Source organism: Enterobacter sp. LM3, from assembly GCF_046622475.1.
GTDB lineage: Bacteria > Pseudomonadota > Gammaproteobacteria > Enterobacterales > Enterobacteriaceae > Enterobacter > Enterobacter cloacae_P.
On sequence record NZ_JBJURN010000012.1, the window covers coordinates 56,680 to 114,350 of the forward strand.

Sequence of the window (57,671 nt, forward strand, 5' to 3'; positions counted from 1 at the left end):
CGCGGGCATCGTCCGGATCGAGGATCCCCTTGATCACCATCGGGCCGTCCCAGAATTCGCGGATCCACTCCAGGTCTTTCCAGGAGATTGACGGATCGAAGTTATTCGCCAGCCAGCCGATGTAATCTTCCAGCCCGGTCGGTTTACCCAGATAGGCTGAAATATTACCCAGGTCGTGCGGACGCCCGTTCAGGCCAACATCCCACGCCCACTGCGGGTGAGTCACCGCCTGCCAGTAGCGGCGCAGGGCGGCATTCGGGCCGCTCATACCGGAGTGGGCATCACGATAGCGTGCGCCTGGTGTTGGCATATCGACGGTAAAGACCAGCGTTGAGCACCCTGCTGCTTTGGCGCGCTCCAGTGCGTTACGCATAAAGCCGCGATCGCGCAGGACATACAGCTGGAACCACATCGGGCGCTTAATGGTGGGGGCGACTTCTTCAATCGGGCAGACGGAAACGGTGGAGAGGGTAAAGGGGATCCCTTTGGCATCTGCCGCTGCTGCCGCCTGCACTTCACCACGACGGGCGTACATGCCGCACAAACCGACGGGGGCGAGGGCCACCGGCATGGAGAGCGTTTCATTAAACAGCGTTGTCTCCAGGCTCAGATCGGACATATTCTTCAGCACGCGCTGGCGCAGGGCCACGTCTGACAGATCTTCCACATTGCGGCGCAGGGTATGTTCGGCATACGCGCCGCCGTCGATATAGTGGAACAGGAATGGCGGCAAAATGCGCTGCGCCGCGGCGCGATAGTCACTGGCTGCGGAAATAATCATGCTTTGTTCTCCCTGGAAATATCGTTGTCGCCAGGCAGACGGGTAATACGCGCCTGTCGGGCCTGATCTTCATCGAAGCGTTTAATGGTGGTGTGGACGAAGCCCAGATGCGCCATCATCGCTTTGCGCGCGGCGTCGGCATCACCGGCCAGAATGGCGTTGAGTACCGCCTCATGCTGCTCGGTCAGCCGGGCAAAAACGGGCGGAACCAGATACATACGCTGACGGCTCTGCTTCACGGAAGATTGCAGCAGGTCGAAGAAACCGCGCATGGTTTGCAGCAGAACGACGTTGTGCGACGCCTCGGCAATCGCCAGATGAAAGCGCACGTCCGCCTGGGAGGCGATGTCCGGGTCGCTGCTTTGGGTCGCTTCGAAGCAGGCTTTGAGCTTCTCTTTGTCGGCCTCAGTTGCCCGCATGGCCGCATGCCAGGCGGTGCTGGTTTCGATGGCGTGGCGTGCTTCGAGGATGTCAAAGCTGTAGTCCGGGTCGTTTTCCATCAGCGTTTTCAGCGGCTGGACGATGTTTTGCTCGGACCAGTCATCATGCTGCCAGCGGACAAATGTGCCACCGCCGCGACGGCTCAGCAACACGCCTTCACTAACCAGCGTGGCCAGCGCTTCGCGCAGTGAATTGCGCGACACACCAAGCTGAGCGGCAAGCTGGCGCTCGGCGGGCAACTTCATGCCCGCCTCCAGCTGTTGTTCTTCAATCAGCGCCCGCACGCGAGAGGCAATCTCGTCGGACAGGCGTCTGGGCATCACTATCATGGGATCATCCAGGTTAAGACATAGGCCTGCAGCGTGGTGATTACCCCGACCATGCAGGTAAATATCAGGCTGTGTTTAACGGTAAAGCGGAACAGATCCGACTCTTTACCCACCAGTCCCACCGCGGCACAGGCAATGGCGATGGACTGCGGAGAAATCATCTTGCCGGTGACGCCGCCAGTGGTATTGGCCGCAACCAGCAGTACGTCTGAGACGCCGATCTGCTGCGCGGCTGTCGCTTGTAGTGCGGCAAACAGGGCGTTAGATGAGGTGTCTGAACCGGTCAGGAATACCCCCAGCCAGCCGAGGAATGGCGAGAAGAAGGTAAAGGCATGGCTGGTATGAGCCAGCGCCAGTGCCAGCGTGGAGGAGAGGCCGGAGTAGTTCGAAATAAATGCGAACGCCAGCACCATGCCGATGGAGTAAATCGGCAGCATCAGTTCTTTAATGGTTGCCGCAAAGGTCTGAATGGCGGCGGCAGGTTTCATGCGCAGCCATACCACTGAAAGAATAGCGGCAAACAGGATGGCCGTACCGGTTGCGGAGAACCAGTCAAATTTATACACCGCAGCATACGGCGTGGCCGCGTGTACCACGGGTGGCATGCGGGCAACCATCTTGTCGAGGAACGGCACGGAGATGTTAATCACCATGTCGTACAGCGCACCGCCAGGGGCGAACAGGGCTTTAAACGGTGGAATGCTCCACAGCGTAACGGTTGCGGTCAGGAACAGGAACGGTGACCATGCGCGGACAATCTGCCCCGGGGTGTAGCCTGTGCGTGCCAGTGTGTTATCGACCTGCGCAGCACCCATATCGGCAAAACGGAAAATACGCACCGGCTGCCAGCGCTTCAGGAACAACGTCAGACAGACCAGTGAGACCAGCGAGGAGATAATGTCCGGCAGTTCCGGGCCGAGGAAGTTTGAGCTGAGGAACTGGGCAATAGCGAACGAACCACCCGCCACCATCACTGCAGGCCAGGTCTCTTTCACACCGCGCCAGCCGTCCATAATCGCCATGATCCAGAACAGCACAATGATGGTCAGGAACGGCAACTGGCGGCCAACCATCTGGCCAATTTCGAAGCTGTTCAGCCCGGTAACCTGTCCGGCCACCAGAATCGGAATCCCCATTGCACCAAATGCCACCGGTGCGGTGTTCACAATCAGGCAAAGACCTGCGGCATACAGTGGGTTAAAGCCCAGGCCTACCAGTAATGCGGCGGTGATCGCTACAGGCGCACCAAACCCTGCCGCACCCTCAAGAAATGCGCCGAAGGAGAAGCCGACAATCAGCATCTGTAAGCGCTGGTCAGGTGTGATGGAGAGGATCGACGAGCGGATTATGTCGAACTGCCCGGTTTTCACCGAGATTTTATAGACAAACACCGCAGCAATGATGATCCACGCAATCGGCCACAGGCCGTAGAAGAAGCCATACGCGACGGAAGCCAGGGCGCGGTCGACCGGCATTTTATAGAAAAACAGCGCCACCAGAAGGGCGATGGTGACGGTGTACGTGGCGGCAAGATAGCCCTTCAGCTTGAGCTTAATCAGCGCAAAGAAGAAGAACAGGATCGGAAGCGATGCGATCAGACTCGACAGCCAGATATTCCCGGCTGGATCGTAGTTTTGTTGCCAGAGGCTCATGCAGGTCTCCTGGGGACCATACAGTCTGCACTTCGGGTGAGTCTCCGCTCATCTCCGTGTCACAGTCTGTGTAAAAGTGGTCCTGCCAATGTTGTTGTGTAGGGTGAATGACAATGAATGGTTAACTGAATGTTATAGATAGGCAATGATTTTGTGAGCAGAAATGATGGAAATGTGAACCGTGGGAGGATTGGTTATGGGATTGGTTGGGCCAATTTGAAGTGGGATGGGACCTGATACCCTCACCCCGGCAAACTGCGCCGTACAGTCCCCTCGCCCCTTTGGGGAGAGGGTTAGGGTGAGGGGAAAATGATCAGAACGCCGTCTTACAAAAACCCGTCATCTCTTTCAGGCCCATTTCACGGCCAAGTTCGGTCATCGGGTGCACCACCACCAGGCCACGGACGCTTTTCTTCAGCTTGCCCATGTCAGCCTGCTCTTTTTTGGTGATCGCGCGACGGTGCGGCATGTTCATCAGCTTCTGGGCTTCTTTGCTCAGCTTCTGGCCTTTAACTTCGCGCAGACGTTCGATTTCTGTTTCGAGCGTGGCTGTCTCTTTTTCGAGCTCAGCGTACTTTTCAGCGGAATCGATAAGTGACAGACCAGCCATCTGGTGGCGGATCAGATCCAGGCGGTCGCTCAGGCGTTTAATTTCGTTCTTTTCGACTTCTTTCATGACAAATGACTCTAAAAACGGGGGAATTTACAGGAAGGATACACCAATGTGCGCAGGCTTACTTCTGAAACGCTTTTTTTAAGCTGATTCGGGAAATCAGCTCTGTCAGGGAAAGCACCATAGTGGATCTGACAACCTGTTGATAACGAAGCTTTTGCATCGCGTACAGTTCAGGATCGCTGTTATCAAAATGCGGTGCAGGAGGCAGTGCGGAGACGCAGTGTAGCTCGCCGAGAGGTCCCAGAATTTCATCATCGGTGAAGGCGTACTCATTCCCGTCATGATTTAACTCTTCGCGCAGCGCCATTAACAGCTCAGCGTCTTCATACTCTGGCCTGCTCAGCACGCCAAGACCATAAATCAGCTTCAGGCGAACCGATAAATCGCCCAGCGGTCCGTCTCCGTCCAGTAACGGTTCTACAGCATATTTTACCGCGTAGTCGTCTTTGCGAAACACCTGAAGTACCAGAATGTTCACCGCCTCTGTCAGTAATTCGACGGCGGCAATCAGGAAACTTCGTACGGTTTTGCCAGCATTCAGACGCTCAAGCACACGATTTTCAAAGGCCTGGGTTTGTTCCATTATTGCCTGCATATCTGACAATCTGTAATTTGGGCGCAGGTTAACCTGCGCCGCATTCTGCATCATTTGGTTGCGTTGTATGCGTTAACCGCCTCCACAACCACGTTGCTGTTGGCATCCAGACCAGAAATCTGCGCCAGTGCAGCCTGTGGGCCTTCATCGCCGATCAACTGAGCCAGCTCCTGTGCCTGTGGATCCTGCTCGCTGCGGTAATGCATCGCGGCAGCAATCCCTTTCACCAGGCTGGCATGCGGCAGGCTGTATTCCAGCGTACCCAGCAGGGGCTTAATCAGGCGGTCACCTGCGCTCAGTTTACGCAATGGCTGACGGCCAACGCGCTCAACGTCATCTTTCAGATACGGGTTTTCAAAACGACCGAGGATTTTCTGGATGTATGCTGCGTGTTTGTCAGCATCAAAACCGTAACGTTTGATCAGCACCGCGCCGCTCTCTTCCATTGCCCCTTTCACCACCGCGCGGATGTTCTCATCGAGGATCGCATCACGAATGGTCTGATGACCGGCCAATTTTCCGAGGTACGCGGTTATAGCATGCCCGGTGTTCAGCGTGAAGAGTTTACGTTCGACAAATGCCATCAGGTTATCAGTTAATTCCATTCCCGGGATGGTCGGCAGCGTACCTTTAAACTGCGTTTTATCGACGATCCACTCGCTGAAGGTTTCTACCGTCACTTCCAGCGGGTCGTGGGTGGCGGATTCAGACGGCGGTACGATACGGTCAACGGCGGAATCCACAAAGCCAACGTGCGCTTCAACCCAGGCTTTGTCTTCGTCGGCGATGGCTGCCAGAACGTGGCCTTTCAGCTGCGTGGTACCGCGTACCATGTTTTCGCAGGCGATGATGTTCAGTGGGGTTTCGATACCCTGTGCTTTACGTTTTGCCAGACCTTTTGCTACCGCAGGAGCGATGCGTTCAAGCACGACCGGGCCAACGGCCGTCGTGACCAGGTCAACGCTTGCGATCAGGTCAATCACGTCGTCACCAATGCTGCTTACTGCATTTACGCCAGATACCGTCTCAACCTGCTCGTTTTCTCCCACCACGTGTACCTGGTAGCTATGACGGGCATTCAGGGCGTCGAGTACTACCTGATTCACATCGGCGAATGTCAGCGTAATGCCCGCGTCTGCCAGCAGTTTGCCGATAAAACCACGACCGATATTACCTGCGCCAAAATGTAATGCTTTCATAGTGTTAACCTTCATCAATGTTTTTACCCGAGAGGGCTGGGGTGAGGCTTATCCCTCACCCTAACCCTCTCCCAAAGGGAGAGGGAATAGTTCGGACTTACTTGTTTAAGAGAGCCAGTACTTCTTCTACGCTGGTGGTGCTGGCCAGGCGCTCAATGACAGACTCGTCATCCAGGGCGTTGGTCAGGCTGGTAATCACCTGAATGTGCTCGTTGTTACGTGCAGCGATACCAATCACCAGGCGGGCGATGTCGTCTTCTTCTTCACCGAAGCGCACACCCTGTGGATACTGACAGAACACGACGCCGGTTTTCAGCACGCGGTCTTTCGCTTCAACCGTACCGTGTGGAACCGCAATGGATTCTCCCAGGTAGGTTGGGGTCAGTTTTTCACGTTCCAGCATCGCATCAACATATTCAGGCTGAACGTAACCGCCTTTCACCAGCTGCTCACCGGCAAAGCGAATCGCTTCTTCTTTGTTGGAAGCAGTACGGCCCAGGAAGATGTTCTCCGCGCCCAGTTTGAACAGGTGGCTATCGTTTGCATCGAAACTGTCCTGCAGGCTGCTACGCACTTTGACTTCATTGTCTTCATGACGCTGCGCTGCAACCAGACGTTCGGTCAGGCTGGTGTACAGACCGCTGTCCAGGAAGTTGGTCAGCGAAATGTGCTGGGCCTGTGGTACCTGACGCATGGCGCGTTCGGTCAGATCGCGGTGCGTAATAACCAGATCAACATCCGGTGGCAGGCTGTTGATGGCGCTGTTGGTGACGGAGATGTGGGTCAGACCCGCATCCTGTACTTTCTTACGCAGCACGCCTGCACCCATTGCGCTGGAACCCATACCGGCGTCGCAGGCAACGATGATTTTACGTACGTGGCTCAGGTCGTTAGAGATATCACCAGCCGCCAGCGGGGTTGCGCCTTTGGATTCTGCTTTCATGTCGTGCATACGACGGGTAGCCGCTTCGATGTCGTCCTCTTCTTTTACTTTGCTGGTCTTCAGCAGGATAGAAGAAACGACGAAGGAGACCGCCATTGCCGCACAGATAGCTGCAATGTTAGCGAAGTAAGCGCCTTTTGGCGTCATCGCCAGAACTGCCAGGATAGACCCCGGAGATGCCGGAGAAACCAGACCACCACCCAGCACGCTCAGAGTGAACACGCCAGTCATACCGCCGAGGATAACGGCCAGGATCAGACGTGGGTTCATCAGCACGTACGGGAAGTAAATCTCGTGGATACCACCCAGGAAGTGGATGATAGCCGCACCGCCAGCAGACTGTTTTGCGCTACCGCGACCGAAGAAGATGTACGCCAGCAGAACACCCATACCCGGGCCTGGGTTTGCTTCAATCAGGAAGAAGATAGACTTGCCAAGCTCATGGGACTGCTGAATACCCAACGGTGAGAAGATACCGTGGTTGATGGCGTTGTTGAGGAACAGGATTTTCGCCGGTTCAACAAAGATGGACGCCAGCGGCAGCATGTCATGCACAACCATGAAGTTAACGCCCGCTGACAGAACCTTGGACAGCACTTCAACTGCCGGGCCAATGCCGAGGAATGCCAGCAGCGCCAGGATCATACCGATGATACCGGCAGAGAAGTTGTTCACCAGCATTTCGAAGCCAGAGCGGATCTTACCATCAACCCAGGCGTCGAAATGTTTGATCGCCCAGCCGCCCAACGGCCCGGCAATCATTGCCCCGAGGAACATCGGCATATCCGCACCGACGATAACACCCATCGTGGTAATAGCACCGACCACACCACCACGGTCACCGCCGACCAGACGACCACCGGTGAAACCGATGAGCAGAGGCAGCAGATAGGTAATCATTGGGCCAACAAGTTTCGCCAGCGTTTCGTTAGGCAACCACCCTGTCGGAATGAACAATGCAGTGATGATACCCCACGCGATAAACGCGCCGATATTTGGCATCACCATGTTGCTGAGGAAGCGACCAAAGCTTTGAACTTTGATCTTGAAATCGGATGACATAAAACACCCCTTCTTCTGTTTACGCTAAGGCTTGCGGCCCGAGGTTTATCGTTAATGTGCGGCGGTAGAGGTAGCCGGGCTCTGTTCTGATGTTGTGAAATCTGGCACTGAATCGTTCAACTGTCCAGACGGTGAAAATTTGTGTGATCTAAATCACGCAAATGTAGGGTGAGAGGATATTAATGAAGTGATGTTGATCACAAAAGTGGCGCATAAAAAAAATACAACGGGCATAAAAAGAGCAAAATGCCCCATTATTTGTGATAAATGTCACATTGACTGGTCGCGTGTTTGTTTGTGAATTGTGATTCCATTCACAAAAAATTTTATGCTGATTTCTACGGATGTGATCGACGGCAAGCTCTGCTTTTCCGCCAGGCACCAGGATGTTTGCAGGTAACATTTAAAGCTAAAAAAACACTTTTTAAATGTGGTATGGCGAAAAGCAAAAACCTGGATTACGCTGATATTGTAAGGTTAAGTCTATTATTATTTATGATATATTTTGACACGCTTATAAACTTGCGTGGAGATATTGTATAAAACGATACTCACCGGCTTTGAAATAGTAATCGCGCTATCTGTGTTTAAAATAAACTAATTGGTTTGTGTACCATTTTATCAATTTAATGAGTTGACGTTGTTTAAGTGAGGAGAATATGTTTCTCAACTATTTTGCGCTGGGCGTATTGATTTTTGTGTTCCTGGTTCTGTTTTATGGAATCATTGCCATCCATGACATCCCTTATAATATGGCCAAAAAGCGGAACCATCCCCATGCCGATGCTATTCATACAGCGGGCTGGATTAGTCTGTTTACACTGCATGCTATCTGGCCATTCCTGTGGATCTGGGCAACCCTCTACCAGCCAGAACGTGGCTGGGGAATGCAAAACCACATTTCGCCGTCAGGGGGAAGCCCTGACGTCGATGCGCTTGCAAAACGTGTAGCCGATTTGGAGCAAAAACTGGCCGCGGTGCAACCCACTGCTGATAAGAACACGCTGGAGCGCTAATCATGGATTTGTTGATTATTCTGACCTATGTGGCATTTGCCTGGGCCATTTTTAAAATATTCCGTATTCCGGTAAACCAGTGGACGCTCGCCACCGCCACCTTAGGTGGGGTATTTATTGTCGCGGGCCTCATCTTATTAATGAACTATAACCATCCGTATACTTTTACGGCGCAAAAAGCGGTTATTTCAATTCCGATTACGCCGCAGGTTACAGGGATTGTCAGTGAAGTCACCGATAAAAATAACCAGCTCATTAAAAAAGGTGACGTGTTATTTAAACTCGATCCAGGCCGCTATCAGGCGCGCGTCGACAGGCTGCAGGCAGACCTGGTGACCGCCACGCATAATATCGACAATCTGAAAGCACAGCTTTCGGAAGCGGTAGCCAATACCACCCGTGTGTCTGCTGAACGTGACCGTCTGTATAAAGATTATCAGCGTTATTTGAAAGGCAGCCAGGCAAAGGTTAACCCGTTCTCTGAAAGCGATATCGACAACGCGCGTCAGAACTATCTGGCACAGGATGCACTGGTAAAAGGCTCCGTTGCCGAGCAGACGCAGATCCAGACTCAATTAGACAGTATGGTTAACGGTGAACAATCCCAGGTTGCTTCTCTGCGCGCCCAGCTTGCTGAGGCGACATACAATCTGGAACAGACTGTGGTGCGTGCACCGAGCAATGGCTATATCACCCAGGTGCTGATCCGTCCGGGAACCTATGCAGCGGCACTGCCTCTGCGTCCGGTGATGGTCTTTATTCCGGAACAAAAACGGCAGATTATTGCTCAGTTCCGTCAGAACTCGTTACTGCGTCTGAAACCGGGTGATGAAGCGGAAGTCGTGTTCAACGCGCTGCCGGGTCAGGTGTTCTCCGGTAAGCTCACCAGCATTCTGCCGGTAGTGCCTGGCGGTTCGTATCAGGCTCAGGGAGCGTTGCAGTCTCTGACGGTGGCACCGGGGATGGACGGCGTAATTGGTACCATCGAACTGGATCCGAATGCTGATGTTGATGCATTGCCAGATGGTATCTATGCCCAGGTGGCGGTCTATTCCGACCACTTCGCACATGTTTCCGTGATGCGTAAGGTGCTGTTGCGTATGACCAGCTGGATGCACTACCTCTACCTCGACCATTAATCCTTCCAGGGGCAGGAATGCGATACGCATACCTGCCTTTTTTCATTGCTTGATCCATACTGGTTCTTTTCCGGCATCAAGGATCAGGCAATGAAACTCATCGGCAGCTACACCAGTCCCTTCGTGCGCAAAATTTCGGTTCTCCTGCTGGAGAAAGGGATTGAATTTGAATTTGTAAATGAACAGCCTTATCACGCCGAAAATGGCGTCGCGCAGTACAACCCGTTGGGAAAAGTCCCGGCGCTGGTGACGGATGAGGGGGAATACTGGTTTGATTCTCCGGTTATTGCGGAGTATATCGAACTGCTCGATGTCGCCCCGGCGATGCTGCCGCGTGAGCCAAAAGCAGCGCTGATGATGAAGCAAATTGAAGCCCTGGCCGATGGCATTATGGATGCCGCGCTCGCCTCTGTACGCGAGCAGGCAAGACCTGCCGCGCAGCAATCGGAAGCGGAGCTATTGCGGCAGCGTGAAAAAATCAACCGCAGCCTGGATATGTGCGAGCAGCTCATCCGGGAGGGTAAAATTCAACGTGATAGCCTGGATCTGGCAACGATTGCTATCGCCTGCGCCATCGGCTATCTCAACTTTCGTCGCGTTTCCCCAGGCTGGTGCGTCGAGCGTCCATTACTGGTGAAACTTGCTCAAACGCTCTTCCAGCGTGAAAGCTTTGCCCGTACCGAACCGCCAAAGGCTTGATGCGGGTTATAACACTTCACTGCCAGAGGCGGTACAATCCCTCTACATGTTAACTCCCTCTCCCGTCGGGAGGGGGGATGATATTTACTCGCCAGGCGCTTTCATGACTACTCATCATTCTCTCTACAGCCAGATCCCTGCTACCGATCGTCTGCTTCGTGAGCCTCACGTCCTTGCCGCACTGGAGCGGTTCGGCCATACCGCGACGGTAGACATGTTACGCCTGCTTCAGGGCGAAGCCCGCAGCCATATTCAGGCAGAAAACACATTGCCGGACTGGTGCGCTGCGTGGGGGCAGGAGGCCGGGAAAAGGCTGATTGAGAAAGCGCAAAGCGCGTTGCGTCCGGTCATTAACCTGACGGGAACCGTTTTGCATACCAACCTGGGGCGTGCGCAACAGGCAGAAGCGGCGGTAGATGCCGTGACGCAGGTCATGCGTTCGCCCGTCACGCTGGAGTACGATCTGGACGGAGCCGGTCGCGGACACCGTGACCGTGCCCTGGCAGATCTTCTCTGCCAGCTTACCGGCGCGGAAGATGCCTGCATTGTGAATAACAATGCGGCGGCGGTGCTGTTGATGCTGGCGGCCACCGCGAGCGGTAAAGAGGTGGTCGTATCCCGCGGTGAACTGGTGGAGATTGGCGGTGCGTTTCGTATTCCGGATGTGATGCGCCAGGCGGGCTGCACTCTGCATGAAGTGGGAACCACTAACCGCACCCATGCGAAAGATTATCGCGCTGCGGTGAATGAAAATACTGCGCTGCTGATGAAGGTGCATACCAGTAATTACCATATTGAAGGTTTTACCAAAACCGTCGATGAAGCGGAGCTGGCGGCGCTCGGGCACGAGCTGAATGTGCCGGTCATTGCCGATCTCGGCAGCGGCTCGCTGGTGGATCTGAGTCAGTACGGTTTACCAAAAGAACCTATGCCACAGGAGATGATTGCGGCAGGGGTAAGCCTCGTGAGTTTTTCCGGCGACAAACTGCTGGGCGGGCCGCAGGCGGGAATTATCGTTGGTAAGCGCGAGCTGATTGCTAAGCTGCAGCAACACCCGCTCAAGCGCGCCCTGCGGGCGGATAAAATGACGCTCGCCGCGCTGGACGCGACGCTGCGACTCTATCTCCACCCGGAGAAACTGGGCGACCGACTGCCAACACTGCGTCTGCTGACGCGTGATGCTGCCTCAATTCGCGCTCAGGGCGAGCTGCTGTTGTCAAACGTCGTGCCGCACTACCCTGGTTTTGATGTGCGCCTCGAATCCTGTCAGTCGCAGATTGGCAGCGGCTCTCTGCCCGTGGACAGACTGCCCAGTGCGGCGCTCACGTTCACACCCCGTGACGGACGCGGCAGCCAGCTTGATGCGCTGTCGGCTCGCTGGCGCGCATTGCCGACACCCATTATCGGGCGCATATACGATGGCCGAATGTGGCTGGATTTACGCTGTCTTGAAGATGAAGAGCGATTTCTGGAGATGCTGTTGAAATGATTATTGCCACCGCCGGTCACGTTGACCACGGAAAAACCACCTTATTGCAGGCTATCACGGGCGTAAATGCCGATCGTCTGCCGGAAGAGAAAAAGCGCGGCATGACCATCGATCTGGGTTATGCCTACTGGCCGCAGCCCGATGGCCGCGTGCTGGGGTTTATTGATGTACCTGGGCACGAAAAATTTCTTTCCAATATGCTGGCGGGCGTGGGGGGCATTGACCATGCGCTACTGGTGGTGGCATGTGATGATGGCATCATGGCGCAGACGCGTGAGCACCTGGCAATCCTGCAACTGACGGGCAACCCGCAGCTGACCGTTGCCCTGACCAAAGCTGACCGCGTGGATGAGGCTCGCATTGACGAGGTGCGCGAAACGGTGCAGGCCGCACTGCGTGAATACGGTTTTGCCGATGCGCTGCTGTTTGTCACCGTGGCGACGGAGGGGCGCGGCATTGATGCCCTGCGCAACCATCTACAGCAACTTACACCACGTGAGCACGTCAGCGATCACCGCTTCCGTCTGGCGATCGACAGGGCGTTTACCGTTAAAGGGGCGGGTCTGGTGGTCACCGGTACGGCACTGAGCGGCGAAGTGAACGTGGGAGATACCCTGTGGCTAACGGGCGTTAACAAACCGATGCGCGTGCGGGGTTTGCATGCGCAAAACCAGCCTGCTGAGCGTGCCCATGCCGGGCAGCGAATCGCACTGAATATTGCCGGAGATGCGGAAAAAGAGCAGCTTAACCGTGGTGACTGGCTGCTGGCCGATGCACCACCTGAACCGTCTGAGCGGGTGATCGTCTCCCTGCAGACGCATATACCGCTTACCCAGTGGCAGCCGTTGCACATTCATCATGCGGCCAGCCATATTACCGGGCGTGTGTCGCTGCTGGAAAATGACCTCGCTGAACTGGTTTTCGACGCTCCACTGTGGCTTGCCGATAATGACCGCCTGGTGCTGCGGGACATTTCGGCGCGGGAAACGCTGGCCGGGGCGCGCGTGGTAACGCTCAATCCCCCCCGTCGTGGTAAACGTAAGCCCGAGTATCTTCAGTGGCTGGCAGCGCTGGCGCAGGCGCAGGATGATAAGGCTGCATTGCTGGTTCATCTGGAGCGCGGTGCTGTCAATCTTGTTGATTTCGCGTGGGCTCGCCAGCTCAGCGGTGAGGGGTTGCGCCGGCTGACACAAGAGCCAGGTTTTATTCAGGCCGGTTATAGTCTGCTGAACGCGCCAGTTGCGGCATGCTGGCAGCGTAAAGTGTTGAACACGCTGGCGACATACCATGAACAGCATCAGGATGAACCCGGGCCGGGGCGCGAACGTCTGCGACGCATGGCGTTGCCGATGGAAGACGATGCGCTGGTGTTGCTGCTGATTGAAAATATGCGTGAAAGTGGCGTGATTAAAAGCCACCACGGCTGGTTGCATCTGCCGGATCACAAAGCCGGGTTTACTGCAGAACAAGAGGCGATATGGCAAAAAGTGGTGTCGCTGTTTGGCGATGAGCCGTGGTGGGTTCGCGATCTCGCACGTGAAACGAATACTGATGAGCAGGTGATGCGCCAGGTGTTACGCCATGCCGCACAACAGGGGCTGATAGTGGCGATCGTTAAAGATCGTTATTACCGTAACGATCGGATTGTGGCGTTTGCTAACCTGATCCGCGAGCTGGATCAGGCGCGAGGCTCTACCTGTGCGGCAGATTTCCGCGATCGTCTCAATGTGGGTCGCAAGCTGGCTATTCAAATCCTGGAATATTTTAACCGAATTGGCTTTACCCGCCGCCGTGGTAACGATCATGTATTACGTGATTCATTATTATTTCCTGAAACACAATCAAGGCATTAATACATAATTTGAATAGATCGAAATAGATATATATATATTGATTAACACCTTCGCAGGTTTAAATTTATTAACCTTGCGAAGGTGTACGCAAAAACAAGTTTTTGATCATGTTTTTTAAATAATCTTTTCCGTATGCTGCCGACAGTTTTTATCTCTTTGAGGAAATGTCATGGCTGCATCCGTATTTTATATTCCATCTGTGAATATTATTGGTTCTGATTCATTATCGTGCGCAATGGATACCATGCGTGATTATGGCTGGCGTCGCGCGCTGATTGTTACCGATGCTATGCTGAACAAACTGGGGATGGCTGCTGATATTCAAAACGCACTGAAAGAACGCAATATTAACAGTGTAGTTTATGATGGAACGCACCCTAACCCAACAACAGCAAACGTGGCTGCTGGCCTGGAAATATTAAAAGCCAATCAGTGCGATTGCGTTATTTCTCTTGGCGGTGGCTCACCACACGATTGTGCAAAAGGTATTGCGCTGGTGGCTGCAAACGGCGGCGATATTCGTGATTATGAAGGCGTTGATCGTTCGGCAAAACCGCAATTACCGATGATCGCCATTAATACCACCGCTGGTACTGCATCTGAAATGACGCGCTTCTGTATTATTACCGATGAGGTGCGCCATATTAAAATGGCCATTGTGGATAAACACGTCACGCCAGTGCTGTCGGTTAACGACGCGTCGCTGATGAGCGGCATGCCAAAATCGCTGACGGCAGCAACCGGCATGGATGCTCTGACACACGCGATTGAAGCTTATGTTTCCGTGGCGGCCACACCGATTACCGATGCCTGTGCACTGAAAGCGGTAACGATGATTAGCGAAAACCTGGTGCAGGCTGTCGAAGATGGCAGTAACGCTCAGGCGCGTGAGGCGATGGCGTATGCGCAGTTCCTTGCCGGGATGGCCTTTAACAATGCCTCTTTAGGCTATGTGCATGCAATGGCGCATCAGCTGGGTGGCTTCTACGACCTGCCGCATGGTGTGTGTAACGCAGTACTGCTGCCGCATGTTCAGGTGTTTAACAGCAAAGTGGCGGCGGCGCGCTTGAGTGACTGTGCAAAAGCAATGGGGGTGGATGTCAGCAAGATGACGGATGAGCAGGGCGCTCAGGCCTGCATTGTTGAAATTCGTACTCTGGCGCGCAAGGTAAATATCCCGGCGGGTCTGCGTGAACTGAATGTCAAAGAGGAAGATATTCCGGTTCTGGCAACCAATGCGCTGAAGGACGCCTGCGGGTTCACTAACCCTGTGCAGGCAACCCACGAAGAGATCATGGCGATTTACCGCGCCGCGATGTGACATCCGTCGTAAACCCGTCACCGACTGGCGAGAAAATCGCCAGTCGGAACTACCCTTGTTGTACACCAACAGTAAGGAGACGGTCATGACAAACAATCCTCCCTCATCGCGCATTCAGCCTGGCGAGTATGGTTTCCCCCTCAAGCTAAAACCGCGTTATGACAACTTTATTGGCGGCGACTGGGTGGCACCCGTCGACGGTGAATACTATTCCAACCTGACGCCTGTCACTGGCCAGCCGCTGTGTGAAATCGCCAGTTCAGGTAAGCGTGATATCGACCTGGCGCTGGATGCTGCGCATAAAGTCAAAGATACATGGGGGCATACCTCCGTTCAGGACAGGGCAGCTATCTTGTTCAAAATCGCCGATCGGATGGAGCAGAATCTGGAGCTGCTGGCGACAGCGGAAACCTGGGACAATGGCAAACCGATACGGGAAACGATGGCGGCGGATGTGCCGCTGGCGATTGACCACTTCCGCTATTTTGCCTCCTGTATTCGCGCGCAGGAGGGCGGGATCAGTGAAGTAGACAGCGACACCGTGGCGTATCACTTCCACGAACCGTTGGGCGTGGTGGGGCAAATTATTCCGTGGAACTTCCCGTTGCTGATGGCGAGCTGGAAAATGGCTCCTGCACTGGCGGCAGGGAACTGCGTTGTGCTGAAACCGGCGCGCTTAACCCCGCTGTCGGTACTGCTGTTGATGGAGGTCATCGGTGACTTGCTGCCGCCTGGCGTGATTAACGTCGTTAACGGGGCCGGGGGCGAGATCGGCGAATATCTGGCTACCTCAAAACGCATTGCCAAAGTGGCGTTTACCGGGTCGACGGAAGTGGGCCAGCAGATCATGCAGTACGCGACTCAGAACATCATACCGGTCACTCTGGAATTGGGGGGGAAATCCCCGAACATCTTCTTTGCTGATGTGATGGACGAAGAAGATGCCTTCTTCGACAAAGCGCTGGAAGGGTTTGCGCTGTTTGCTTTCAACCAGGGGGAAGTCTGTACCTGCCCAAGCCGGGCGCTGGTGCAGGAGTCCATTTATGAACGCTTTATGGAACGGGCAATCCGCCGCGTGGAGTCGATCCGCAGCGGTAACCCGCTTGATAGCGTCACACAGATGGGGGCACAGGTGTCACATGGGCAGCTGGAAACCATCCTCAACTACATTGATATCGGCAAAAAAGAAGGGGCGGATGTGCTGACCGGGGGCCGACGTAAGGTTCTGGGGGGCGATCTGCAGGAGGGCTATTATCTTGAGCCGACGATCCTGTTTGGTCAGAACAACATGCGTGTCTTCCAGGAAGAGATTTTTGGCCCGGTACTGGCCGTGACGACCTTCAAAACGATGGAGGAGGCGCTGGAAATTGCCAACGATACGCAGTATGGCTTAGGTGCTGGCGTCTGGAGCCGCAACGGTAATCTGGCCTATAAGATGGGGCGGGGCATTCAGGCCGGGCGAGTGTGGACTAACTGCTACCACGCTTATCCGGCGCATGCTGCGTTTGGGGGTTACAAGCAGTCGGGTATTGGGCGTGAAACCCATAAGATGATGCTGGAGCATTATCAGCAAACGAAATGTCTGCTGGTCAGCTATTCTGATAAACCACTGGGGCTGTTTTAATTCTCCAGTTCAGGCCGTCCCTGGGCGGCCTGAGCTATTTGCTGACGCAAGCAGTTCAGTACGCCGTCCAGCACATATTGTACGCGCCAGGGTTGATATTCGCGCTTGCGGAATATCGCGGTCAGATCGAGCCACCATTCTTCCTGATGGGGGAAGCAGGGGACAAGCATACCGTGCGTTAGCTCTTTTTTCAGGCTCTCTTTCGGGGCGAAAACAATCCCAAGATTATTTCTGGCCAGTTCCAGCGCCGTCAGCGTATTATCGCAAATATAGTTACCGGTCACTTTGTAATCATGAACGAACTCACTACCATGAGCACGAAAACGCCAGATATTAGCATCATCAACCAGCATTGAATCTATTAATATACAAGAGTGGTTAATTAAATCATCCGGGCCAGAGATGGGGTGGTTAATTAAATATTCTTTTGTCGCAAACGCTGTTACGGAATATTTTGTCAGTACGCTTGCCACTAAATTTTCATCTTTCGGCTGCGCGTAGGTCAGTAAAATGTCGCAATCATCAGGGAATGAAACACCCTCAGAAAATTCATTACTGTCAAGATTGTATGTTTTCAGTGAAAGGTGAATATCACCAATCTCTTCAATTTTGTGGATAACATGGCGCGCCAGATAGGTCACGATACCCGTTGGGGCGTAAATCGTCACTTTCCCGCGTTTTTCATGCTTATAATCGGCAATAAAATTAATTAGTTGGCTATTTTTATCCAGCGAGGCGTTAACGTAGGGTAGCAGAGCCTCGCCAAACTGGGTGAGCGCCAGCTGGCGGGTGGTGCGCTCAAAAACCTTGAGGCCTACGCGCGTCTCAAAGTCAGAGAGATATTTACTCACGTTGGCCTGTGCCATTCCCAACAGGGCGGCGGCATCACCGATGCTGCGGGTTGCGGCAATGACAGAAATAATTTTTAACTCACGTGGCTTCAGTTGTAGTTTATTCATCATGCGCGCCGCATCTATATGATTTTATATATAGTATTATATAAACTGTATCGTTGCATGGGTAAATTTGTAACCATTATTATTATTCGCCTCGCTTGTCTGGCGTTTAAATGGATTGCATGGAATGAATATCAAAAAGAATTTACTCATCGCTGCCACGCTATTTGCCGCATCATCCGCAATGGCCAGTGATTTTTCACTTGGGGTAGGTGCTGTATTTAATGAGTCGCCTTACAAAGGGTATAACGAAAATACTACCGCAGTACCGTTAATTAGCTATGAAGGCGATCGTTTTTACGTACGCCAGACTACAGGGGGATGGATCCTGTGGAAAGATGCTAAAAATGAGTTAAGCCTCACCGCGTCGTGGATGCCTCTGAGCTTTGACCCTGATGACAATGACGACGATCAGATGAAACACCTTGATGAGCGTAAAGCGTCTGCATTCCTGGGTGGGGCATACTATCGCCACGAAAGCTGGGGCTCCCTGAAGTTTGCCGTCTCCGGCGATGCGATGGATGAAAGCGGTGGCATGGTGGGTGAATTGTCATACTTCCACCCTATCCGGATGGAGCGTCTGACCCTGACGCCATCTGCAGGCGTTTTCTACAGTGACGAAAGCTATAACGATTACTACTACGGTGTGTCCAGTAGCGAATCTCGCCGCTCTGGTCTGAAGGAATACACCGCAGGTGACAGCTGGACGCCATACGTTGGCCTGGCGGCGAAATATCAGCTGACCCAGAAGCTGTTCCTGAACGCCAGCGCGGTGTACACCGTGTTGCCTGATGACGTGAAAAACAGCCCGATGATCGACCGTGACGACAGCTTTGCGCTGATGACCGGCATGACCTGGCGTTTCTGATGGTTTAAAACTGTCCCCACGGATGGGGACAGCCTTTTTACTTTACCGGACGGTGGTCTTGTTTTTGTCTGGCCTGCGAGCCTTACTCCCTCTCCCGTGGGAGAGGGTTGGTGTGAGGGTATCAGGCCGCAGATAATCACACCTCATCCACCCAAATCCGCATCTCCCCTTCGCCACGGTTCGCCCAGCTAAACCACGGGATAAAGGTCAGCGTCTGGGGCTGACGCTGCACCGGTGAGCGATCGTACTGCCAGAGAGCACCAGACCCTGTGTCCGTTGTGCGATGAGCCACCCCTTCCGCCTGAATCAGCATCTTGTGTGCGAAAATACCTTTTCCTTCAAAGACCCGGAATTCGCTGTCTGCAGGCAGAGAGAGATTGTGCAGGTTTGCGCCGTTGTCGGCCTCTTCCAGGCAGTAGACCAGCGGGCCGCGCTGTAGCGCGACGTTACCCGCCTGCTGGCGTACCTGCGGGTTGCCATACACCCGGCGAACCGGCATGGGGAGCGTCAGTGTTAATACATCACCTTCCTGCCAGCTGCGCATGAGATAGAGATAGCCGCGTGATACTTCGCCAGTAACCTTTTCACCATTCAGCGTCACGTCAGGCTTCGCGCACCAGTCTGGGAGCCGCAGAGCAAGAGTATGAGTGACAGGAACAGGAGACGTGATCTCGATTTTTACCTGTTCATGCCACGGATAATTACCGCTGATACGCAGCTGTAACGCCTGCTCACCTACCGGTATTGCAACGTCGTTTCCCACGTACAGGTTGATAAACAATGCATCCGGGCGAACGGTATAGATGTAATGGCCCAGTGAGGTCAGCACGCGAGCGATATTTGGCGGGCAACAGGCACAGCCGAACCAGCGCTGGCGTACCGGTTTTACGTGATCATAAATGTGGTTAAATGCCAGCGTCTTAGGATGGACTTCCAGTGGGTTCACATAAAAGAAATGTTTACCATCCAGCGCCATACCACCCAACACCGTGTTGTATAACGCACGTTCCATCACATCGGCATACTGGCTGTCCGCCTCCATCTCCAGCATCCGGCGGGCAAACATCATCAGGCCAATCGAGGCACAGCTTTCAGCATAAACCGTATCATTGGGCAGATCGTAATCACTGCTGAAGGCTTCACCACTGCTTTGCGAGCCGATCCCCCCCGTAATGTACAGCTGGCGTTGCGCCATATTTTCCCACAGCCGTAAACAGTCCTGACGTTTGCCCTCGTCATTGCTCAGGCGAGCCAGATGGGCCATGCCCGTCATCAGGTAGACAAAGCGGACGGCATGACCGATGGCCGTTTGTTGTTCAGCAAGCGGTTGCAGTGCCTGGCTATAGGCTTTGTCTTTGACCATCCACGCCGGGCCATAGTTGTGCCAGTGTGATGTCCTGCCACGTTTCTGGTATTCGATGTCGTAGAAGTGGGGTTGTGCGCCACGCTCCTCAATGAAGTATTTCACCAGGTTCAGGTAACGCGGCTCCTGAGTGACGTCGTAAAGCCGCATCAGCGCCAGCTCAATTTCCGGGTGACCCGGGTAACCGTGTAGCTGGTTCTCTCCGGGGCCAAACACGCTGTCGATATGATCTGCCAGCCTGCATACGACCTCAAGCAGATGGCGCTTTCCGGTTCCCTGGAAATACGCCACGCCGGCTTCAATCATATGCCCGGCGCAGTACAGCTCGTGGCACTCGGCCAGGTTCGTCCAGCGCTCGCCGGGAGCCTTCACTGTGAAGTAGGTGTTGAGATAACCATCCTCACACTGCGCCGCTGCCACCAGCGCAATCACCTCATCGGCGGTCTTTTCCAGTTCCGCATCGGGCTTCTGGCACAGAGACCATGCCACTGCTTCCAGCCATTTCGCCACGTCACTGTCCTGAAACACCATGCCGTAGAATTCACCCTGTTCCAGACCTGCCGCAATGCGGAAGTTGGTGATGGCATGGCTGGGTTCGGCTTCCGTCACGCGATCGTTAAGCGCATCCCACTGGTAGGGGATCACCACATCACGCACCAGCCGTTGATACTGGCCGAGAAACGGGTCGTTGATTTTCAGTTGGTGCAGGTCGGCTTCCATTATGGACATATCATTCTCCTCAGGACAGTACGTGACGCTGGCGCAGGTCGGTGGCAATGCGCGACATCATGGGATTGTTGAGTCTGCACCAGCGAATAGCGACGGCCAGTAGCAGATGGAAAAGGGCGGGGAGCAGCGTTTCCATTGCGGTGATGCCCTGCAACGATGCAGGCGTCTGGTTGCCCACGCCCGGCTGATAGGCCACGGCGATAAACACCAGACTGATGATCCCGGCGCTGGAGGCCCACGCGAGCTTGATGAAAAACAGGTTGAAGGCGAAATTCATGCCCGATGAACGCACACCGGTTTTCCACTCACCGTAGTCGTCGGCGAAGGCCATCAGCGAAAAGTGCAGCGGTAGCGTAAAGCCCAGGATCACGCCATTGCTCAGAATGATAACCAGCCAGAGCGTCTGGTAAGCCGGACCATTAGGCAGGAACCACATACCTGCGGCGAGCCCGGCCAGTAACAGGTTGGTGTAGTAGTAGAGTTTGACGGTATCGAAACGTCGGGACAGGGGATTCACAATGACCGCCCCGAGGATGGCCGCAAAGGTCACCATCGTGAAAAACAGCGAGGTATATGCGGTACTCCCCTGGAGCACGTAGGTGATGAAGTACATATATCCGCCGCCACGGATGTTGAAGACGTTAATCAGCAGGAATGACATCACCAGCATCAGCAGCAACTGGTCGTTTTTACGCAGCCCGGCAAGATGCTCGCGTAAGGTGAATTTGCCCATCAGCGCCAGTGGAACACGCTCGCGCACCCAGAAGAAACAGCACAGAAACATCACCACGGCGATAGCGCAAAGTACGCCAACGCCAAGCTGATAGCCCCGTGCGGCATTGCCCTGGCCCAATTCCGCGACCAGCCATGGCAGGCCAACGGAGACTAAAAAACCGGCAACGCCGCACAGCACAAAGCGCCAGGACTGGCAGGAAATAACCTCGTTATGGCGAGTGGTCATGGTGTTAATCAGCGCGCAATAAGGTACGTTGATGGCGGTGTAACCCACTGACAGCATTAAATACGTCCCGAATGCCCAGGCGATTTTCACCCCCATGCTGGCATCAGGAACGGTGAAGGTCAGTACGCCGATGATCCCGATGGGGAACGCCACCCACAGCTGCCAGGGACGAAAACGCCCCCAGCGGCTCTGCGTGCGGTCAGCAATAATGCCCATCACCGGGTCGGAGATGGCGTCAAATACGCGCAGGGCAATAAACAGCGTGCCCACGAGAGCGGGCGTCAGGCCAAAGATATCGGTATAGAAAAAGGTAAGGAAGTTCATGATCAGGCAAGTGATCACGGTGCCGCCTGCATCGCCCAGGCCATAGCCTATTTTTTCGCGAACGGACAAACGATCATCTCTCGCCCGTTGTGCAACGTCAGATTCGGTAATCGGGGTGGAAGTCATGAGGTAACTCCTCGGTAAGCGATTTATTATCGTATTTGTGCAAGGTACCCATTTATTCTGCACCGAACGGTAAGGCCAACAAGGGAAGGGATAAGTATAAAAAGGTGACGATTCCGACCTGATGATAAAAATGTGAATTTGATCGGGAAGACATTCATCTATTTATTAATAATCAAAGGGTAAGTCCAATAATTGCGACAATAAAAGCGGAATAGTGAATACCGATGCTTGAATTATCCATAGCGCTTCCGATTAAAGTACAAAATGGCGGGTTATTTATTTCCCGGGGAGTGGGCCGTCATCCGGCGCGTAAATTAACATCGTGGGAAATTATCTTTGTCGAAAAGGGGACATTATCGATCCAGGAGGAAAACACACTTTTTGAGGTGAAGGCGGGGGAAAGTTTACTGCTCTGGCCGGATCGCCGGCACGTGGGAACCGAAGATTTTCCGGCTGACCTTCGGTTTTACTGGCTGCATTTTGAGGTTGAGCGTATGCCGCCACTTTTGCCAAATGCTTCTCCTCTGACAATAGAACAACACTGCTGTGTGAGAGATGCACAATATGTGATTGCCCTTTTTCGGCAATTCCTGAGTGAGCAGGAGAAATTGCAGCGAAGCGTAGCGCTGGAAATGATTTTATTGCTGATTTTACAGCAAGTGTCGATCTCTTCGGGATATGAAGACAATGCCGATGAAGCCGGTGCAGCATTAGCGTGGAAGGCAAAACAACGTATTCGCACGCAGTTTCATTTACCGTTATCCACCTCGCAGCTGGCAAAAGAGCTGCACTGTAATGCAGATTACCTGGGGCGCGTATTTCGCCGGACATTTCATTTAACCCTGACGGAGGCGATTCATCGCCAGCGCGTCAGGGCGGCAGAAAAGTTGCTGCTGAATGATGCGGCATCATTAACCGAAGTGGCAACCCGCTGCGGCTTTAATGATGTCGGGTATTTCCGGCAGATATTTTCGAAGTACACGGGGTTAACCCCCGCCGTCTGGAAACGGCGGTACTGCAAGGAACGCATCAATTCCGGGTGATCACTGCCCGTAATACGCATTCACCCCGTGTTTACGCAGATAATGCTTGTCCAGCAATGCCTGCTGCATAACCGGTAATTGTGGTGCAAGCTGGCGCGAGAACAGGCCCATATATGCGCATTCTTCCAGCACCACAGCGTTGTGTACGGCATCGGCGGCATCTTTACCCCAGGTAAACGGGCCGTGGGAATGCACCAGCACCGCCGGGATCTGCATCGGGCTTAAATCGCGTTCCTCGAAGGTTTTAATGATCACTTCCCCCGTCTGGTATTCGTACTCCCCTGCAATTTCAGCCGTGGTCATCAGCCGTGTACAGGGGATTGCCCCGTAGAAGTAGTCGGCGTGGGTGGTGCCCCAGGCCGGTAAATCTTGCCCCGCCTGCGACCAGATAGTCGCGTGGCGGGAGTGAGTATGAACAATACCGCCAATCTCCGGGTAACGCCGGTACAGCGCAAGGTGGGTTGGCGTGTCGGAGGAGGGTTTTTTGCTGCCCTCGACCACGTTACCTGTGGCGATATTTACCACCACCATATCTTCCGCGGTCATTACGTCATACTCCACGCCGGAAGGTTTGATCACCATCAGGCCGCTTTCGCGATCAACCGCGCTGACGTTGCCCCAGGTAAACGTCACCAGCTGGTGGGCGGGCAGCGCCAGGTTTGCCGCCAGCACGTCGGCTTTGAGTTGTTCTAACATGTCATGCCTCCTTCCTGCATACGGGCTTCAATCCAGCGGCGTGCCTGGATGATTTCCAGCACCGGCTCTTTCGCTTTTTCGGTCCACATTTCAATCAGAAATGCGCCGCGATAGTTCAGCTGATTGAGCGTGTTAAACACGCCCACAAAATCGACGCAGCCCTCACCAAACGGCACGTCGCGGAATTGTCCGGGGCTTTGTGCCGTCACGGGTTGGGTATCTTTCAGGTGGATCGCGGCGATACGGTCAATACCCAGCGTCAGCTCGGCGGTGACATCGTTGCCCCACGCGCTCAGGTTGCCGACGTCCGGGTAAACGCTGAACCACGGTGATGCGAGCATCTCATCCCATTTTTTCCACTTGCTGATGGAATTCATAAACGCGGTGTCCATGATCTCCACCGCCAGCATCACCTGCGCGGCGGCAGCTTGCTCGACGGCCCACGCCAGCCCTTCGGCGAAGCGTTGCTGAGTGCCCTCATCGTGTTCTTCGTAGTAGACGTCATAACCCGCAAGCTGGATGGTGCGGATCCCTAAATCGCGCGCCAGTTTGATGGCTTTGGTCATGATCTCGCGGGCGCGTTCGCGCACGGTTTTATCCCGGCTGCCAAACGGAAAACGGCGGTGAGCGGACAAACACATCGAGGGGATCGACACGCCGGTTTCCAGCATCGCTTCAACCAGCGAGGCGCGCTGCGTGGTGCTCCATTCGAGGCGCGATAACCGTTCGTCAGTCTCATCGACCGACATTTCGACAAAATCAAACCCGCAGCTTTTTGCCAGAACCAGACGCTCCGGCCAGGTGAGTGTTTTCGGCAACGCTTTTTCGTAGATACCTAACGGATGCTGACGCATGGCTACTCTCCCCAGATGTCGCGGATTTGTGAATGGAAGGCATGTGCCACCTGCTGCGGATGGATCGCCCCTGCCAGCGCACGCCCGGCAATGAACGCTTTGACGTTAATCTGTTTAAACAGCGGCAGGTCAGCGGGGGTAATGCCGCCGGTGATCGAGAGCTGTAAACCAATATCAGAGAGCGCTTTCATTCTGGTGAGATCCGCTTCGCCCCACTGCTGACCGCTGGCCTGCGCGTCACGCCCACGGTGGTAGATTGCCTGCTTCACGCCGACGCGGTGCCAGGCGCGGGCGTCGTCCAGCGTCCAGTTGCCAAACAGCTCCATCTGAATTTCACCGCCGCAGCGCAGTGCCACCTCATGACCTTTTTCGACGGTTGCCAGCGGCGCGGCGCAGATGATGGTCATCCAGTTCGCCCCCGCGCCAAACGCCTGCTCAGCCAGTGTTTCTCCGGCATCGGCCACTTTCCAGTCCGCCACGATAATCTTTTCCGGGCACTGCTCGCGCAGTGCCTTCACGGCGTTCAGCCCTTCAGTCAGACACAAAATGGTGCCTGCTTCGACGATATCGACGTGGTCTGAAAGCAAAGCGACATCGCGCTGAGCGGCCTGAAGTGAGGTATGGTCGAGCGCCAGCTGCAGTAATGGTCGGCTCATAGGTCGTACTCCTTAACGCGGGCGTGATAGCCCTGTAGTGCTGAAATCAGTAACTGGTAACGGTGGTATTTGTGCTGATAGGCCGCATGGGCGTGCATATCGGGTTCAATGATCCGAATGTCATGTCTGAGGGCGTGCTGCGCTGTGTGGAAATCGGGATACATACCGGTGCCGACCAGTGCAGCCAGTGCCGCACCGGAACACCCCGTCTCTTCCACCTGAGGCAGTTCAATCGCCAGACCACTGACGTCAGCGAGCATTTGCATCCATACATCCGAATGGGTTGGGCCGCCCGTAACGCGCAGCGTCTGCACGTGGGTAAAGCGTTCGAGCATGCGGTTGAGATGGGTCATATGGCTGAATACCACGCCCTCGTAAACCGCCTGCAGCAGATGCGCGCGGGTGTGCAGCGCCTGCATGCCGTAAAAACCGCTGGTCATCTCCAGGCCAGCGTTGCTGCCATAAAGAAAGGGCAGGAAGAACACATCGCTTTCAGCCTTCGGCAGGCTGGAAACAGCCTGGTTGATTTCACTGAACGACATATCGCCCCACTGTGCGGTCAGCCACTCCAGGTTGCCGGAAGAGGTGGGGCTGGCTTCGTGAACAATGTATTGCAGCGGATGCACATAGCGGCCATAGACATAAGGGAACGGTTCGTTGTCGCGGATGCCGTTGGCAATTCCGCTGGTGACGGCCCAGGTACCCATCACGGCGTTTAGCGTATGTTCGTCGTGCAGTCCGGCGCAGATCGCGGTAGAAACCACATCAAACAGACCACCCACGACGGGCGTTCCCGCCGTAAGACCGGTCAGAGCGGCTGCCTGAGCGGTGATTCCTCCGCAAATGTCTGCTGAACCGACAACCGGTGGCAGTGCGCCATCGATTTCACTAATGCCAAGCCAGCGCGTGAGTTGTGGGTCATAGTGACCGGTGTTCATGTTGTAGAGGTTGGACTCTGAAATGTTGCTCTCTTCGCAACCTTTCACGCCCGTGAGGCACCAGCGCAGATAGTCGTGCGCCATCATCACGCAGCCGATCTGTTGGTAGCGCTGCGGCTCGTTCTCTTTGACCCAGCGCAGGAGCGAGGCCGGGTGCCCTGTCCATAATGTCTGACGCGTATGCGGATAGAGTTTTTCGGGAATGCCGTCCTGCTGCCAGCGCTGAACAATCTCCAGTGCCCGGCGGTCAGAGGAGAGCATGGCATTTCCCAGCGGTTGGTCATTTTTATCGAGAAGAAACAGCCCCTTACCCTGAGCGGAGATACCCAAACCCTTGATTTGTTCGCCAGAAACATGGGCATTTTTGAGCAGTGTGGCGACGGTAGTATGGCAATGCTGCCATAGCTGGTGCATATCCCGTTCGGCGTAGCCAGGGCGCGGGCTGAGCGTGGCAACCGAACGGCGTTCAATACAGATTTCTTTGCCCTGGCTGTTGTATAAACCGGCTTTCAGATAAGTACCGCCACAATCGATACCCAGCCAGAAGGGCTCTTTTTCACTCATCTTTTGATTCTCTTGTCTTGCACCCTCTCCGCGTGGGAGAGGGTTGGGTGAGGGCATCAGGCCGCATGTTTATGCGGGTTCACCGTGGGGGTCGTTTCTGAGCCGGTATCGCATTTCGCTGGTAACAGCAGGGCCAGCAGTGAGGCCAGTGCCAGGGACACCGCCAGGCAATAAACCCCCGCATCTTTGCTGTACAGGGTGATCAACACGCCCACCGCATAAGGGCCACAAAACCCGCCGAGGTTGCCCAGCGCGTTGATGACGCCGCGCGCACCGCCTGCCATTTCCGCACTGAACAAACGCGCCGGAATGGTCCAGAACACACCCGCTGCCGACTGCAGGAAGAACCCGCAACCCACCAGCGCGGCATAAGCCAGCCAGGTGTTTTCTTTCAGCGCCACGGAGAGGAACATGCAGAGCGCAAAGCCAATCAGCGGCAGAGAGACAAACAGCTTGCGCTTGCCGGTACGGTCAGAGAGCGAGGAGAACAGGAACATGCCCGCAATGGCACCGATGTAAGGCAGAATGGCGAGCATCCCCACCTGGCCGATACTGGTATGCGTAAGTTCTTTCAGGATGGTCGGCAGCCAGAGGGTGTAGCCGTAAATCCCGGTCTGGTAGAAGAAGTTCAGGGCGATCAGCTGCCACATGGTTTTGTCGGACAGTACCGCACCCAATGAGGCATTTTTTACCTCTTTACCGGCAATCGCTTTCTGCTCTGCCGCCAGCGTTTGCATCAGGTAGTTCTTCTCGGCCTCTGAGATCCAGCGTGCTTCCTGCGGACGGTCATAGACGGTGAAGGCCCACAGCACCAGCACAACAACAGACATCAACCCTTCAATGATGAACAGCCAGCGCCAGTCGAGCGCGGTGATGATCCAGCCTGATAGCGGGGCGGTGATGATCCCGGCGATAGGTACGAACATGATCACAATCGCATTGGCACGACCGCGTTCGGCGTCAGGGAACCAGTTACTGATCATGGTGAGTACGACGGGCAGCATCCCACCTTCCGCCACACCGAGTAAGAAACGCAGCACCAGCAACTGATACTGGCTGGTGACGATACCGGTTAGCACCGAGATCACCGCCCAGGCGACCAGCGACCAGCCGATAAATTTCTTACCGCTGCCATGAACGGCAATCTTCCCGCCGGGAACCTGCAGGAACAGATAACCGATAAAGAAGATCCCACCCGCCAGACCCGCCATCGTGGCGGAAATACCTAACTCTTCATCCATACCGCCGGGCATTGCAAAAGCGATATTCACACGGTCCATATATGAAATAATGCAGGCGATAAGAATAGGGGGAATGATCCTTAGCCAGCGCTGGTGCGGAATATCCGCATGTAGAGCATTAGAGGAAGTGTTCATATTTAATGTCTCAGTCAATGTAACCGATATAGGGATATTTGTTATTGTTATTGTTTCGCTTTATTCATAGCGCTAATGCCGTCGCGTAAAATGGCGATGCGATGGCTGACGTCAGCATTAGCATTTATTTCCAGTAATTTAATACCGGAGAATTTCAATGTTGCGGCACTCGCCGCAGTAAAGAGTGCTTTTGCCTGTTCAGTGGACAATAAACTGTCGGCGCAGAGCGAAGAAAATGGTGCATGAAGATCCTGCCATTCGCCATACTCCCCGTGAGTGCTGGTGCCGGAGAACATCAGCGCGCCCAGTTTTCCCGCCCTGAGTGCGGCCTGCACATGGTTCACCGGAAGAGTCGTGTTACGCCCTTCAATGGCCGACCGCGCCCAGTTAATGCAGACGCTAATGTCTGTGCCTTTCACGACGTCCAGTACCTGCTCCAGGGGTAAGAACCCCTTGCGTGGTGCGGGACCTGTCATGGCATCACAGTGCTCAAGTACCAGATCGCATGACCAGTCCCACGCAGCTATTTCGCGAACCGAGCGGGAAAATGCCTCGGTAGCCTGATCGACAGATGGATTCCCCGCTTGTGGCGCGGCCTGCATCTCAAGCGCGTTCACTTTCCCGGGAAAGCGGGAATTCACGGCATCAATCTTTTGATGCAGGTGACGATAAAAATCGACGCTGGCTTTACGTTGCTCTTCATCGGCAGAGGCCAGGCCAAAGGCACCGTTGGTACCACGACGGCGCATGGTTTCCATGACTGCCGTCACCACGATTTGCCAGTCGCCCGGCGTGTGGCGAAACAGCCATTCGTCTCCAAACGGATGGAGGCTTTCAAGGCAAGGTTGTTCCAGCCCGCGAATGTACGGTGTGTCGGAAAGTTCCCGCCAGAAGGCCAGCTCTTCTTGTTCCCCTTTCTGGTGAAACGAGGGTGCGCAGGGGTACGCACCAATAATAAAACCGGTGTTGGTCATTTCGCTTTCCTGTATTTATCAGAAAATTACTGTAATTCGCTGATTGCCACTTTCACCACAATTTTACGAATTGTGGTTTCCTTGTTTTTAATACAGGCAGGACGGTGAACATCCTGCGGAAAAAATATGGCGTAGTTGCCTGGGGTCATTTCGATAAACGATTCATTTTCACTGTTGTGATAAAAAATAATATCCCGTTGTTCCAGTAATGATTCGCTTATTTCGTTATTCCCGGTATCAATAGCGATACCGATTTTTTCTTCACCCGATGCCAGAAACTGAATATCCAGATAACGGCGGTGGACTTCGGGGCGATTCTCGTGTGGTTCCCTGGTGGTGAGGTCGAGCACCTGGGCAAAAATATTGCGACCATCAATTTCCACCACGCCCGGCTCCAGCGCAGAAAAATCGGTCGAGCGCAGAAAATTGAGCGCTGTTTCAATCGCCTGCGGCAGGCGGCACGGATTTGGCTGCGAAATATGTCCGAATATCATGGCCCACTCCTTACAGAGACTGGATTTTCGCCCACACGCTGTCATCCACCGTAATGCCGTTGCGGCGGTTCTCTTCCTGCAGGCGCGTGAATTCATGTCCCGGCAGACGGATAGCGAGGTTTTCATCAGACCGTTCGGCGGTCGTGATGAAATCCATGATGCGCTGCAGTTTGGCATCGCGGGTTGGCCCGTCGATCAGGCGATCCACTTCGATGGCGATAAAGATCTGCGATACACCATATTCATCACTGTTGTCCTGGGTCACTTCCGCGACGGAGGAGCCGTTAGAGAGCAGGGTGGCGATCATATCCAGCACGACAGACAGGCCAGAACCTTTCCAGTAGCCCATTGGCAGAATGCGGCGGTTTTTCTCAATGACGCCCGGCTCTCTGGTCAGGTTGCCCTCATCGTCAAAACCACCATCCACCGGTAGCTCGCGTCCGGCCAGGCGGTTCACTTCCAGCATGCCGTAGGAGAACATCGACATCGACATATCGACCATCGTGATGGGGCTGGAGGGAATCGCAACGATCAACGGGTTCGTACCGATGCAGCACTCTTTTGAGCCCCACGCGGGCATGACGGCAATGGAGTTGGTCCAGCAAATTCCAATATAACCTTTCTCCGCCGCCTGCCAGCCGTAGCTGCCGCCGCGCATCCAGTGGTTGGCGTTACGCAGTGCCACCAGGCCGATGCCGTGATCGGATGCCAGTTCGGTGGCGCGATCCATCATCTTTTTCGCTGTCAGGTTGCCGATGGAACGCTGGGCATCCCACTGTTCGATGGCACCTAATGTGGTCACCCGCTTTGGCTGGGCGTCAGGAAGGATATCGCCTGCATCAAGCTGCTGGATAAAACGCGGGAAGCGGTTCACGCCGTGCGAATAGACGCCGGATTCTGTCGTTCGGGCAAACATCTCAGCGCATGCGTCTGCGGTGTCTGCTTTCACACCGCGATCGAGCAGAACCCGGTTGAACGCCGCTTTTAACTCTTCAAAGGTCACTTTCATCCCTGTTCTCCTGTTTTTTTAGGGGCAAGTGCGGGTGCTTTTTTATCGCTTAATTTCACTATGCGAAATCTGATTTCAAATATAGCGATCAAATTTTGCCAGATCAACGGCATTCATGATTTTCAAAATCGATTAAAATCAACTGGTTGTGTTTTTTCTGTTGAGATCGTGAACTGAGCCACACTTTGCGCTACCATCAGGGCGCGATAAAAAAGGAGCCATGTGATGAGCATGAAAGAGAGCGAAATGACGCAAGAAAAAGAGAGGCCAGCGGGTAGCCAGAGCTTGTTTCGCGGCCTGATGCTGATTGAGATCCTCAGTAACTATCCGAACGGGTGTCCGCTTGCACACTTATCGGAACTGGCGGGGTTGAATAAGAGCACCGTGCACCGGTTGCTGCAGGGGCTGCAGTCGTGCGGGTACGTTACCCCGGCTCCTGCTGCGGGGAGTTATCGACTGACCACCAAATTTATCGCCGTCGGGCAGAAGGCGCTGTCCTCGCTGAACATTATCCACGTGGCGGCACCACACCTTGAGGCGCTGAACATTGCAACCGGCGAGACGGTGAACTTCTCCAGCCGTGAAGACGATCACGCCATCCTGATTTACAAGCTGGAGCCGACAACCGGCATGTTGCGTACGCGCGCGTATATCGGCCAGCATATGCCGCTTTACTGCTCTGCAATGGGTAAGATCTACATGGCGTTTGGTCACCAGGACTATGTGGCGAGCTACTGGGAAAGCCATCAGGAGCAGATCCAGCCGTTGACCCGCAACACCATCACTGAACTGAGCGCCATGTACGACGAGCTGGCAGATATCCGTGAACACAGCCTGGCGATGGACAAAGAAGAGAACGAGCTGGGTGTGTCCTGTATTGCCGTGCCGGTGTTTGATATTCATGGCCGTGTGCCGTATGCGATCTCCATTTCGCTGTCGACCTCCCGCATGAAGCAGGTGGGTGAGAAGAACTTGCTCAAACCACTGCGTGAAACGGCAGAGGCTATCTCAAAAGAACTGGGTTTTAACGTGCGCGAGGCGTAACAGATGAACCGATTTATCGTGGCGGACTCAACCAGATGCATAGGATGTCGCACCTGTGAAGTGGCTTGCGCGGTGGCGCATCAGGGCTCCGTCTCTGCAAACGCCTTTACGCCCCGCATTCGGGTTGTCAAAGGCGGTTCGTACACCACGGCGGTTGGCTGTCATCAGTGCGAAGATGCTCCCTGTGCCAATGTCTGCCCGACACAGGCGATCCGCCGCAATGCGGGAGTCTGGCATGTCGAGCAGGCGCGCTGTATTGGGTGCAAAAGCTGTATGGTGGCGTGCCCGTTTGGGGCGATGCAGGTTCAGCAGGTGGGAAATGACGTTCAGGCGTTGAAATGTGATTTATGCGCGCATCGCGAGAGCGGACCTGCCTGTGTGGAGGCGTGTCCAACCCACGCGCTGAGCTGTGTCGATCCCGCCAGATTACGCACGGAACGGCTGCGTAACCTGGCGTAAGGTGCTACAGGCCGTTTTCGTGCCAGGCGTTTTCAATCTCTTCGGCGAGAATTTTCACGCCCGCTTCGATTTTTTCCGGGTCGGGAACGTAGTTCATGCGCATGCACTGGTGCGTGTGCGGCCACGGTTTATCCAGCCCCGGAAAGAAGTAATCACCCGGCACCATCAGTACGCCGCGTTTTTTCAGGCGCTGATAGAGCAGCTCTGTCGTAATCGGCAGATCCTTAAACCACAGCCACAGGAAAATCGCTCCCTCTGGTTTATGGATCAGGCAGCGTTCTTCAGGTAAATAACGGCGAAGTATCGCGATCGTCTCCTGTACGCGCTGGTAATAGAACGGTTTGATCACGTCATTCGACAGACGCAGCAGGTCGTTGCGTTTAATCATTTCACACATCATCGCCGGGCCAATGCCGCCCGGCGAAAGGCTGATAATGCCGTTCATATTGGTAATGGCGGTGATGATTTTTTCATTGGCGATGATGATGCCGCAGCGGCTGCCTGGCAGGCCCAGCTTGGAGAGGCTCATGCACAGTACGATGTTCGGGTTCCACAGCGGACGTGCTTCGCTGAAGATAATGCCCGGGAACGGTACGCCATAGGCGTTATCGATCACCAACGGGATGCCGTGCTGATTAGCCAGCGCATCCAGCTTCATCAGCTCGTCGTCAGTGATGACGTTACCCGTCGGGTTGGTGGGACGCGATACGCAGATCATGCCCGTCTCTTCGCCCACATGCAGGTGTTCAAAATCGACGTGGTATTTGAACTGGCCTTCCGGGAGCAGCTCAATATTCGGGCGCGCTGAGACGAACAGGTCTTCTTCCAGGCCGGAATCGGCATAGCCGATATACTCCGGAGCCAACGGGAACAGTACCTTTTTGGTGGTGCCGTCGGCGCGACGTCCTGCGAACAGATTGAACAAGTAGAAAAACGCGCTCTGGCTGCCGTTTGTTAGTGCAATATTCTGTGGTTCGATATCCCAACCCAGCTCTTCACGCAGCATATCGGCGAGGAGTGTCAGCAGTTCAGTTTTACCCTGAGGGCCGTCGTAATTGCACAGTGCCTCAGTCGCTTTGCCATTTTCCAGCATCTGAGCCAGCAGCGTCTGGAAATACTCATTCATCTCCGGGATTTGAGCCGGGTTTCCGCCGCCGAGCATGATTGCGCCCGGTGTGCGCAGCCCGTCGTTGAGATCCTCCATCAGGCGGGTAATGCCTGAATGGCGGGTAAATTTGTCGCCGAAAAGTGAAAACGTCATAGCAGGTGATCTGTCGAGCTTATTATGAAAGTGGGTAACCATAACGCTAGCATCGTGTGGGTGCAAATCGAGAGGTGAGAGAGGGTTTGTGGTTTTGTAGGGAGAATTGATATTTATTCAGTGAATTGTTCTGGTGGTTTTTTATCCCCTCTCCCCAAAGGGGCGAGGGGGAAAGACGGCTCCGTGCGGTTCCCTCTCCCTTCGGGGAGAGGGGTAGCGTGAGGGGCTGTTTATTGATTACCCGCCCACACTATCATCGCTTTATCGCCATTATGCTCACGCACAAAGCCATATCCTTCTTTCAGTGAAAGCGTGGTTTGTTTGCCTTCACCAATGGCCGGATGGCGGGCGCGGAACTGCCCCAGTATCTGCCAGTGGGCAACGGTGACCGCTTCCTTGCCCGTGACGTCCTGCCAGTTCATATCAGAGCGCGTTCCCTGTAGCGGGTCGGAACCTGTTGGGCCGAATGGACGCTCAGATTCATCCCCGTAGTAGATTTGTACACTGCCCGGTGCCAGCAACAGCAGTTCAGCGGCGCGCTGGCCCCCTTCGCGGAACAGGCGCGTATCGTGCGAAGAGAGGTAGCTCAGAACATTGAAGCTTTGCAGTTTTTCCGCCATCTGCTGCCAGGTCATGTCCATGTCGGCCAGGCAATCCACCGCTTTTGCCGCCTGCTCCTGGTAATCGAAGTTGATCATCGCATCGAAACCGTGGCGGTAGTAATCGCTCTGCATGACGCCGTGGCCCCAGGATTCCCCGGTCATCCAGAATGGCGCGTTGTCGGGTTTTTTGTCCGGGTTCGCGGCTTTCCACGCGGCCAGCGCCTGGCTTGCCTGGTCTTTCAGCTGTTGCCAGGCTGCAAGCTCAACGTGTTTTGCGGTATCAACACGGAAACCGTCGATACCGTAGTCGCGCACCCACTGACTGAGCCAGTGAGTCAGGTAGTCACGCGGGGTGTAGCCAGAGATGGCTTTCGCATGGGTATCGGGCTTGTGTTGATAGAAGTTTGGCAAGCCGGAAGGTGTCGTGGATTCCGTTTTCAGATCCGGTAAAAATGCCAGCGACATGGTCAAATCGTCAAAGCCGGGGTTGTCATAATCGCCGATGTCGGTGCGGATCCATTTTTTACCCCACCATTTTTCCCATGCGGCTTTGTCGCTGAAGTTAATGTAATCATTGAAGCTGTGCCAGCTTTGACCGGCACCCGGCTTCCAGTCCGTCCAGTGTTCACCCAGCGTTTTTTTCAGCTCATCACCCTGCAGATACAGCGCACCAAACTGGTACGTCTGCATGTCTGCAAGGGTGGCGTAGCCCGTGTGGTTCATGACGATGTCGAACAGGATACGGATACCACGTTTGTGCGCTTCGTCGACCAGATGGCGTAAATCATCTTCGGTGCCCATGTTGGCATCGAGCTTCGTCCAGTCCTGCGTGTAGTAGCCGTGATAGGCGTAGTGCGGGAAGTCGCCTTTGGTGCCACCACCCACCCAGCCGTGGATCTGCTCCAGCGGGGAGCTGATCCAGAGCGCATTCACGCCCAGTTGCTGCAAATAATCGAGCTTTCCGGTAAGCCCTTTAAGATCGCCACCGTGGAAGGTACCAATCTCCTGCATGCCATCTTTGTGGCGGCCATAGCTGTTGTCGTTGGTGGGATCGCCATTAACAAAGCGATCGGTCAGCACGAAATAGACGGTGGCGTTTTGCCAGCTAAACTGCGCGGGTTTGTCTGTTTCGGCGCGCTCAAGCAACAGCAGGCCGTTGCTGTTGGCGGCAGGCTGAAGGGTGATTTTTCCATTCTGCACCGTTGCCGTTTGCTTACTGTAGAAATCCCGCACCACGGAGCCTTCCGGGAAGGTGCTGCTGACTTCAAGCGTCAACGGTTTACCGTCCCATTTCGGACACTGGCGGATGACGTTCGCGACAGGTTGTTCCGCTGCGCTCTGGATGGTCAGCATCAGGGTGGGTGTGCCGGAGCGAGTATCGATACGCATCTGGTACTCACCGTCGCGGAACAGACGCCACTGCGGTGGCGTGCCCTCACAGGGTTTTAGCGACAGCATCTCATTAAGTTTTATTGCACCCGTTGGCTGCCAGCACGTGTTGTCAAAACTCACAGTGAGAGGACGAGTACCCTTCGTCAGCTTTGTCTGGCTGGTGAACACGCCAGTGCCTTCGGCATTAAACGTGGTAAACCCCGGCGATGACCAGCCCGCGTGTGCCAGTGCGGGTAACATCAGAAAAGCTAATGCGGTGCGTTTCATTCCATTTTCCTGTCGCGGCATTTTTAGCCAGTGTGCCATCTGACGCTGATGAAAAACTCATCCCCCTGGTGCTTTCTCCCGGGAGTATGCGAAAGGATGAGTGATCCCGCGCAAAATTAGAGAGTTATCTGCGATATCAAACACAATTTCTCAGGAATGATGCTTTAGTGAGCAGTTTTTTGGTGACATAGTTTCGGAATTGGACTATTTCTTTAGATGCTCTTGAAGTCTATTTTTGTTATGATTTGAGATTCCGCTCTCAAATTTGTGAAAAAAATAAGGTGTTGGAATGTTTATATCCGACCAGGAGACCTAATGATGTCGACCCCCATTCGACGATTTGGGGCTACGTTACTCGTGTTACTCACTGTGGCATTTTCAGGTGAGGTGCTTGCGAAAACGCACACGGATACAACGAGTAAAAAGGCCCACGTCATAAAGACGACAAGTAGTAAGGTTAGCAGTAAACAAGAGTATTCTCGCAATAGTGCAAAGAGTAGTTCACTTCCTGATTTGCGAAAATACCCTTCCGGGACACCAAGGAAAAAAGCGTTTCTCCGGACGGTAATGCCTTACATTACGAGTCAAAATGCCGCGATTACTGCGGATCGTAACTGGATGATCTCAAAACAGTACGATAGCCGCTGGTCGCCTGCTGAACGCACGCGTCTGAAAGATATCGCGAAGCGCTACAAGGTGAGCTGGAACGGTAACACACGTCACGTGCCGTGGAACTCTCTCTTAGAGCGTGTGGATATCATCCCAGGCAGCATGGTTGCGACGATGGCTGCCGCCGAAAGTGGCTGGGGGACGTCTAAGCTGGCACGCAGCAACAACAACCTCTTCGGCATGAAATGCGTCAAAGGCCGTTGTAACGATGCTCCAGGTAAAGTGAAAGGCTATTCACAGTTTGAATCGGTTAAAGATTCCGTGAATGCTTATGTGGTGAACCTGAACACGCACCCCGCTTACTCTTCGTTCCGTAAGTCACGCGCTCAGCTGCGTAAAGCGGATCAGGAATTGACGGCCAGCACGATGATCCACAAGCTGAAAGGGTATTCCACCCAGGGACAGAGCTATAACAACTATCTGTTTGCTATGTTCCAGGACAATCAGCGTCTTATCGCCGCACATATGTAATCCCAAAAAAACGCCTTCCGATGGAAGGCGTTTTCTTTTCTACAGCAGCACCTCACTGTAACGCTCCCGATACTCCTTTGGCGTGGTGTCATACTCTTTCCTGAACACCGAGTAGAAATACTGCAACGACGGGTAGCCACACATCTGCGAGATTTCGTTGATAGACAGCGACGTGGAGATCAGCAGACTGCGTGCTTTCTCCAGTTTTTCCGCATGAATGACAGCATGAATGGTTTCGCCCACTTCCTCTTTAAAGCGTTTTTCCAGATTCGAACGAGAAATACCGACCGAATCCAGCACCTGATCGACCTTGATGCCTTTGCAGGCATGGTTGCGGATGTAGTGCATGGCCTGAATGACGGCCGGATCGTTTAAGGAGCGATAATCCGTTGAGCGGCGTTCTACCACGCGCACAGGGGGAACCAGCAAACGCTGGAGCGGCAGGGATTCGTTATCCAGCAGGCGATGAAGTAACTTTGCGGCCTGATAACCCATCTGACGGGTTCCCTGCGCCACGGAGGAGAGTGCCACGCGCGAAAGGTAACGCGTAAGCTCTTCGTTATCGATGCCAATCACGCACAGCTTTTCGGGTACCGGAATATGCAAATGTTCACAGACCTGTAGCACGTGGCGGGCACGGGCGTCTGTTACCGCAATAATTCCGGTTTGCGGCGGCAGTGTTTGCAGCCAGTCTGCCAGTCGGTTTTGCGCGTGCTGCCAGTTTTCGGGGGCGGTTTCCAGCCCCTGATAGACCACCCCACGATACTTCTCCTGCGCAACCAGCTGGCAAAATGCATACTCACGCTCCATTGCCCAGCGCTTTCCGCTTGAGACGGGTAAACCGTAAAAGGCGAAGCGGTGCACGCCTTTCTCTTTTAAATGGAGAAACGCGTTCTCTACCAGCGCGTGGTTATCGGTAGCGATATAGTGAACCGGCGGGTAGTGCTCGGGTGAGTGGTAAGAGCCGCCGACGCCCACAATGGGGACGTCGACGTCAGCCAGCAGTTGTTCAATTACCGGATCGTCATAGTCGGCGATGACGCCATCGCCCAGCCAGTCTTTGATGTTCTCGAGGCGAGTGCGGAAATCTTCCTCAATGAAAATATCCCACTCGGATTGCGACGCCTGCAAATATTCCCCAACTCCTTCAACCACCTGGCGGTCGTAGGCTTTGTTGGCATTGAATAACAACGTAATGCGGTGACGCTTTTCAAACATGGCTTACTATCCCATAAGTAACAATACTGTTCTCAGGCTCGCCGCTTGGTTGCCGAGTCCATCCAGACTGCCAGCAAAAGAATGGCACCTTTCACGATATACTGCCAAAACGTCGGGACGTCCATCATACTCATTCCGTTATCCAGCGAAGCCATAATAAATGCCCCCATCACGGCACCTGCCACACTGCCAACACCACCTGCGAGACTGGTTCCGCCAATGACGCAGGCGGCGATGGCATCCAGCTCTGCGATGTTACCGGCAGACGGTGAACCAGCCCCCAGACGCGAGCTAAGGATCAGCCCCGCAATAGCCACCATCAGGCCGTTGATGGCAAAGACGGCAAGTTTGGTGCGTTCCACGTTAATACCCGAAAGACGCGCGGCTTCAAGGTTGCCACCGATGGCATAAATACGGCGACCAAATGCGGTGCGCGTGGCCATAAACATTCCGCCCAGCAGTAAAAGTGCCAGCAGCAGTACCGGGGTCGGGACGCCGCGATAGTCATTCAAAAGCCAGATGGCACCCAGCACAATTACAGCAGTAAGGGCCTGACGCCCCACAACGGATGTGGACGCTGGCGAAGCCAGACCCAACGACTGACGGCGCATACGCCCACGCCATTGCCACGCAACAAATGCCAGCAGGCCCATGACACCGATCGTAAAGCCCACGCCATCAGAGAGGTAGCTTTGACCAATCTGCGACATAGCCGCGCTGGTGGGGGAGACGGTGGTGCCGTTGGTGATACCAATCAATATCCCGCGGAAGGCCAGCATCCCCGCCAGGGTAACGATGAACGACGGGACTTTCCGGTATGCAACCCACCAGCCGTTCCAGGTCCCAAGCAATAACCCCAGTACCAGCGTAACCGCGACGGTCAGCGGCAGCGGCCAGCCGAGCCAGACGTCAAAAATCGCTGCGACACCGCCGAGCAGACCCATCATCGACCCCACCGACAGATCGATTTCCGCTGAGATAATCACAAACACCATTCCCACGGCCAGAATGCCGGTGATGGCAGTCTGGCGTAGCAGGTTAGAGACATTACGTGCGCTGAGGTAAGAGCCATCGGTCATCCAGGTAAAGAACAACATGATGGCGATAATCGCTGCAATCATCACAAAAACCTGCAGGTTCAGCGCTTTTAGCCCCGCGAATGCGCCGGGTGTCGGCACTGCGACTTTGATATCAGACGGATTGCTTTTCGACATGACGTTCGCTCCTTAAGGCGGCTTCCATGACCTGCTCCTGCGTCAGGTTCTGGTTAATCAGGTTGGCTTTCAGTTTCCCCTCGTGCATGACCAACACGCGGTCGCTCAGGCCCAGCACTTCAGGGAGTTCAGACGAGATGACAATGACGGCAATCCCTTGCTGCACAAGCTGATTAATCAGTTTGTAGATTTCATATTTCGCACCGATATCAATCCCGCGAGTGGGTTCATCCAGGATTAATATTCGCGGGTTGAGGAGCAGGCAGCGCGCCAGAATGGCCTTCTGCTGGTTACCACCGCTCAACCGGCCAATGGCCAGTTCCGGAGAGGATGTTTTCACCTTGAGTCTGGCGAGTGACTGGAGAGTGCACTGTTGTTCTGCGGCATCATCCAGGCTGCTCAGCGCACCGGAAAACTGATTGAGTGCCGCAAGCGTGATGTTTTTACCAACGGCCATGACCGGTACGATGCCGTCTTTTTTGCGGTCTTCAGGCACCATTGCAATACCGTGGGCAATCGCCTGCTGGCAGTTGTTGATGCGTACCTGTTCCCCGTCGATATAAATCGAGCCTTCCCAGCGACCCGGCCAAACGCCGAAAAGACACTGCACGGCTTCGGTACGCCCGGCCCCGACCAGACCTGCGATGCCGAGGATTTCGCCACGGTGGAGGGAGAAGGCGATATTGTTCACGCGCTTGATATGACGGTTAACGGGGTGCCAGGCGGTCAGGTTCTCCACGCGCAACACCTCTTCACCCACGGTGTGGGGTTCATTCGGGTAGAGCGCAGTAAGCTCGCGCCCTACCATCATGGTAATGATGTCATCTTCACTCATGCCTGCCGCTTCACGCGTACCGATGTGTTGCCCGTCGCGGATCACGCAGATGGTGTCGGAAATGGCTTTCACCTCATTGAGCTTGTGCGAAATGTAGATGCAGGCAATGCCGTGGTTTTGCAGGTCGCGAATGATATTGAGCAGGACGGCCGTTTCCTGTTCGGTAAGTGAGGCGGTTGGCTCATCAAGGATCAGCAGACGCACCTGTTTGTTCAGTGCCTTCGCGATCTCAACCAACTGCTGTTGCCCCAGCCCCAAATCACCCACGCGCGTGTCTGGTGAAATCGCGAGGCTCACCTGGGCCAGCAATTTTTCACAACGCAGCGTCATGGTGTCGTAATCCAGTACGCCGTGGTGCGAAATTTCGGCTCCCAGGAAAATGTTCTCCAGCACGGTGAGATGTTTCACCAGCGCCAGCTCCTGGTGAATAATGGCGATGCCTTTACGTTCGGTATCGCGAATGTGTGTGGCCTGAATAACCTCTCCGGCAAAGACGATTTCGCCCTCGTAGCTGCCGTGCGGGTAGATCCCGCACAACACTTTCATCAGTGTTGATTTGCCTGAGCCGTTTTCGCCGCACAGTGACACCACTTCACCGGGGTTCAACCGCAGGCTCACGTTGTCGACCGCTTTCACCGCACCAAAGCGTTTGGTGATGCTTTTCATTTCTAATAAATAAGGCATAACTGCTCCACATGACCCGAAGGAAGAACAGCACAAGTCGATGCGCCCCCGCAGGGCAGGGGCAGCGCTGGATTACAGTTCACTCTTTTTGTGGAAACCGTCTTTGATGACGGTGGCGTCAATATTCTCTTTATTGACTTCGATTGGTGTGAGCAGGCGAGCCGGAACATCTTTGAGTCCGTTGTTCAGAGTGGCGTCTGCTTTGGGTTGCTGACCATTACCCAGCTCCACGGCAATTTCAGCTGCCGTATTCGCCAGCTCGGTGATGGGTTTATAAACCGTCATGGTTTGCGTACCCGCCATGATGCGTTTTACACCGGCGAGATCGGCATCCTGACCAGAAATGGCGACTTTCCCGGCAAGACCCTGGGCGCTAAGTGCCTGAATGGCACCGCCTGCGGTGGCATCGTTGGATGCCACTACCGCATCAATTTTGTTGTTGTTGGCCGTTAACGCGTTTTCCATAATTTTCAGCGCGTTTTCTGGAAGCCAGCCGTCAGCCCATTGATCGCCCACCACTTTAATCTTACCGTCATCAATATACGGCTTAAGGACTTTCATTTGACCCTGGCGGAACAGTTTGGCGTTGTTATCAACAGGAGAGCCGCCCATCAGGAAATAATTTCCCTGAGGCACTTTATCGATCAGGCTTTTGGCTTGTAATTCGCCCACTTTCTCGTTGTCGAACGAAATATAATAATCAATGTCCGCATTATTAATCATGCGGTCATATGCCAGCACTTTTATGCCTTCTTGTTTGGCTTCTTTCACTACGTTACTTAATACCTGGCCGTTATACGGGATAATGACCAGCACATCGACGCCACGGTTAATCATATTCTCAATTTGCGACATTTGCGTTTCTTCGTTGCCGTTAGCCGACTGAACAAACACGCTTGCACCGAGTGATTCGGCTTTTTTCACAAAAATATCGCGATCTTTTTGCCAGCGCTCCAGACGGAGGTCATCAATCGCCATGCCAATTTTGACCTCTTTTGCATGCCCGGCAAAGCTGGCAAGCAGCAGAGTAGTGCAGAGAGTAAGGGACAGGTTCTTTATCTTCATAATTATAGGGCCTTTTTGTAGGGGTATGTTGCTGCTGAGATAAAAGAAACATTCACTGCTTAGACGCAGCAAATTTTTAACGTGGAAAGGCGGGCTGGCAATTACAGATTTTTATCTTCTCATTATGATATTTGGTTTATTTCTGAATTTATGACCGCGATCGGATTTTAAAATGCGTAACCTATTAATTACATTTGATTCTGGAATATGCGCCGGAAAATAGGTTGCCTGCTCATATTTTGCGAGCCAGCGCACAGTTGTGCATTCTCTCAATAGCAGTGTGAAATAACGTAATTGAGCAAGCTGGAATGTGTATTCACTATTACTGACGTCACAATACTTCGCCGCATACCCTGATTATGGAGCTCAATATGCAAGCTTATTTCGACCAACTCGATCGCGTTCGTTACGAAGGCCCGAAAACGACCAATCCTTTAGCATTTCGTCACTACAACCCGGATGAGCTGGTACTGGGTAAGCGCATGGAAGATCATCTGCGCTTTGCCGCCTGTTACTGGCATACCTTCTGCTGGAATGGAGCCGATATGTTCGGCGTGGGCGCTTTCGACCGCCCGTGGCAACAGCCGGGTGAAGCCATTGAGCTGGCAAAACGTAAAGCGGACGTCGCTTTTGAATTTTTCCACAAGCTGAACGTACCGTACTACTGCTTCCATGATGTGGATGTCTCGCCAGAAGGCGCATCGCTGAAAGAGTATCTGAACAACTTCGCGCAGATGGTGGATGTGCTGGCAGCAAAACAGCAACAAAGCGGCGTGAAGCTGCTCTGGGGCACAGCAAACTGCTTCACCAACCCACGTTATGGTGCCGGTGCGGCCACGAACCCAGACCCGGAAGTGTTTAGCTGGGCGGCAACGCAGGTTGTGACCGCGATGAACGCCACGCACCAACTGGGTGGTGAGAACTATGTACTGTGGGGTGGCCGTGAAGGTTATGAAACCTTGCTGAACACCGACCTGCGTCAGGAGCGTGAGCAGATTGGCCGCTTCATGCAGATGGTTGTCGAGCATAAGCACAAAATCGGCTTCCGCGGCACGCTGTTGATTGAGCCGAAGCCACAAGAGCCAACCAAGCATCAGTACGATTACGACGTTGCCACCGTGTACGGCTTCCTGAAGCAATTCGGTCTGGAAAAAGAGATCAAAGTAAACATTGAGGCCAACCACGCAACGCTTGCGGGTCACTCCTTCCACCATGAAATTGCTTCTGCCATTGCACTGGGTATCTTCGGCTCTGTGGATGCTAACCGTGGTGATGCACAGCTGGGCTGGGATACCGATCAGTTCCCGAACAGCGTGGAAGAGAATGCGCTGGTGATGTACGAAATCATCAAGGCGGGGGGCTTCTCAACCGGTGGTCTCAACTTCGACGCCAAAGTGCGCCGCCAGAGTACCGATAAATACGATCTGTTCTATGGTCATATTGGCGCGATGGATACGATGGCGCTGGCGCTGAAAGTCGCGGCTCGTATGATTGAAGACGGTGAGCTGGATAAACGCGTTGCGAAGCGTTATAGCGGCTGGAACAGTGAGCTGGGCCAGCAAATTTTGAAAGGTCAGTTATCGCTTGCGGATATCGCGAAGTACGCTGAACAGCATCATTTGGCACCGCAGCATCAGAGCGGGCATCAGGAACTGCTGGAAAACCTGGTCAATCACTATCTGTTCGATAAGTAACAGGCAGTCGAGGAAAACGTCGGCCCGGTAAGCACAACGCCACCGGGCATTTTCAGTTAAGGGATCCACTATATGTATATCGGGATTGATCTTGGCACATCGGGTGTGAAAGCCATTCTGTTAAGTGAGCAGGGCGACGTGTTAGCAACGCAGACAGAAAAACTGCAGGTGTCACGTCCGCATCCGCTATGGTCGGAGCAAGACCCGGAGCAGTGGTGGCAGGCGACAGATAGCGCCATTAAAGCCTTAGGTGAGCGACATAGCTTGCGTGAGGTAAAAGCGATTGGTATCGCCGGGCAAATGCATGGTGCAACGCTGCTGGATGCGCAGCATCGCGTGTTACGCCCGGCTATTCTCTGGAACGACGGCCGCTGCGCGGAAGAGTGCGCAATGCTCGAAGGCCGTGTGCCCACGTCTCGTGAGATCACCGGTAACCTGATGATGCCCGGTTTTACCGCGCCAAAATTACTGTGGGTGCAGCGCCACGAACCGGAAATTTTCCGTCAGGTGGCAAAAGTATTACTGCCAAAAGATTATCTGCGTTTTCGCATGACGGGTGATTTTGCCAGCGATATGTCCGACGCCGCTGGCACGATGTGGCTTGATGTGGCGAAACGTGACTGGAGCGAGGCGATGCTTGATGCCTGCCATCTGACGCGTGAACATATGCCTGCGCTCTTTGAAGGCTGCGAGATCACGGGGACGTTAGATCCCTCCATTGCGAAACGCTGGAATATCCCTGCCGTGCCGGTTGTTGCCGGAGGCGGTGATAACGCGGCGGGTGCCGTGGGTGTCGGGATGGTTGAGTCGGGACAGGCCATGCTGTCGCTTGGCACGTCTGGTGTCTATTTTGCCGTCAGCGACGGTTATCGCAGCAACCCTGAAAGTGCCGTTCACAGTTTCTGCCATGCGCTTCCTGGAAAATGGCACCTGATGTCGGTGATGTTGAGTGCCGCATCCTGTCTGGACTGGGCGGTGAAACTCACCGGGATGAGCGATGTTCCGGCGTTGATATCCGCAGCGCAACAGGCGGATGAGAGCGCAGGTGCTGTCTGGTTTTTACCGTATCTTTCCGGTGAACGTACGCCACACAACAACCCGGAAGCGAAAGGGGTGTTCTTTGGCTTAACCCATCAACATGGCCCGGCAGAGCTGGCCCGGGCAGTGCTGGAAGGGGTTGGATACGCGCTGGCGGATGGCATGGACGTGGTACATGACTGTGGTCTGAAGCCATCAGGTATTACGCTGATTGGCGGCGGGGCACGCAGCAGTTACTGGCGGCAGATGCTGTCTGATATCAGCGGGCTGCAGCTGGATTACCGTACCGGAGGCGATGTTGGGCCTGCACTCGGTGCGGCGCGACTGGCGCAGATTGCAGTGGAGCCTGGGACACCATTGTCTCAACTTTTACCACAGTTGCCGCTTGAACAGCGTCATCTGCCTGACGCGAAAAAACACGCACTTTACGCAGAACGGCGTGATGTGTTCCGCCGGATTTATCAGCAGCTTTTACCGCTGATGTCGTAAACACCCACCCGGCGCTGCGCTTGCACGGTAAGCGCAGCGCCGCCGGGCTAGCTCACAAATTTGCGCGTGTCTATTTTTTGCAACAGTATGGACAGGAACAAACTCACTACCAGCGTGGCGGTGAAAATCCAGATAATATCCAGCAGCGGCCAGCTTTTGAGTTCAACGCCGCGCGTTCGCAGCGCGTGGATCACCAGTGCGTGAAAACCGTAAATTCCCAGCGAGTGCCGGGAAATAAACCCCAGCACGGGGAGGGGGCGCGCATTCAGCGTGTTTTTGACGAGCGTCAGCAGGGACATCGCGCAGATAAAGACCATCGGGCCGCAGTACAGATACCAGGTGTCGGCAAAGTTACCGCGCCATTGCAGCTCGTACAGTGTCCCGCGCGAAATGACCATCACGCCGAGGATAAATAACGCCCCACACAGCCAGTTCAGCCCGCGTCTTTGGGTATCCATCATGCCGATAGCACGCCCCAGCATGCCGTACAGCACGTAGTAAAAGGTATCGCCGTTGATATAGAGGTTGACCGGCAGCCATTCAACGCCGTCAATTTTTTGCGAGAGCGTATTCGGGTTTGCCACCACGCCAATCACCACCATCAGCGCCAGCAGCATCTTACCGCTGACGTTTTTCACCTGAATCAGCGGTGAAACCAGATAAATAACGATGATGGCGAAGAAAAACCACAGATGATAGAACACCGGTTTTTGCAGCAGGTATTTCAGCGATATCACGGGGTTAATTGAAGTGAACAGCGTGATGTACAGCAGCGCGACGGCACTGTAGAACCCTAGGCACGAGGCTATACGTATGAAGTGCCTCGGCTGCGCGCTACGCTCGCCAAAAAAAAGGAAGCCGGAAATCATAAAGAACAGTGGCACGCTCACGCGCGACGCGGAATTGAGAATATTGGCGATATCCCAGTTAACGTGGCTGATACTGTGCGCATTGGTGACATACCAGGTCGTGGTGTGGATCATCACTACCATCAGGCACGCTATTCCTCGCAGGTTATCAATCCAGTTAATTTTCGACTGCATCAGTTCCTCTGTTTTCCTGGTAAAAAGAGTGTGACTGCCATTGTGTAAAAATCTTCCCTTAGAAAATTCTGAGTTTTATGGCGCTGGCTTGTATGCAGGCCGCGAGATTCGCAGAATGCCAGACCTTAATCTATAAATCCTGATACTAAAAATAACAGCCACTGACCAGGGCGGTAATAAAAATGATGATGACGCGCGTGGTATCACTCTTTCTGCTGCTTACGCTTGCGGGATGCAGTGCTCCGCAAGATGCTCCCGTGCAGCGAGCGCAGCAGGGCAAAATTGGCCCGGAACATTCCCTGAACATGGAACAACTCTGTAAAGATCAGGCCGCCCACCGCTATAATTCTGATGTTCAGAACATTGAGGTCACCGGGTTTGAGCATTTTCAGGGAAGCTATGAGCTGCGGGGCCATACCTCTCGTAAAGAGGGCTTTGTCTGTTCGTTTGACGCGGACGGTCAGTTTTTACACCTCTCAATGCGCTAACGTGCTCGCATAATCAGCAGCCAGACGCCTTCGGAGTTCTGGCTGAAAGGCTTATTTCCCCAATTTTCCCTAAACAAACCCGTTTCATACTGTATATCTTGCAGGCAGCGGGTATACTGAACCCTTCCATTTAAAACCACACGTATCCAGCACGAAATACTATGCAAAAGTTTGATACCAAGACCTTCCAGGGCCTGATCCTGACCTTACAGGATTACTGGGCTCGTCAGGGCTGCACCATTGTTCAACCTTTGGACATGGAAGTTGGCGCAGGCACTTCACACCCGATGACCAGCTTACGCGCGTTGGGGCCAGAGCCAATGGCGACTGCCTATGTGCAGCCATCTCGTCGTCCAACTGATGGCCGTTACGGCGAAAACCCGAACCGTCTGCAGCACTACTATCAGTTCCAGGTGGTGATTAAGCCATCGCCAGACAATATTCAGGAACTGTATCTCGGGTCGCTGAAAGAGCTGGGTATGGATCCGACCATCCACGACATTCGTTTCGTGGAAGATAACTGGGAAAACCCAACGCTGGGTGCCTGGGGTCTGGGTTGGGAAGTGTGGCTGAACGGTATGGAAGTGACGCAGTTTACTTACTTCCAGCAGGTTGGCGGTCTGGAATGTAAACCGATTACCGGTGAAATCACCTACGGTCTGGAACGTCTGGCCATGTACATTCAGGGCGTAGACAGCGTTTACGACCTGGTCTGGAGCGACGGCCCGCTGGGTAAAACTACCTACGGCGACGTGTTCCATCAGAACGAAGTGGAGCAATCCACCTATAACTTCGAATACGCGGATGTGGACTTCCTGTTCACCTGCTTCGAGCAGTACGAGAAAGAAGCACAGCAACTGCTGGCGCTGGAAACTCCGCTGCCGCTGCCTGCTTACGAGCGTATTCTGAAGGCCGCCCACAGCTTCAACCTGCTGGACGCCCGCAAAGCCATCTCCGTGACTGAACGTCAGCGCTACATTCTGCGTATTCGTACCCTGACCAAAGCCGTTGCTGAAGCTTACTACGCGTCCCGTGAAGCCCTTGGCTTCCCGATGTGCAACCGAAACAAATAAGAGGCGGCCATGTCTGAGAAAACTTTCCTGGTGGAAATCGGCACCGAAGAGCTGCCACCAAAAGCCCTGCGCAGCCTGGCTGAATCTTTTGCTGCGAACGTGACTGCTGAGCTGGATAACGCTGGCCTGGCGCACGGTAAAATTGAATGGTTTGCTGCACCGCGTCGTCTGGCGCTGAAAGTGGCAAATCTGGCGGCGTCTCAGCCGGATCGTGAAGTCGAGAAACGTGGCCCGGCGATTGCACAGGCGTTTGACGCTGAAGGCAAACCGAGCAAAGCGGCAGAAGGCTGGGCGCGTGGTTGCGGTATCACCGTTGACCAGGCCGAGCGTCTGAGCACCGATAAAGGTGAATGGCTGCTGTACCGTGCTCACGTGAAAGGCGAGAGTGCAGAAGCGCTGCTGCCAGATATGGTGGCGACGTCACTGGCGAAACTGCCGATTCCAAAACTGATGCGCTGGGGTGCAAGCGACGTACACTTCGTGCGTCCGGTTCACACCGTGACCCTGCTGCTGGGCGATGCTGTTATCCCGGGTACCATTCTGGGCGTGGCGTCCGATCGCGTGATCCGCGGCCACCGCTTTATGGGTGAGCCAGAGTTCACCATCGACAACGCCGATCAGTATCCAGAGATCCTGCTGGAGCGCGGTAAAGTCATTGCTGACTACGAACTGCGTAAAGAAAAAATCAAAGCGGACGCAGAAGAAGCGGCGCGCAAAATTGGCGGCAACGCTGATTTGAGCGAAAGCCTGCTGGAAGAAGTGACCTCTCTGGTTGAATGGCCGGTGGTGCTGACCGCGAAGTTCGAAGAGAAATTCCTCGCCGTTCCGGCTGAAGCACTGGTGTACACCATGAAGGGTGACCAGAAGTACTTCCCGGTCTATGCCAACGACGGCAAGCTGCTGCCAAACTTCATCTTCGTGGCGAACATCGAATCCAAAGATCCGATCCAGATTATTTCTGGTAACGAGAAAGTGGTTCGTCCGCGTCTGGCAGATGCCGAGTTCTTCTTCAATACCGACCGCAAAAAGCGTCTGGAAGATCATCTGCCGCGTCTGCAGACCGTGCTGTTCCAGCAACAGCTGGGTACGCTGCGCGACAAAACCGACCGTATCGCAGAGCTGTCCGGCTGGATCGCCCGTGAAATCGGGGCTGACGTGAACCACGCGACCCGTGCTGGTTTGCTGTCCAAGTGCGACCTGATGACCAACATGGTGTTCGAATTTACCGACACCCAGGGCGTAATGGGGATGCACTACGCGCGTCACGATGGTGAAGCGGAAGACGTGGCTGTCGCCCTGAACGAGCAGTACCAGCCGCGTTTCGCGGGTGATGACCTGCCGTCTAACCCGGTTGCCTGTGCGGTGGCGATTGCCGACAAGATGGACACCCTGGCGGGTATCTTCGGTATCGGCCAGCATCCGAAAGGCGACAAAGACCCGTTTGCACTGCGTCGTGCCGCGCTGGGTGTGCTGCGTATCATCGTTGAGAAGAACCTGAACCTGGATCTGCAGACCCTGACGGAAGAAGCGGTGCGTCTGTACGGCGACAAGCTGACCAATACCAACGTTGTGGATGACGTGATCGACTTTATGCTCGGCCGTTTCCGTGCGTGGTATCAGGACGAAGGTTATACCGTCGACACTATTCAGGCGGTACTGGCGCGTCGTCCGACCCGTCCGGCAGATTTCGATGCGCGTATGAAGGCGGTTTCCCACTTCCGTACCCTGGAAGCGGCATCTGCGCTGGCTGCGGCTAACAAGCGTGTATCCAACATCCTCGCGAAGTCCGACGAAACGCTGAACGAGCGCGTGAACGCCGCGACGCTGAAAGAGCCGGAAGAGATCGCTCTGGCGATGCAGGTTGTGGTACTGCGCGACAAGCTGGAGCCGTTCTTCGCGGAAGGCCGCTACCAGGAAGCACTGGTTGAACTGGCTGAGCTGCGTGAAGTGATTGACGCCTTCTTCGAGAAAGTGATGGTGAACGTAGAAGATAAAGATCTGCGTATTAACCGTCTCTCTATGCTCGAAAAACTGCGCGAGCTGTTCCTGCGCGTGGCGGATATTTCGCTGCTGCAGTAAGGTGCCCGTTGTTACAAATGCTAAAAACCCGCTTCGGCGGGTTTTTTTATGGGTCTTTTGTAGGGCGGATACGCGTAGCGTCATCCGGCAGGTTTAGCCGATCGCGACTGTGCCTTCGTCCGTCTGCAGCCAGCGTGGTGCCTTCAGCGTATCGGCAAAGTAGCTGACCAGTTCGCACAGCAAATCTTCCATCACGATTTCAGATTGTCGCGGCAGTGAACCGTTCATCAGCAACTGCGTAATCTCCTGACAGTAGCGCCCCAGCTGATCGCATTCAGGTTCGAAAACCGGAACGCGTGAAGGAAGTTCTTCCACGGTCAGGCTGGCTTTTAAATATTCGGGGACAGGTTCCAGAAGCGTGGGTTGCAGAAGATTCAGGCAAGCGGACAGTCTGCCGTAGAGCGCCATTTTTTGGGTGGGTTCTTCGCAATCAATCAGGACGTCGGTGAAGCGTTCACAGTTATCCGCCAGTTCGGTGAAGGCGGTGGTGTGGTTGAAGGGAAGGGTGATTAAAGAGTCAGCCATAGTCATAACAATAACCTCAGTGAGTGGTATATCTTCCGCCACTGGAGGTTCCAGGCTCGCTGGTGGCGGAACCGAACAGGGTTGGAACGACTGGCCTCACTGACACCAGCGCGCTTTACAGCGCCCCCGTCCGGCTCGCCATTGAAATGTAGCAGGCCGTACGACACAGAGCCTGTGTCGCCAGTGAAGTGAGTCAGGGTTCCAATCCCGGCACCTGATTTTGCAGGCGCGAAGAGAACTTACTGCTCATCAAAACAGGCGGCAACAGTTTTGAGCTATGTTGCTGAGGATATTACCATTTCTGGAAAGAGGCTCGCAAAATTACCGCAATGAGAAATATGCTGCAGGCAGAGGTCTTACAGCGATGCCCTGGTCCGGCTGTAAATCGCTGAGGCATTTCCTGCAGGCCGGGGCGAGGCGCATGGATGCGCCGAGAGGGCGGGTTTTACAGGGATGTTACCTCCGCCCGTCCCCGATAAGCCGGAAGGAATAAGCCGAAGGTACCGCGTAGCGGCGATTTACCGCCGGGAGCCCGGGTTGCCAGGGTGGTGGCGACTGAGCCACCCAGGCACGTTCACCGGTTATGGAGTTACAGAGTAGCAAGGAACATAAAGTGAACGGAATGACCACTACAGCCGTATGTTCCCCCCTCACCCCAGCCCTCTCCCTCAAGGGAGACGGGGTCGTCTGTGCAGGTATTATTTTGTGGAGATCCCTCAGCCCAAAGGGAGTGGGAGTATAAATCGCCCACAATTTAACCTTGAAATGGTCAACAAATTACCGTTATCCTTATCCCCGTTAAATTTCTCCCCCTGGAGCGCCCCCCAAAAATGAACAAACACGACTGATGAATTTCGATCCTTGCTAAACGCTACCGCGTCGGCAGGGGATGTTTTGATTTCATTCAGGAGTGCTTATGGCTCATTTTGCGCAGTCCCCTTCTTTTATTTTGCATCAGGTCACCTGTCAGTTTGCGACGGGCGATACCCTTTTTGGCCCGTTGGATCTGTCGCTGGAGCCGTCTCTGTGCGCACTGGTGGGCCGCAACGGTAGCGGGAAAACACGTCTGTTACGCCTGCTGGCGGGGCTGGATAAACCGGCAAACGGTCATATTGAACGCTTTGGAACATATGTCTATGTGGCACAGCAGCATGATATTTCCCCGCAGACTACGCTTGCGGAACTGCTCGGTTATGACACGATTTTTACGGCGCGTCAGCGTATCGACAGCGGTGATTATCAGCCTGAGGATCTGGATGCGCTCGACGGATACTGGGATTTAGCAGAACGTCTGAGCGACGCGTTTAACAACGCGAAACTCCCGCCGTTTGATCCTGATAAACCCGCTGTAACACTCAGCGGGGGCGAGCGCATTCGCGCATTGCTGTGCGGTGCGTTTACCGCCGGAGCTGACCATCTGTTGCTGGATGAACCCACCAACCACCTCGACAGGGAAGGCCGGGAGTGGTTCTACGACCTGCTTGCCCGCTATCAGGGTGGCGTGCTGGTGGCCTCTCACGACCGTGAGTTACTGACACTGGTGCCGCGCATCCTTGAACTGAGCGTTTCCGGTCTGCGAAGCTATGGCGGGAATTACACGGATTATCAGCGTCAGCGTGAGGCCGAACAGCAGTCTGCCCGCGCGGCGCTGGAACATGCGGCTACAGAGCGCAAGCGCACTCGCACCCGTATGCAAAAGGAGCATGACGACAGCCAGCGGCGTTCGGCAAAAACGCTGCGTACGGTTGATACACTGAATATCGCCTCGTTTGAGCGCATTAAATACAAAATGGCGGCGAAAGAGCGCATTGGCTCCTGGAAAAAACAGCATAACGATCAAAACGATGCGCTGAATGCGGCGGTGAACAGGGCGCGTGAACGGGTTGAAGAGGACAACCCGGTGATGTTCACCCTGCCAGGAAGCCAGATTGCAGAGGGGAAACAGGTGCTGGTGCTGGAAGATCTGGTGCTGCCACATGTGAATATCCCACCGACCAGCTGGCGCATGGCCGGGCCGATGCGTGTAGCGCTAAGAGGGCCGAACGGCTGCGGAAAATCGACGCTGTTAAGAGTCATCCTCGGAGAGATTGCCCCCCGTTCGGGAACCTGCAGGGTGTCGGTGACGTGTGCTTATCTCGATCAACACCTGTCGCAGCTGGATCTTTCGCTATCGGTGATGTCGCACCTGAATCTGGGCAATACGCCGCTGGAAGAGGGGATGCTGCGTACCCGTTTAGCTCAGCTGCAGCTTGGTGCGGATAAGGTCACGCTTCCGCTGGCGGTGTTGAGTGGCGGTGAGCGTTTGAAAGCGGCGCTGGCCTGCGTGTTGTGGCGGGAAGAGGCCACGCAGCTACTGCTTCTGGATGAACCGACTAACCACCTGGATCTGGCATCCGTTCAGGCGATTGAGGCCGCGCTGGTTGGTTTTCCGGGCGCGCTGCTGGTGGTGTCACACGATGAGGCTTTCCTGAAAGGATTAACATTAACGCATGAGCTGGTGTGGGAAGAGGCCGGGTGGCGTTGCGACAACCTTTAAAACACAAGCCCCCGCAGGTGCGGGGGCGGTAACAATCTTAGACTATGCTATCTGTTTGCTGAGTGCCGGATTGGCCTGAATCAGACGCATCAGTTTTAACTCGGTGGCGGAGGGTTTGACACGTTTTGACTCCCACTCCAGCACCATCGCCACGCTGACACCCATTTCTCGGGCGAATTCATCTGTTTTCAGTCCCGTCCCTTTGCGCAATTGTTCAAATTCTGTAAAGGGGTTGGATTTTTGTTGTAGGGTAAATGCCTGCGGTACGTCTTTAAAAACAATCTGTTCCAGACTACTCAACAGCTCAAACTCAGGATCTTTGTATTCCATTGAGAACTCCTCTTAAATCACACTGCGGGATCGTGAACATCAGAGAGCCAATTAAGAATAGTCGGTAAAAAGGGGGAGGATCGCTGTGGTTGTGATTAATCGTGCGGTTGCCATGACGACATGCGTTTCAGCAGAAGGGGCGTTCAGCCTAATTGACTGATTATTCAGAAACCGGCCTGCAGCATATTTTTTTTGTAAATTGACAGTATTAAAACGGCAATAGCCGTTTTGCATGAAAAGAGTATCTTGCAAGGCTGACCTGGACTATCCTTGTCAACGTCGGGCACGCGTGTGCCGGTGTGCGCTTTTTTGGGTGAAAGGAGTAATAAAATGGCGACAGGAAAGTCCTGCTCTCGCTGGTTTGCGCCTGTTGCGGCGTTGTTGATGGTTGTTAGCCTGAGTGGGTGTTTCGATAAGGAAGGCGATCAGCGCAAAGCGTTTATCGATTTTCTGCAGAATACGGTGATGCGCAGCGGCGAGCGTTTACCAACGCTGACTGCGGATCAGAAAAAACAGTTTGGCCCCTTCGTGTCCGATTACGCCATTCTGTATGGTTATTCACAGCAGGTGAGCCAGGCGATGGATTCAGGTCTTCGCCCGGTGCTGGATAGCGTTAATGCCATCCGTGTACCACAGGATTATATGACCCAGCGTGAACCGCTGCGCCAGTCCAACGGTGCGCTCGGCGTGCTGAGCCAGCAGCTGCAGAATGCGAAAATGCAGGCGGATGCTTCGCGTTCAGCGCTGAAGCAGGGCGACGATCTCAAGCCGGTCTTCGACAAGGTGTATGAGAAAGTGGTCACTAAACCTTCTGACGCCATGCAACCGCTGATCCCGGCCGCGCAGATCTTCACACAACAGCTGGTTCAGGTTGGGGATTACATTTCCCAGCAGGGAACTCAGGTGAGCTTTGTTGCGAACGGTATTCAGTTCCCGACCTCACAGCAGGCAAGTCAGTACAATACGCTGATTGGGCCGCTGGCTTCTCAGCACCAGGCGTTTAGCCAGGCGTGGAGTACAGCGGTGACGGCCACCGAATAAACCAAAAAAAACCCCGCCTGGTGCGGGGTTTTTTATACGTGTCTAAAATAACGCTTGTCATTCATCTACCACATCGGTATAACAGTGCCTGTCGGTTTGTTACACAGACCTAAAGCAGTTTAGTAAAGCAGTCCAGATTGTTATCCATAGATACCCTTCGTAGTGACCCTTCCTTCATCGCTTAAAAATCTGTAACGCAACCCATCAAGCCGGAAGGCACAATATATTTGTTAATAAGGTAATTTCTATGTCTGCTAAAATGACTGGTCTGGTAAAATGGTTCAACGCTGATAAAGGTTTCGGCTTCATCACTCCTGACGATGGCTCTAAAGACGTGTTCGTACACTTCTCTGCTATCCAGAACGATGGCTACAAATCTCTGGACGAAGGTCAGAAAGTTTCCTTCACCATCGAAAGCGGCGCTAAAGGCCCAGCAGCTGGTAACGTTGTAAGCCTGTAAGCTTCCAACCCAGTAGCAAATGAATTTAAAAACCCGCCTTCTGGCGGGTTTTTTCGTTTCTACTGTTGAACCTGTGGGTTGACGCAGTTTCTCTCAACTTTTCCTCCGCCAAGTGCGGCGATGAGGTTGTCTACCGCAGTGGCTGCCATGTTATAGCGCGTCTCATGGGTCGCCGAGCCGATGTGGGGCAATGCTACCACGTTGGGGAGTGTCAGTAGCGGGGAGTCCAGCGGAAGAGGCTCTTGTTCAAACACGTCCAGACCGGCGGCGTGGATCTCACCGTTTTGCAGTGCTTCGATCAGCGCCTTTTCGTCCACCACCGGGCCACGACCCGCATTGATGAAAATGGCCGACTTCTTCATCTTTTCAAACGCGGCTTTGCCAATCAGATGATGAGTTTCATCTGTCAGTGGCAGGATCAGGCAGACGTAATCCGCCTCCTGTAAAAGGGTATCCAGTTCGCAGTAACGGGCGTTGAAACGTTCTTCCGCTTCGTTGTGGCGACGACGCGCGTTGTACAGAATCGGCATGTTAAAACCGAAATGCGCGCGCTGCGCCAGTGCCAGACCGATACGACCCATCCCGACAATCCCCAGCGTTTTGCCGTGGACATCCACGCCGAACCAGTCCGGACCAATGCTCTTTGTCCATTCACCGGCTTTGACGCGTTCGGCCACTTCCACCACACGACGGGCAGTGCTGAGCACCAGCGCCATCAGCGTGTCGGCCACGGTTTCCGTCAGGGCATGTGGCGTGTGCATCAGCAGGATTTTGCGGGCGTTAAGTGCGTCTACGTCGAAGTTGTCATACCCCACGGAAACCGTTGAAGCAGCATGAAGCTTCGGCATTTTCTTAAGCAAAGCGACATCCACTTTCTCACTGGAACCCAGCAGACCTGCGGCGCTGGCGAACACATCAGCGTGCTGCGCCACGGTGTCCGGGCTAAGATCCTTCACCCGGGTCACGGTGAAGTGGTCTTCCAGGCGTTTTTGCAGATTTTCAGGCAGTGCTTTATACAAAATGACGGACGGCTTCATGCTAATCTCCGTTGATTTTTAAGGGGTCAGGCGTGACGTGCACCGACAGGGAGTTGTTGATTATTAGCAGGCTTTACAATCAGAGTTAGCCACACTGAGGTGAAAAGCGCTACCCCCATAAAGATGTACGAGGCTGACGGGCTGCCGGTTGCGCCGTTCAGATAGCCCACAAACCAGGAGCCACAGAACGAACCCAGCGCACCCATACTGTTGATCAGTGCCATCGCACCACCTGCCACGTTACGCGGCAGCATCTCCGGGATGATGGCAAAGAATGGGCCATACGGGGCGTACATTGCTGCACCGGCAATGACCAGCAGGGTGTAAGAGATCCAGAAGTGGTTAGCCCCCACGGCCCAGGAGCCAATGAAAGCGAAGGCAGCGATCAGCAGCAGCGGCCAGACAAACAGCTTACGGTTCTGCAGCTTGTCTGACGCCCATGACGCGACAATCATTGCGATGGTGGCTGCCAGGTAAGGTACGGACGACAGCCAGCCCACTTCTACCATACCAAGGTTTTCGCCGCCGCTGCGGATAATGGATGGCAGCCACAGCACGAAGCCGTACACGCCAATGCTCCAGGTGAAATACTGCATGCACAGCAGCACCACGTTGCGGGAACGGAAGGCCTCACCGTAGTTACGCACTGCTTTAAGCCCTTGCTGCTCTTTATCCAGCTGCGCCTGCAACGCGGCTTTTTCATCTTCAGAGAGCCATTTTGCCTGGGCAGGCTTATCTTTGACCAGCGCCCACCAGCAGAATGCCCAGATAACCGCCGGGATCCCTTCGATGATAAACATTTCGCGCCAGCCAAAGGACTGGATCAGGTAGCCAGAAACGACAGACATCCACAGTACGGTGACCGGGTTACCGAGGATCAGGAACGTGTTCGCACGTGAACGCTCGGATTTAGTAAACCAGTTGCTGATGTAGATGAGCATTGCGGGCATCACCGCCGCCTCAACCACCCCGAGGATAAAGCGAATGGCAGCCAGCGCCGGAATATTATTCACCACGCCAGTGAGTGACGCACAGACGCCCCACAGGATCAGACAGATGAAGATCAGTTTGCGTACGCTGCGGCGTTCCGCGTAGATAGCGCCAGGGATCTGGAAGAAGAAGTAGCCCAGGAAGAAAAGGGCACCCAGGAGTGATGAAACACCTTTGGTGATCCCGAGGTCTTCGGTGATCCCTGCGGCGGAAGCGAAACTGAAATTGGCACGATCAAGGTACGCCAGGCTGTACGTGATGAACACGATGGGCATGATGTACCACCAGCGTTTTACTGCATTGGTCGAACTGTTCATAGGCTTGCCTCTGTTGTTGAGGTTGGTACCGCCGTTGTATGTAGGGTACACGGTGGTTTAATGTTATTTGGTGCGGGTTATTGCCCTCACCCTGACCCTCTCCCACAGGGAGAGGGAACTTAAGATTCGAGTTGTGCTCGTGTTGGTAATCCTTCGCTGTCGCCCTGCACCTGGATCGCCAGCGAGCCAATTTTGTTCCCCCGTGCCACGGCCTGATGCAGTGGTTTGCCTTCCAGCAGGGCACTGATCACTCCCACGGCAAAGCCATCGCCCGCACCCACGGTATCGACCACGTTCTCAACTTTTACCGCCGCGACCGCACCTTGCTCACCGTCGGCCGTTTTAAACCATGCGCCATCGGCTCCGGTTTTCAGCACCACGGTTTTTACCCCGTTGTTCAGGTAAAAATCGGCAATCCCTTCAGGGGTATTTTCACCCGTGAGGATCATCCCTTCTTTTACACCAGGCAGAACCCAGTCCGCCTGGAATGCCAGACGGTTCAGCTTTTCGACCATCTCCGCTTCACTTTTCCACAGCACCGGACGCAGGTTCGGATCGAAAGAGATCGTTTTGCCCTGCGCTTTCATTGTCGTTGCCGCA

The 57,671-nt window shown here is 54.3% G+C and carries 50 protein-coding genes (2 of these 50 only partly in view); 20 read left to right on the plus strand and 30 right to left on the minus strand.

Annotation, left to right across the window (positions count from 1 at the left end):
- The 7 genes from lldD to ACJ9N4_RS14065 form a co-directional block, all read right to left on the minus strand.
- Positions 1-781, minus strand: the 5' portion of a protein-coding gene (gene lldD, locus ACJ9N4_RS14035; protein WP_182273088.1) for an FMN-dependent L-lactate dehydrogenase LldD. 407 nt of this gene lie to the left of the window's left edge; 781 of the gene's 1,188 nt are visible here — the first part of the coding sequence; its start codon is at positions 779-781; the stop codon falls past the left edge of the window.
- Positions 778-1,551 carry a transcriptional regulator LldR gene (lldR, locus tag ACJ9N4_RS14040; RefSeq protein WP_182273087.1) on the minus strand — a complete coding sequence of 258 codons (774 nt, stop codon included), beginning with the start codon at positions 1,549-1,551 and terminating at the stop codon, positions 778-780. The genes lldD and lldR overlap by 4 nt, the downstream gene beginning before the upstream one ends.
- A complete protein-coding gene (lldP, locus tag ACJ9N4_RS14045) occupies positions 1,548-3,203 on the minus strand; it encodes an L-lactate permease (protein WP_411500571.1) in 1,656 nt (551 codons plus the stop codon). The genes lldR and lldP overlap by 4 nt, the downstream gene beginning before the upstream one ends.
- Before the next feature lie 313 nt (positions 3,204-3,516).
- Positions 3,517-3,879 carry a YibL family ribosome-associated protein gene (locus tag ACJ9N4_RS14050; RefSeq protein WP_182273086.1) on the minus strand — a complete coding sequence of 121 codons (363 nt, stop codon included), beginning with the start codon at positions 3,877-3,879 and terminating at the stop codon, positions 3,517-3,519.
- A 58-nt stretch (positions 3,880-3,937) separates the two neighbouring features.
- Positions 3,938-4,528, minus strand: a complete 591-nt coding sequence (mtlR, locus tag ACJ9N4_RS14055; RefSeq protein ID WP_182273085.1) for a mannitol operon repressor MtlR — start codon at positions 4,526-4,528, stop codon at positions 3,938-3,940.
- Positions 4,525-5,688 carry a mannitol-1-phosphate 5-dehydrogenase gene (mtlD, locus tag ACJ9N4_RS14060; RefSeq protein ID WP_411500572.1) on the minus strand — a complete coding sequence of 388 codons (1,164 nt, stop codon included), beginning with the start codon at positions 5,686-5,688 and terminating at the stop codon, positions 4,525-4,527. The genes mtlR and mtlD overlap by 4 nt, the downstream gene beginning before the upstream one ends.
- Before the next feature lie 82 nt (positions 5,689-5,770).
- Positions 5,771-7,678 carry a PTS mannitol transporter subunit IICBA gene (locus ACJ9N4_RS14065; RefSeq protein ID WP_411500573.1) on the minus strand — a complete coding sequence of 636 codons (1,908 nt, stop codon included), beginning with the start codon at positions 7,676-7,678 and terminating at the stop codon, positions 5,771-5,773.
- 659 nt (positions 7,679-8,337) lie between these two features.
- Between ACJ9N4_RS14065 and ACJ9N4_RS14070 the strand changes: the two genes are divergently transcribed.
- The 7 genes from ACJ9N4_RS14070 (at position 8,338) to aldB (ending at position 16,819) form a co-directional block, all read left to right on the plus strand.
- Entirely contained in the window at positions 8,338-8,694 is a 357-nt protein-coding gene (locus ACJ9N4_RS14070; protein ID WP_182273082.1) for a DUF3302 domain-containing protein, read from the plus strand.
- 2 nt (positions 8,695-8,696) lie between these two features.
- A complete protein-coding gene (locus ACJ9N4_RS14075; protein ID WP_196390677.1) occupies positions 8,697-9,833 on the plus strand; it encodes an HlyD family secretion protein in 1,137 nt (378 codons plus the stop codon).
- 90 nt (positions 9,834-9,923) lie between these two features.
- The gene (locus ACJ9N4_RS14080) at positions 9,924-10,532 is read left to right on the plus strand and encodes a glutathione S-transferase (protein WP_196390678.1); all 609 of its coding nucleotides are present in this window, start codon (positions 9,924-9,926) and stop codon (positions 10,530-10,532) included.
- A 103-nt stretch (positions 10,533-10,635) separates the two neighbouring features.
- The gene (gene selA / locus ACJ9N4_RS14085; RefSeq protein WP_182273080.1) at positions 10,636-12,021 is read left to right on the plus strand and encodes an L-seryl-tRNA(Sec) selenium transferase; all 1,386 of its coding nucleotides are present in this window, start codon (positions 10,636-10,638) and stop codon (positions 12,019-12,021) included.
- Complete coding sequence (gene selB / locus ACJ9N4_RS14090; protein WP_411500574.1) at positions 12,018-13,874, plus strand: selenocysteine-specific translation elongation factor; 1,857 nt, start codon at positions 12,018-12,020, stop codon at positions 13,872-13,874. Before selA ends, selB begins: the two co-directional genes overlap by 4 nt.
- Positions 13,875-14,043: 169 nt before the next feature.
- On the plus strand, positions 14,044-15,195 hold the full coding sequence (yiaY, locus tag ACJ9N4_RS14095) for an L-threonine dehydrogenase (RefSeq protein WP_411500575.1): 1,152 nt from the start codon (positions 14,044-14,046) through the stop codon (positions 15,193-15,195).
- A gap of 85 nt (positions 15,196-15,280) precedes the next feature.
- Positions 15,281-16,819 carry an aldehyde dehydrogenase AldB gene (gene aldB / locus ACJ9N4_RS14100; RefSeq protein ID WP_182273077.1) on the plus strand — a complete coding sequence of 513 codons (1,539 nt, stop codon included), beginning with the start codon at positions 15,281-15,283 and terminating at the stop codon, positions 16,817-16,819.
- Here aldB and ACJ9N4_RS14105 read toward each other — a convergent pair.
- Positions 16,816-17,781, minus strand: coding sequence for a LysR family transcriptional regulator (locus ACJ9N4_RS14105; protein ID WP_182273076.1), 966 nt, complete (start codon positions 17,779-17,781; stop codon positions 16,816-16,818). The genes aldB and ACJ9N4_RS14105 overlap by 4 nt on opposite strands.
- 121 nt (positions 17,782-17,902) lie before the next feature.
- On the opposite strand from ACJ9N4_RS14105, the gene ACJ9N4_RS14110 reads away from it, so the two are divergent.
- Positions 17,903-18,643 carry a MipA/OmpV family protein gene (locus tag ACJ9N4_RS14110; protein ID WP_182273075.1) on the plus strand — a complete coding sequence of 247 codons (741 nt, stop codon included), beginning with the start codon at positions 17,903-17,905 and terminating at the stop codon, positions 18,641-18,643.
- 136 nt (positions 18,644-18,779) lie between these two features.
- On the opposite strand, the gene ACJ9N4_RS14115 is transcribed toward ACJ9N4_RS14110, so the two are convergent.
- Both ACJ9N4_RS14115 and ACJ9N4_RS14120 read right to left on the minus strand, forming a co-directional pair.
- Positions 18,780-20,735 (minus strand): glycoside hydrolase family 127 protein, encoded by a 1,956-nt coding sequence (locus tag ACJ9N4_RS14115; protein ID WP_395122761.1) that lies wholly within the window; start codon positions 20,733-20,735, stop codon positions 18,780-18,782.
- 10 nt (positions 20,736-20,745) lie between these two features.
- The gene (locus ACJ9N4_RS14120) at positions 20,746-22,146 is read right to left on the minus strand and encodes an MFS transporter (protein ID WP_182273073.1); all 1,401 of its coding nucleotides are present in this window, start codon (positions 22,144-22,146) and stop codon (positions 20,746-20,748) included.
- Between the two features lie 224 nt (positions 22,147-22,370).
- Between ACJ9N4_RS14120 and ACJ9N4_RS14125 the strand changes: the two genes are divergently transcribed.
- Positions 22,371-23,189 (plus strand): helix-turn-helix domain-containing protein, encoded by an 819-nt coding sequence (locus tag ACJ9N4_RS14125; RefSeq protein WP_182273072.1) that lies wholly within the window; start codon positions 22,371-22,373, stop codon positions 23,187-23,189.
- On the opposite strand, the gene araD is transcribed toward ACJ9N4_RS14125, so the two are convergent.
- Genes araD through yiaK form a run of 8 tightly spaced genes read right to left on the minus strand, consistent with a single transcriptional unit; the run spans position 23,190 to position 30,750 of the window.
- A complete protein-coding gene (gene araD, locus ACJ9N4_RS14130; protein ID WP_182273071.1) occupies positions 23,190-23,885 on the minus strand; it encodes an L-ribulose-5-phosphate 4-epimerase in 696 nt (231 codons plus the stop codon). It lies immediately after the preceding gene.
- Positions 23,879-24,739, minus strand: a complete 861-nt coding sequence (locus ACJ9N4_RS14135; protein ID WP_411500576.1) for an L-ribulose-5-phosphate 3-epimerase — start codon at positions 24,737-24,739, stop codon at positions 23,879-23,881. The genes araD and ACJ9N4_RS14135 overlap by 7 nt, the downstream gene beginning before the upstream one ends.
- Before the next feature lie 2 nt (positions 24,740-24,741).
- Positions 24,742-25,395 carry a 3-keto-L-gulonate-6-phosphate decarboxylase UlaD gene (gene ulaD, locus ACJ9N4_RS14140; RefSeq protein WP_182273069.1) on the minus strand — a complete coding sequence of 218 codons (654 nt, stop codon included), beginning with the start codon at positions 25,393-25,395 and terminating at the stop codon, positions 24,742-24,744.
- Positions 25,392-26,897 carry an FGGY-family carbohydrate kinase gene (locus ACJ9N4_RS14145; protein ID WP_182919217.1) on the minus strand — a complete coding sequence of 502 codons (1,506 nt, stop codon included), beginning with the start codon at positions 26,895-26,897 and terminating at the stop codon, positions 25,392-25,394. The genes ulaD and ACJ9N4_RS14145 overlap by 4 nt, the downstream gene beginning before the upstream one ends.
- Before the next feature lie 56 nt (positions 26,898-26,953).
- Positions 26,954-28,273, minus strand: coding sequence for an MFS transporter (locus ACJ9N4_RS14150; RefSeq protein WP_182273067.1), 1,320 nt, complete (start codon positions 28,271-28,273; stop codon positions 26,954-26,956).
- A gap of 47 nt (positions 28,274-28,320) precedes the next feature.
- A complete protein-coding gene (locus ACJ9N4_RS14155; protein ID WP_182919218.1) occupies positions 28,321-29,247 on the minus strand; it encodes a DUF4862 family protein in 927 nt (308 codons plus the stop codon).
- Between the two features lie 26 nt (positions 29,248-29,273).
- On the minus strand, positions 29,274-29,741 hold the full coding sequence (locus ACJ9N4_RS14160) for a YhcH/YjgK/YiaL family protein (RefSeq protein WP_182919219.1): 468 nt from the start codon (positions 29,739-29,741) through the stop codon (positions 29,274-29,276).
- Positions 29,742-29,751: 10 nt separating this feature from the next.
- Positions 29,752-30,750, minus strand: coding sequence for a 3-dehydro-L-gulonate 2-dehydrogenase (yiaK, locus tag ACJ9N4_RS14165; RefSeq protein ID WP_182273065.1), 999 nt, complete (start codon positions 30,748-30,750; stop codon positions 29,752-29,754).
- A gap of 225 nt (positions 30,751-30,975) precedes the next feature.
- On the opposite strand from yiaK, the gene yiaJ reads away from it, so the two are divergent.
- Both yiaJ and ACJ9N4_RS14175 read left to right on the plus strand, forming a co-directional pair.
- The gene (gene yiaJ, locus ACJ9N4_RS14170; protein WP_182273064.1) at positions 30,976-31,794 is read left to right on the plus strand and encodes an IclR family transcriptional regulator YiaJ; all 819 of its coding nucleotides are present in this window, start codon (positions 30,976-30,978) and stop codon (positions 31,792-31,794) included.
- Between the two features lie 3 nt (positions 31,795-31,797).
- On the plus strand, positions 31,798-32,253 hold the full coding sequence (locus ACJ9N4_RS14175) for a 4Fe-4S dicluster domain-containing protein (protein WP_182273063.1): 456 nt from the start codon (positions 31,798-31,800) through the stop codon (positions 32,251-32,253).
- Positions 32,254-32,257: 4 nt separating this feature from the next.
- Here the strand turns inward: ACJ9N4_RS14175 and avtA are convergent, their stop codons facing one another.
- Positions 32,258-33,514, minus strand: coding sequence for a valine--pyruvate transaminase (gene avtA / locus ACJ9N4_RS14180; RefSeq protein ID WP_182273062.1), 1,257 nt, complete (start codon positions 33,512-33,514; stop codon positions 32,258-32,260).
- A gap of 230 nt (positions 33,515-33,744) precedes the next feature.
- The gene (locus ACJ9N4_RS14185) at positions 33,745-35,775 is read right to left on the minus strand and encodes an alpha-amylase (RefSeq protein ID WP_182273061.1); all 2,031 of its coding nucleotides are present in this window, start codon (positions 35,773-35,775) and stop codon (positions 33,745-33,747) included.
- A gap of 315 nt (positions 35,776-36,090) precedes the next feature.
- Here ACJ9N4_RS14185 and ACJ9N4_RS14190 point away from each other — a divergent pair, with 315 nt between their 5' ends.
- The gene (locus ACJ9N4_RS14190; protein ID WP_182273060.1) at positions 36,091-36,915 is read left to right on the plus strand and encodes a protein bax; all 825 of its coding nucleotides are present in this window, start codon (positions 36,091-36,093) and stop codon (positions 36,913-36,915) included.
- A gap of 39 nt (positions 36,916-36,954) precedes the next feature.
- Here ACJ9N4_RS14190 and xylR read toward each other — a convergent pair whose 3' ends face one another.
- The 4 genes from xylR to xylF all read right to left on the minus strand — a co-directional run bounded on the left by xylR (position 36,955) and on the right by xylF (position 41,931).
- A complete protein-coding gene (gene xylR, locus ACJ9N4_RS14195; protein ID WP_182919220.1) occupies positions 36,955-38,133 on the minus strand; it encodes a D-xylose utilization transcriptional activator XylR in 1,179 nt (392 codons plus the stop codon).
- 32 nt (positions 38,134-38,165) lie between these two features.
- A complete protein-coding gene (xylH, locus tag ACJ9N4_RS14200; RefSeq protein ID WP_182273058.1) occupies positions 38,166-39,347 on the minus strand; it encodes a xylose ABC transporter permease XylH in 1,182 nt (393 codons plus the stop codon).
- Entirely contained in the window at positions 39,325-40,866 is a 1,542-nt protein-coding gene (locus ACJ9N4_RS14205; protein WP_182919221.1) for a xylose ABC transporter ATP-binding protein, read from the minus strand. Before ACJ9N4_RS14205 ends, xylH begins: the two co-directional genes overlap by 23 nt.
- Before the next feature lie 72 nt (positions 40,867-40,938).
- A complete protein-coding gene (gene xylF, locus ACJ9N4_RS14210; RefSeq protein WP_182273056.1) occupies positions 40,939-41,931 on the minus strand; it encodes a D-xylose ABC transporter substrate-binding protein in 993 nt (330 codons plus the stop codon).
- Positions 41,932-42,302: 371 nt separating this feature from the next.
- On the opposite strand from xylF, the gene xylA reads away from it, so the two are divergent.
- Both xylA and xylB read left to right on the plus strand, forming a co-directional pair.
- Positions 42,303-43,625, plus strand: a complete 1,323-nt coding sequence (gene xylA / locus ACJ9N4_RS14215) for a xylose isomerase (RefSeq protein WP_182273055.1) — start codon at positions 42,303-42,305, stop codon at positions 43,623-43,625.
- 72 nt (positions 43,626-43,697) lie between these two features.
- On the plus strand, positions 43,698-45,152 hold the full coding sequence (xylB, locus tag ACJ9N4_RS14220) for a xylulokinase (protein ID WP_182273054.1): 1,455 nt from the start codon (positions 43,698-43,700) through the stop codon (positions 45,150-45,152).
- A 47-nt stretch (positions 45,153-45,199) separates the two neighbouring features.
- On the opposite strand, the gene ACJ9N4_RS14225 is transcribed toward xylB, so the two are convergent.
- The gene (locus ACJ9N4_RS14225; RefSeq protein ID WP_411500577.1) at positions 45,200-46,195 is read right to left on the minus strand and encodes an acyltransferase; all 996 of its coding nucleotides are present in this window, start codon (positions 46,193-46,195) and stop codon (positions 45,200-45,202) included.
- Between the two features lie 182 nt (positions 46,196-46,377).
- Between ACJ9N4_RS14225 and ACJ9N4_RS14230 the strand changes: the two genes are divergently transcribed.
- From ACJ9N4_RS14230 to glyS, 3 genes are all read left to right on the plus strand, one after another.
- Positions 46,378-46,683 carry a YsaB family lipoprotein gene (locus tag ACJ9N4_RS14230; protein ID WP_182273052.1) on the plus strand — a complete coding sequence of 102 codons (306 nt, stop codon included), beginning with the start codon at positions 46,378-46,380 and terminating at the stop codon, positions 46,681-46,683.
- A gap of 161 nt (positions 46,684-46,844) precedes the next feature.
- Positions 46,845-47,756 (plus strand): glycine--tRNA ligase subunit alpha, encoded by a 912-nt coding sequence (gene glyQ / locus ACJ9N4_RS14235; protein ID WP_003860141.1) that lies wholly within the window; start codon positions 46,845-46,847, stop codon positions 47,754-47,756.
- 9 nt (positions 47,757-47,765) lie between these two features.
- A complete protein-coding gene (glyS, locus tag ACJ9N4_RS14240) occupies positions 47,766-49,835 on the plus strand; it encodes a glycine--tRNA ligase subunit beta (RefSeq protein WP_411500578.1) in 2,070 nt (689 codons plus the stop codon).
- A gap of 93 nt (positions 49,836-49,928) precedes the next feature.
- Here glyS and ACJ9N4_RS14245 read toward each other — a convergent pair whose 3' ends face one another.
- Entirely contained in the window at positions 49,929-50,366 is a 438-nt protein-coding gene (locus tag ACJ9N4_RS14245; protein WP_411500579.1) for a hypothetical protein, read from the minus strand.
- A 910-nt stretch (positions 50,367-51,276) separates the two neighbouring features.
- Between ACJ9N4_RS14245 and ACJ9N4_RS14250 the strand changes: the two genes are divergently transcribed.
- The gene (locus ACJ9N4_RS14250) at positions 51,277-52,896 is read left to right on the plus strand and encodes an ABC-F family ATP-binding cassette domain-containing protein (RefSeq protein ID WP_411500580.1); all 1,620 of its coding nucleotides are present in this window, start codon (positions 51,277-51,279) and stop codon (positions 52,894-52,896) included.
- A 42-nt stretch (positions 52,897-52,938) separates the two neighbouring features.
- Here the strand turns inward: ACJ9N4_RS14250 and ACJ9N4_RS14255 are convergent, their stop codons facing one another.
- The gene (locus tag ACJ9N4_RS14255) at positions 52,939-53,226 is read right to left on the minus strand and encodes an HTH-type transcriptional regulator (RefSeq protein WP_182273048.1); all 288 of its coding nucleotides are present in this window, start codon (positions 53,224-53,226) and stop codon (positions 52,939-52,941) included.
- A gap of 330 nt (positions 53,227-53,556) precedes the next feature.
- Here ACJ9N4_RS14255 and ACJ9N4_RS14260 point away from each other — a divergent pair, with 330 nt between their 5' ends.
- Together ACJ9N4_RS14260 and cspA are read left to right on the plus strand one after the other, a co-directional pair.
- A complete protein-coding gene (locus tag ACJ9N4_RS14260; protein ID WP_182919224.1) occupies positions 53,557-54,267 on the plus strand; it encodes a DUF3053 domain-containing protein in 711 nt (236 codons plus the stop codon).
- Between the two features lie 247 nt (positions 54,268-54,514).
- Positions 54,515-54,727, plus strand: a complete 213-nt coding sequence (cspA, locus tag ACJ9N4_RS14265) for an RNA chaperone/antiterminator CspA (RefSeq protein WP_003860775.1) — start codon at positions 54,515-54,517, stop codon at positions 54,725-54,727.
- 59 nt (positions 54,728-54,786) lie between these two features.
- Here cspA and ghrB read toward each other — a convergent pair whose 3' ends face one another.
- From ghrB to ACJ9N4_RS14280, 3 genes are all read right to left on the minus strand, one after another.
- A complete protein-coding gene (ghrB, locus tag ACJ9N4_RS14270) occupies positions 54,787-55,764 on the minus strand; it encodes a glyoxylate/hydroxypyruvate reductase GhrB (RefSeq protein ID WP_182273046.1) in 978 nt (325 codons plus the stop codon).
- A gap of 26 nt (positions 55,765-55,790) precedes the next feature.
- Complete coding sequence (locus tag ACJ9N4_RS14275; RefSeq protein ID WP_182273045.1) at positions 55,791-57,071, minus strand: MFS transporter; 1,281 nt, start codon at positions 57,069-57,071, stop codon at positions 55,791-55,793.
- 119 nt (positions 57,072-57,190) lie between these two features.
- Positions 57,191-57,671, minus strand: the 3' portion of a protein-coding gene (locus ACJ9N4_RS14280; RefSeq protein WP_182919225.1) for a sugar kinase. The gene runs 458 nt beyond the window's last position; the window shows 481 of its 939 coding nt (coding positions 459-939); its start codon lies beyond the right edge, outside the window; it ends in the stop codon at positions 57,191-57,193.

Coding starts and splice junctions, on each gene's coding strand:
- araD (WP_182273071.1), bottom strand. CDS start 23,885: ATGTTAGAACAACTCAAAGCCGACGTGCTGGCGGCAAACCTGGCGCTG.
- ACJ9N4_RS14260 (WP_182919224.1), top strand. CDS start 53,557: ATGGCGACAGGAAAGTCCTGCTCTCGCTGGTTTGCGCCTGTTGCGGCG.
- cspA (WP_003860775.1), top strand. CDS start 54,515: ATGTCTGCTAAAATGACTGGTCTGGTAAAATGGTTCAACGCTGATAAA.
- selB (WP_411500574.1), top strand. CDS start 12,018: ATGATTATTGCCACCGCCGGTCACGTTGACCACGGAAAAACCACCTTA.
- ACJ9N4_RS14125 (WP_182273072.1), top strand. CDS start 22,371: ATGCTTGAATTATCCATAGCGCTTCCGATTAAAGTACAAAATGGCGGG.
- lldR (WP_182273087.1), bottom strand. CDS start 1,551: ATGATAGTGATGCCCAGACGCCTGTCCGACGAGATTGCCTCTCGCGTG.
- xylR (WP_182919220.1), bottom strand. CDS start 38,133: ATGTTTGAAAAGCGTCACCGCATTACGTTGTTATTCAATGCCAACAAA.
- avtA (WP_182273062.1), bottom strand. CDS start 33,514: ATGACGTTTTCACTTTTCGGCGACAAATTTACCCGCCATTCAGGCATT.
- ACJ9N4_RS14070 (WP_182273082.1), top strand. CDS start 8,338: ATGTTTCTCAACTATTTTGCGCTGGGCGTATTGATTTTTGTGTTCCTG.
- ACJ9N4_RS14175 (WP_182273063.1), top strand. CDS start 31,798: ATGAACCGATTTATCGTGGCGGACTCAACCAGATGCATAGGATGTCGC.
- selA (WP_182273080.1), top strand. CDS start 10,636: ATGACTACTCATCATTCTCTCTACAGCCAGATCCCTGCTACCGATCGT.
- ACJ9N4_RS14185 (WP_182273061.1), bottom strand. CDS start 35,775: ATGAAACGCACCGCATTAGCTTTTCTGATGTTACCCGCACTGGCACAC.
- ACJ9N4_RS14275 (WP_182273045.1), bottom strand. CDS start 57,071: ATGAACAGTTCGACCAATGCAGTAAAACGCTGGTGGTACATCATGCCC.
- ACJ9N4_RS14225 (WP_411500577.1), bottom strand. CDS start 46,195: ATGCAGTCGAAAATTAACTGGATTGATAACCTGCGAGGAATAGCGTGC.
- ulaD (WP_182273069.1), bottom strand. CDS start 25,395: ATGAGCCGACCATTACTGCAGCTGGCGCTCGACCATACCTCACTTCAG.
- mtlR (WP_182273085.1), bottom strand. CDS start 4,528: ATGATGCAGAATGCGGCGCAGGTTAACCTGCGCCCAAATTACAGATTG.
- yiaK (WP_182273065.1), bottom strand. CDS start 30,750: ATGAAAGTGACCTTTGAAGAGTTAAAAGCGGCGTTCAACCGGGTTCTG.
- ACJ9N4_RS14080 (WP_196390678.1), top strand. CDS start 9,924: ATGAAACTCATCGGCAGCTACACCAGTCCCTTCGTGCGCAAAATTTCG.
- ACJ9N4_RS14150 (WP_182273067.1), bottom strand. CDS start 28,273: ATGAACACTTCCTCTAATGCTCTACATGCGGATATTCCGCACCAGCGC.
- ACJ9N4_RS14190 (WP_182273060.1), top strand. CDS start 36,091: ATGATGTCGACCCCCATTCGACGATTTGGGGCTACGTTACTCGTGTTA.
- xylB (WP_182273054.1), top strand. CDS start 43,698: ATGTATATCGGGATTGATCTTGGCACATCGGGTGTGAAAGCCATTCTG.
- yiaJ (WP_182273064.1), top strand. CDS start 30,976: ATGAGCATGAAAGAGAGCGAAATGACGCAAGAAAAAGAGAGGCCAGCG.
- lldP (WP_411500571.1), bottom strand. CDS start 3,203: ATGAGCCTCTGGCAACAAAACTACGATCCAGCCGGGAATATCTGGCTG.
- yiaY (WP_411500575.1), top strand. CDS start 14,044: ATGGCTGCATCCGTATTTTATATTCCATCTGTGAATATTATTGGTTCT.
- aldB (WP_182273077.1), top strand. CDS start 15,281: ATGACAAACAATCCTCCCTCATCGCGCATTCAGCCTGGCGAGTATGGT.
- ACJ9N4_RS14110 (WP_182273075.1), top strand. CDS start 17,903: ATGAATATCAAAAAGAATTTACTCATCGCTGCCACGCTATTTGCCGCA.
- ACJ9N4_RS14075 (WP_196390677.1), top strand. CDS start 8,697: ATGGATTTGTTGATTATTCTGACCTATGTGGCATTTGCCTGGGCCATT.
- xylH (WP_182273058.1), bottom strand. CDS start 39,347: ATGTCGAAAAGCAATCCGTCTGATATCAAAGTCGCAGTGCCGACACCC.
- ACJ9N4_RS14135 (WP_411500576.1), bottom strand. CDS start 24,739: ATGCGTCAGCATCCGTTAGGTATCTACGAAAAAGCGTTGCCGAAAACA.
- ACJ9N4_RS14105 (WP_182273076.1), bottom strand. CDS start 17,781: ATGATGAATAAACTACAACTGAAGCCACGTGAGTTAAAAATTATTTCT.
- ACJ9N4_RS14145 (WP_182919217.1), bottom strand. CDS start 26,897: ATGAGTGAAAAAGAGCCCTTCTGGCTGGGTATCGATTGTGGCGGTACT.
- mtlD (WP_411500572.1), bottom strand. CDS start 5,688: ATGAAGGTTAACACTATGAAAGCATTACATTTTGGCGCAGGTAATATC.
- xylA (WP_182273055.1), top strand. CDS start 42,303: ATGCAAGCTTATTTCGACCAACTCGATCGCGTTCGTTACGAAGGCCCG.
- ACJ9N4_RS14160 (WP_182919219.1), bottom strand. CDS start 29,741: ATGATATTCGGACATATTTCGCAGCCAAATCCGTGCCGCCTGCCGCAG.
- ACJ9N4_RS14115 (WP_395122761.1), bottom strand. CDS start 20,735: ATGTCCATAATGGAAGCCGACCTGCACCAACTGAAAATCAACGACCCG.
- glyQ (WP_003860141.1), top strand. CDS start 46,845: ATGCAAAAGTTTGATACCAAGACCTTCCAGGGCCTGATCCTGACCTTA.
- ghrB (WP_182273046.1), bottom strand. CDS start 55,764: ATGAAGCCGTCCGTCATTTTGTATAAAGCACTGCCTGAAAATCTGCAA.
- ACJ9N4_RS14155 (WP_182919218.1), bottom strand. CDS start 29,247: ATGACCAACACCGGTTTTATTATTGGTGCGTACCCCTGCGCACCCTCG.
- xylF (WP_182273056.1), bottom strand. CDS start 41,931: ATGAAGATAAAGAACCTGTCCCTTACTCTCTGCACTACTCTGCTGCTT.
- ACJ9N4_RS14255 (WP_182273048.1), bottom strand. CDS start 53,226: ATGGAATACAAAGATCCTGAGTTTGAGCTGTTGAGTAGTCTGGAACAG.
- ACJ9N4_RS14065 (WP_411500573.1), bottom strand. CDS start 7,678: ATGTCATCCGATTTCAAGATCAAAGTTCAAAGCTTTGGTCGCTTCCTC.
- ACJ9N4_RS14245 (WP_411500579.1), bottom strand. CDS start 50,366: ATGACTATGGCTGACTCTTTAATCACCCTTCCCTTCAACCACACCACC.
- ACJ9N4_RS14120 (WP_182273073.1), bottom strand. CDS start 22,146: ATGACTTCCACCCCGATTACCGAATCTGACGTTGCACAACGGGCGAGA.
- glyS (WP_411500578.1), top strand. CDS start 47,766: ATGTCTGAGAAAACTTTCCTGGTGGAAATCGGCACCGAAGAGCTGCCA.
- ACJ9N4_RS14050 (WP_182273086.1), bottom strand. CDS start 3,879: ATGAAAGAAGTCGAAAAGAACGAAATTAAACGCCTGAGCGACCGCCTG.
- ACJ9N4_RS14250 (WP_411500580.1), top strand. CDS start 51,277: ATGGCTCATTTTGCGCAGTCCCCTTCTTTTATTTTGCATCAGGTCACC.
- ACJ9N4_RS14230 (WP_182273052.1), top strand. CDS start 46,378: ATGATGATGACGCGCGTGGTATCACTCTTTCTGCTGCTTACGCTTGCG.
- ACJ9N4_RS14205 (WP_182919221.1), bottom strand. CDS start 40,866: ATGCCTTATTTATTAGAAATGAAAAGCATCACCAAACGCTTTGGTGCG.